The sequence below is a fragment of the Burkholderia paludis genome, assembly GCF_000732615.1.
Lineage (GTDB): Bacteria > Pseudomonadota > Gammaproteobacteria > Burkholderiales > Burkholderiaceae > Burkholderia > Burkholderia paludis.
This window is the reverse complement of the sequence record NZ_JPGL01000069.1, coordinates 1-55,602: the sequence shown is the minus strand read 5'-3', so window position 1 is coordinate 55,602 and position 55,602 is coordinate 1. Positions and strand designations below refer to the sequence as shown.

Here is a 55,602-nt window from a genome sequence, read left to right as displayed (position 1 = left end):
TCCTCGATCCGTGCACGCACGAACATCCCCGGCAGCAGCACCTTGCCCGGGTTCGGGAACACCGCGCGGATCGTCACCGAGCCGGTGGTCTGGTCGACCGTCACGTCCGAGAACTGCAGCTTGCCCTGCTCCGAATAGGTCTTGCCGTCCTCCAGGATCAACGACACCTTCGCCGCGCCCGGGCCGGTCGTCTTCAGGCGCCCGCTCTGCACGTCCTGACGCAGCTTCAGCCCTTCGAGGCTCGACTGCGTGAGGTCGACATACACCGGGTCGAGCTGCTGCACCGTCGACATCAGCGTCGCCTGGCTCGCCTGCACGTACGCGCCCGGCGTCACCTGCGAGATGCCGACGCGGCCCGTGATCGGCGACACGACGTCGGTATAGCCGAGGTTGATCTGCGCGGTATCGACCGCCGCCTTGCCGGCCGCGACGTCCGCCGCGGCCTGGCCCTGCGTGGCCACCGCGTTGTCGTAGTCCTGCTTGCTGACCGCGTTCGCGGCCACCAGCACCTTGTAGCGCGCGACCAGCGCGTTCTGCGTGACGAGGTTCGCCTGCGCCTTCGCCAGCGTCGCCTTCGCGCTGTTCAGCGCGGCGATGTACGGTGCCGGGTCGATCTTGTAGAGGCGCTGGCCAGCCTTGACGTCGGTGCCTTCGGTGAATTCACGGCGCAACACGATGCCGTCGACCCGCGCGCGCACCTGCGCGACGAGGAACGCACTGGTGCGGCCCGGCAGTTCGGAGAAGACCGGTACGGATTGCGGCTGGACGGTGACGACGCCGACTTCCGGCGTTTGCGGCGGCGGTGCCGATTCTTTTTTCCCGCACGCGGCCAGGAAAACGGCGGCCGTCGCGACAGTGATTAAGCGGTATGGAACCCGTTCGACGCGCATGGAGCGACCTCTGTGTATAACCAATGGAATAAGTGCCACACCCGACCGTCGGGAGTGCAACACGGATGCGCCTCGCGGCGCAGATCGAACACCTGAATTACTGGACTACTGGATACGGCACGTCGGCACGCGACCTCCATGCCGACGGGATGCAGCGAACTGCGGACTGGTGCTTGGGCGGGAATCAGCAGTGTGGGATATTAACTGATTGCCACTTGGGTCATTCGATCGTAGGGTGGTATTGTATATACATTCACGAATGTATGTAAAAAGCCCGTTTATGCCCCGCCAACGGTCCAGTCTTACGGATTGTTACCAATCGCAAGCATAGCCCGTCTGCACGACGGCGGCGAGGGTCACCGACCCTATATTCATCTACGATCGATCCAATCAGGCCTGCACATGGTCAGACGTACCAAGGAGGAGGCGCTCGAGACGCGCAATCGCATCCTCGACGCCGCCGAGCACGTGTTCTTCGAGAAGGGCGTGTCGCACACGTCGCTCGCGGACATCGCCCAGCACGCCGGCGTGACGCGCGGCGCGATCTACTGGCATTTCGCGAACAAGAGCGAGCTGTTCGACGCGATGTTCGACCGCGTGTTTCTGCCGATCGACGAGTTGAAGCGGATGCCGCTGGACGCGCCGGGCGGCCATCCGCTCGAGAAGATCCGCCAGATCCTGATCTGGTGCCTGCTCGGCGTGCAGCGCGACCCGCAGCTGCGCCGCGTGTTCAGCATCCTGTTCATGAAGTGCGAATACGTCGCGGACATGGAGCCGCTGCTGCAGCGCAATCGCGCGGGGATGAGCGAGGCGCTGCACGCGATCGACGCCGATCTGGCGGCAGCCGTGCGGCTCAAGCTGCTGCCCGAACGGCTCGATACGTGGCGCGCGGCGCTGATGCTGCACACGCTGGTCAGCGGCTTCGTGCGCGACATGCTGATGCTGCCCGACGAGATCGATGCCGAGCAGCATGCGGAAAAGCTCGTCGACGGCTGTTTCGACATGATGCGCTACAGCCCGGCGATGCTGAAGGCCGCCGACTGACGCGCAGGGCCATCGCCTGCCCGCAGCGGTTTGCGTTTCTCCGGACGGCGGGCGGCAACGCGCCGCCCGCCCGGTTCAGGCCGCCTTCACGCGCCGCTCGCGGGCCCGCCCGTTCGACGCGACCACCGAATCGCACTGCGGCATCGGCGCGCCGGCCAGTCCGGCGATCCACGCGTCGGTCGACATCACGGCGGCAAAATTCGACTGGAACACCACCGCGTACGCGCGGTGAATCTCCTCGGCGCTCGCCGCGCCCGCTTCGTTCTCGTACGGCAGCGCGCCCGTCGCGTCGTTCAGGTATTCGACCTTCAACGCCGCGTGTGCCGCGTGATAGACCGTCGATGCATTGCAGTTGTGCGTCATGTAGCCGGTCACCGCCAGCGTGTCGACACCGTGCGCGTCGAGCCACGCGGCCAGATCGGTCCCCGCAAACGCGCTCGCCTGCGACTTCTCGATCAGATGTGCATACGGCCGGCTGGCGACCACCGCATGCAGCGCGGCGCCGTCGGAACCGGGCGCGAAGATCGGTGCGCCGGCCGGCGCGACGTGCTGGACGACGATCACCGGCACGCCGGCCGCATGCGCGGCATCGATCGCGCGGCCGATGTTCGCGAGCGACACGTCGAGCGGCGGATACTCGATCGGCAGGTTGCCCGTCACGTATTCGTTCTGGACGTCGATCACGATCAGCGCCCGGCGGGCGGCGGGACGGGAGGCGGATTGAGAGGCGGGATGCGGGACGGCGTTCGACATGGCGGGCTCCGGGTCGGTGGAGCGCGGCGCCGCCCCGGGACGGGACGGCCAGCCGCGCGATGCGATGCATTGTCGGGCCGCGTCGCCCACGCGGACAGTGGCCCGATAGCCATTCTTCGATAGAATCGGGCCATCGCCATTCCGGAGCCCGCCATGGCCGCCGCCGTCCCGCCCGCCCCGCCCCGCCCGACCGTCGTCGCCGTGATCGCGTACGACGGCGTCAGTCCGTTCCACCTGTCGGTGCCGTCCGTCGTGTTCGGCAAGGAGCGCGACGCGGCCGCGTCGCCCGTATTCGAATTCCGCGTCTGCTCGGCCGAGCGCGGCCCGCTGTCGACGACGGGCGGCTTCACGATCACCGCGCCGTACGGCCTCGACGGGCTCGACGACGCGGATATCGTCATCGTGCCCGCGTGGCGCGACCCGGACGAAGCGCCGCCCGACGAGCTGCTCGACGCCGTCCGCGCGGTTGCCGCCCGTGGCGCGCAACTCGTCGGGCTGTGCCTGGGCGCTTACGTGCTCGCCGCCGCCGGCCTGCTCGACGGCCGCCCGGCCACCACGCACTGGGCCTGGGCCGACGACTTCGCGCAGCGCTTTCCGCGCGTGAAGCTCGATCCGGACGTGCTGTACGTGGACGACGGCAACCTGATGACGTCGGCCGGCACGGCCGCGGGGCTCGACTGCTGCCTGCACGTCGTGCGGCGGCGCTTCGGCTCCGACGCCGCGAACCAGATCGCGCGCCGTCTCGTGATCCCGCCGCACCGCCAGGGCGGGCAGGCCCAATACGTGCCGCAGCCGGTTGCCGCGCACCCGCGCGACGCACGGCTCGCGGGCCTGCTCGACTGGGTGCGCGCACGCCTCGATACCGCGCACAGCGTCGATTCGCTCGCCGAACGCGTGCTGATGAGCCGGCGCACGTTCACGCGGCACTTCCGCCAGGCGACCGGCACGACCGTCACCGCATGGCTGCAGGCCGAACGGCTCGCACGCGCGCAACACCTGCTGGAAACCACCGGACAATCGATCGACGCGATCGCGCAGGCGGCCGGGTACGGATCGAGCGTGTCGCTGCGCCAGCATTTCGCGGGCGCGCTCGGCACGTCGCCGTCCGCGTATCGAAGGGAATTTCGCGGCGCCGGAAGCGGCGCCGAGGCAGGACGCTAGCGCCCGCTCCGCGAACAACGGCGCAACGGGCAGGCCGTGAAGCAGCGCCGGCGGCCGAACGGGGCGGCGGCTCAGCCGCCGTTGATCCAGCGCGTCGCGTAAAGCAGCAGCGCGACGAACACGATCATCGCGGCCCACGCCCACACGGGCACCGTACCGGAACCGCGATGCGGGAGCGCGCTGGCCGCGCGCCCGGTCAGCGCGCCGCCGAGATGCGGCAGCGGACGCTTCGTCGCGGCCATCAGCGACGCCGGCCGCAGGAACACATGCTGGCGCCGGTGCGCGGCCGAGCGCGCGCGATTCGGCGCGAGACCGTGCTTCGCCTGCACGACCGCGCAGAATTCACGGAAGAAATCGTCGGTCCATTCGCGCAGCGCGTTGTCGATCTGCCGCCCGGGCAGCTCCGCGAGCGGTCCGCTCGCCGTCGCCCAGACCACGTACGACAGACGCGTCGCGTCCGCGTCGTCATCCGGCATCAGCACGAGCTCGACCTGGCCGCGCAGCGCGCCGAGGCCATCGGCCCGCGCCTTGAAATTGATCACGCGGCGCGGCTGCCCTTGCGCGTCGTCCCGTTCGGCGGCCGCATGCGCCCGCACGTCGTAGCGGGCACGCAACGGGCCGAGCGGCACCGTGATCGTCAGCGCGAACTCGCCGTGCGCCAGCTTCGCGAACGATTCGCAATGGTCGAAGCTCGCCCGCAGCAATGCGAGATCCTCGAAAGCCTCCCGCACGACAAGCGGCGCGAGCGGTACGCGTAACGTGTCGTTCAGTTCCATGACGCCTCCCCGATGAACGCGCGCCGCATCAGGACGTCTCGACGAGACTGTCGATCCGTGCGACATCGAAGGCGACGTAGTGCGCGAGCGCGGACGCCGCCCCCTCCGGTTCCTCGTAACTCCATGCGGCGCGCTCGATCACGCCGTCTTCCGTCTGCAAATCGAAGTGCACGGCCTGCCCCCTGAACGGACAGGTCGTCGTGATGGCCGATTTCACGAGCCGGCGCATGTTGACGTCGCGACGCGGCAGGTAGTGGATGTCCGGCAGTCCGGATTCGCGCACGGTCAGCGCGCCATGCGAATCGGCGTACGTGATGCCGCGATGGATCACGCGCACGCGATGGCGGTTCGGCACGATTTCGAGTCGAGGATCGGCGGCATCGGACATCGTTTCTCCTTCGGGCGGCCCGGCGGGCAGGCCGGGCGCAGGAAACGAAAAAGCCACGGCAGGGTGCCGTGGCTTCATTATGGGCGAAACTTCGTCCGAATGCGCGACCCGGGCCGGGGCCGCAGATAGCAGGCTACTGCGCGCTCCACTGGAACGCGGTTTTCGTGCCGCCCTTCGCCCCGACCGTGACGGCGTGCGATTCATCGTTGCCCTGATACGACGCATGCACCGTGTAACGCCCCGGCGGCACCTTCACGAGCATGTACGGCCCGCGCGCGTCGGTTTTCAGCACGTCGGCGCCCTTGCCGTCGACGATCCGCACGTGAACGTCGGCCAGGAACTCGCCACCCTTGCCGGTGAAGCGCAGCGCCAGCGGCCACTTCGATTCGTTGCGCTGGAAGGCCGTCGACTCGTCCTGCCCGACGCCGCCGGACACGAAGCTGACGTCGCCCTGCTGGCGTGCGGCAGGCAAGCCGTCCTGCGCGTACGCGCCGGTCGCCCCGGCTGCGAGGCCGGCGGCCAGGGCCGCGGCGACGGCAAATCGGGACACGTTGCGTAGATGGTGCATGGCTCTCTCCTTGGGGTCGGAACATGGGCCGGGCGCGGCGCCGCGCGAACGAACGGCGGCGCCCGTCGTGGCCGGTCAGCTCAGGTCGACCGGCACGAAGATCTGGGCATTATCGCGCTGGATCAGCAACGCCAGGCTGTCGCCCGCGTTCTTGACCGCATCGCGCAACTGCTCGGGGCTCGTGACCGGGCGGCCGTTGACCGCGAGGATCACGTCGCCGGGCTGGATGCCCGCGTTGGCGGCCGGCCCGCCGGCCTGCTGCACGATCAGCCCGTGCGACAGGTTGTCGGCACTGCGCTCCTGCGGCGACAGCGGCCGCACCGCGACACCCAGGCGCCCCTGCTCGACCGGCCCGCCGTCGTTCGACGCCAGCTTCGCGTCGGCCATCGCGCCGAGCGTCACGCTGACCGACTTCTTCGACTTGTCGCGCCAGATCTGCAGATCGGCCTTCGAACCCGGCTTCAGGTTCGCGATCTGCGCGGGCAGCGACGTCGAATCGGCGACCGGCGAGCCGTTGACCGACAGGATCACGTCACCCGGTTGCAGGCCCGCCTTCGCGGCCGGGCCGTTCGGATCGACCGAGCTGACGAGCGCGCCGTCCGGCTTCTGCAGCCCGAACGAACTCGCGAGCGTCTGGTTCAGCCCCTGCACGGCGACGCCGAGACGGCCGCGACTCACGTGCCCGGTCTTCACGAGCTCGTCCTTCACCTTGATCGCCTCGTTGATCGGGATCGCGAACGACAGGCCCTGGAAGCCGCCCGTCTGCGAGTAGATCATCGAGTTGATGCCGATCACCTCGCCCTGCAGGTTGAACAGCGGGCCGCCCGAGTTGCCGGGGTTCACCGGCACGTCGGTCTGGATGAACGGCGTGTAGTTCTCGTCCGGCAGCGCACGCGACTTCGCGCTGATGATGCCCGACGTGACCGTGTTGTCGAAGCCGTACGGCGAACCGATCGCGACGACCCACTGGCCGACCTTGCTCTGGCCCGGATCGCCGATCTTCACGGTCGGCAGGCCGCTCGCGTCGATCTTCAGCACCGCGACGTCGGACTGCTTGTCGGAGCCGACAACCTTCGCCCGGTATTCGCGCTTGTCGGTCAGCTTGACCGTGACGACGTTCGCGCCGTCGATCACGTGCGCATTGGTGAGGATGTAGCCATCGGAACTGATCACGAACCCCGAACCGAGGCTCGCGCTCGGCTGGTCGTCCTGCTGCGCGTCGCCGCCCATCCCCGGCACCTGGCCGTAGAAGTGCTTGAAGAACTGGTAGAACGGGTCGCTCGGATCGATCGGCAGTTGCGGCTGCGGCACGCGCCGCGACACCTGCTTCACGACGTGCTTCGCGCTGATGTTCACGACCGCCGGGCCGTAGGTCTCGACGAGCCCGGAGAAATCGGGGATGCCGGTCTTGGCGGCCGCTTCGGCCGGCATCAGCGCGGCGGCCTGCGCGGGCGTGATGATCTGCGGATCGGCGCGGCGGGTGCCGGCGACGTAGCCAGCGGACAGGGCAGCCGCCACGGCGACCGCGACGGCGCCGCGCGCAAGGAATCGGGTGTTCATCGTAGGACCTCCTCTTTGTTGGAATGCAGCGTAACGACCCTGACTTAAAGGAGGCTTAATCAGCCTTGAGCGAAGCTCAGGGCCGGCTCGCGCGCACAACGGGCTCGCGAACGCGCGTTGCCGGCCGCGGTGCCAGGCGCGCTCCGCTGCCCGGAACGATTCATCCGTGCGGCTGGCCCGCCCTTCGCGCGCACAGGCTCCGGGCCACCGCCCGGCGCTCCCGTCAGACGGCTTCCTGCTCGCGCGGCGCCTGGGCCGGCAGGTCGGCGTCGCGGAACACGACGCTCACGAGCAGGCCGCCCGCGGCCGCGTCGCCGAGCGACACCGTCGCCCCCTGCTGCGCGGCCACGCGCTTGACGATCGCGAGCCCGAGCCCGCTGCCGGACACGTCGGTGCGCGCCCGCGCGGAGCTGTCGCGATAGAAGCGGTCGAACACGCGCTCGCGTTCGTCGGCCGGAATGCCCGGCCCGCTGTCGCCGATCTGCACGCATGCGCGGCCGGCCGCGTCGCGGGTCAGCGACACGTCGATGCGGCCGCCGTCCGGCGTGTACTTCACCGCGTTGTCGAGCAGGTTGCCGAACATCACGCGCAGCGCGCCGACGTCCGCGACGACGCTCGCCGCACGCGCCTCCTCGAAGCCGAGATCGATATCGCGGCGCTGCGCGAGCGGCGCATGGGCGGCCACGCATTCGGCGAGCAGCGCCTGCAGATCGATCGGCTCGCGCATCGTCGCGCCGTCCGGTTCGGCGCGCGCGAGCGCGAGCAGTTGCTCCGCGAGGCGCGTCGCGCGCGTGACGCCGTCCTGGAGATCCGCGACCGCCTCGCGGCGGGACGCGTCGTCCTTCGCGCGGGCGACGAGCTGCGCCTGGATCTGCACGGCCGCGAGCGGCGTGCGCAGTTCGTGCGCGGCGTCGGCCACGAAGGCCTTTTGTGTATCGAGCGCGGCCGACAGCCGCGCGAGCAGCCCGTTCAGCGCGCGCACGAGCGGCTGCACCTCGAGCGGCAGGCGCGCGTCGGGCAACGGATCAAGCGCTTCCGGCCGGCGCGCTTCCACCGCGCGCGTCACGCGGCCCAGCGGCGCAAGCCCGCGCCCGACGATCACCCACACGGCCGCGCCGAGGAACGGCAGCAGCACGATCAGCGGCCAGAGCGTGCGCAGCGCGACGTTCGCCGCGAGGCGGTTGCGCACCGACACGGGCTGGGCGAGCTGCACGACGTTGTCGCCGACGATCGCGCCGTACACGCGCCATTCGCCGCGGTCGGTGCGCTCGGTCGAGAAGCCGAGCTCGGCGCGCGGCGCGATAGGCGCACGCGGATGCGAGAAGTACATCAGCACGCCGTTGCGGTTCCAGATCTGGATCACGATGCCTTCGTCGCCGTTGGTGCGCGAGCCGAACACCTGCGAGAAGGGCTCGGACGGCAGCGCCGCGGCGATTTCCTGCAACTGGTAGTCGAACAGTTCGTTCGCCTCGGCGAGCGCCTGCCGATAGATGAGCCAGCCCGCGATGCCCACGCCCGCGACGACGATCGCGAGCAGCCAGATCAGCAATTGATGACGAATCGACCTCACGCGTCAGCTTTCCTTGACGACCATGTAGCCGAGCCCGCGCACGTTGCGGATCAGGTCCGAGCCGAGCTTCTTGCGCAGCGCGTGGATGTACACCTCGACCGTGTTGCTGCCGATCTCCTCGCCCCAGCCGTACATCTTCTCCTCGAGCTGGCTCTTCGACAACACCGCGCCGGGCCGCGCGAGCAGCGCTTCGAGCAGCGCGAACTCGCGCGCGGACAGCGCGACCGGCGCGCCGTCGAGCGTCACCTGGTGCGAAGCGGGATCGAGCGTCAGCGCGCCGTGGCGAATCAGCGATTCGCTGCGCCCGGCCTGACGGCGGATCAGCGCGCGCATCCGCGCGCCCAGCTCGTCGAGATCGAACGGCTTGACGAGGTAGTCGTCGGCGCCCGCGTCGAGCCCCTTCACGCGATCGGCGACCGCGTCGCGCGCGGTGACGATCAGCACCGGCAGCGCCAGGCCGCGCGCGCGCAGCGTGCGCAGCACGTCGATCCCGTCGCGCTTGGGCAGGCCGAGATCGAGCAGCAGCAGGTCGTACGTCTCGCCGCCGAGCGCGGTGAGCGCCGCGTCGCCGTCCTGCACCCAGTCGACCGCGCAGCCGTCCGAGCGCAGCGCCTTGCGCACGCCCTCGGCAATCATTCGATCATCTTCGACAAGCAGAATCCGCATCGGGACAGGCATCCATGGGGCGAGTCAAACACGCCGATCATTGTAGCGCCGCGAATCGCGTGCGCGGCATGCCCGTGGCAAAGATGCGCGCGGGCGCTTCTGCAATGCAACAGAAAGGTGGATTGCAAGGGGCCTGTCCGGACTTGTCTCTACAATGGGCGCTTCGGCGCCCCGCGCGCCCTGCCCGAACCCCGCGCTTCCCCCGTATTCGCCCATGCCGATTTCCGAACTTTCCACCCGGTTTGCCCCCAGCACCCGCGCCTGCCTGCGCGCGGCCACCGTCATCGCCACCTGCGCGGCCCTCGCCTTCGCGCCAGCCGCGCAGGCCCGCAAGAAATCCCACAAGGACGCGCACAAGACCGCCGTCGTGTCGCCGGCCGCGCGCGCGGCCGGCCTGCCGGCGTCCGTGCTCGTCGCGTTGCAGCGCGCAAAGGTGCCGGCGTCGGCGATGAGCGTCGTCGTCGAGCGCATCGGCGATCCGGAACCGCTGATCGCGTGGAATGCGAGCCGGCCGATGCTGCCGGCGTCGACGATGAAGCTCGTGACGACCTTCTCGGGCCTGTCGATCCTCGGTCCCGACTACCGCTGGCACACGACCGCCTACACGGACGGCACGGTCGACCCCGACGGCACGTTGCAGGGCAACCTGTACATCAAGGGCACCGGCGATCCGAAGCTCGTGCCCGAGGAACTGGTCGACCTCGTCGACAAGCTCCGCAAGGCCGGCGTCAAGCGCGTGGCCGGCGGCCTCGTGCTCGACAAGAGCTATTTCGCGCCGTCGACGCGCGACCTGCCGTCGTTCGACGACGATGCGAGCGCGCCGTACAACGTCGGCCCCGATCCGCTGCTGTATGCGTTCAAGGCCGTGACGTTCACCGTCACGCCGGGCGACGACGGCAAGGTGGCCGTCGACGTGCTGCCGCCGCTCGCGAACCTGTCGGTCGACAACCAGCTCGTCGAAGGCACCGGTTCGTGCAGCGCGGCCGCCGCGGCCGCGCGGCCGACACTGACGGACGGCGGCGGCGGGATCATGACCGCATCGTTCGCCGGCGACTATCCGCTGCGCTGCGGCGCGCACACGACCAACCTCGCGATCCTCGATCACACGACGTTCTTCGCACGCGGCTTCCTCGCGCTGTGGCAGCAGGACGGCGGCACGATCGCGGGTCCCGTGAGCGAAGGCAAGGTGCCCACCACCGCGCGCCCGCTGGCCGTGCATCACAGCCCGGTGCTCGGCAGCATCGTCTACGACATCAACAAGTTCAGCAACAACGTGATGGCGCGCAACCTGTTCCTGACGATCGGCGCGGTCAGCGGCAAGCCGCCCGCGACGCCCGAGCAGTCGAGCCGGGTCATCCAGGCGTTCCTGCAGAAGAACGGCATCGCGATGCCCGACCTCGTGCTCGAGAACGGCTCGGGGCTGTCGCGCGAAGAGCATGTGAGCGCGCTGTCGCTCGCCGCGCTGCTGCAGGCCGCGAACGCGAGCCCCGTTGCGCAGGCATTCATCGATTCGCTGCCGATCGCCGGCATCGACGGCACGATGAAGAACCGCCTCACCAACGCCGGCGTGCTCGGCAACGCGCACATCAAGACCGGCACGCTGCGCGACGTGCGCGCGATCGCCGGCTATGTCGCCGGCGCCGACGGCCAGAGCTACGTCGTCGTCAGCTTCATCAACGACGATCACGCGGAAGCCGCGCGCGCCGCGCACGACACGCTGCTCGAGTGGATCTACGCGGGCGCGCACTGACGAGCCGCGCGGGACGGCGCCGCCGGCTGCCGGCGTGCGTCGACCAGCGCCGCGCGGCGCGCCACCCCGTGCAACGGGCCGCCCGCGCGGGCGGCCCGCACCCCGATTCCCGCCCCCCGCGGTTTGAAACGCGGGCCGCCACCAGTGCGCGACGCACCGCGCGCCAACCGTCCCCATAAAACAGGGCCACACCGCCCGCCCCCGTGCCACGCGGCTTCCGTAGAAACCCTGTCCTCAGAGGGAACCCTCTACGCTCCCCTCTCGCCTAGCGCGTGGCGATTGCGTAGGCTGTTGGCCTGACCGATATCTACAACGGGCCACACGCCCGGCCTCACGGCTTGCAGGGGAAAGAAGGAGACACGCCCATGCGATTCGACGTCGAATTGCTTCTGCTCGCGCTGGCGCCCGTCTTCCTGCTCTGTATCGCGTGGGAGGCCTGGCACCTCGCCCGCACTCGTGCGCAGGACCACGTCTATGCGTGGCGCGACACGCTGTGCAACGCGGCGCTCGCGCTGATGCACCAGGGCGCCGACAAGCTCGCGTGGCTGTTCGTGATCCCCGTCTACGCATACTGCTACCGGCACTATCGCCTGTACACGTGGCACGACGGCTGGCTGTCGTTCACGGTGCTGTTCGTCGCCCAGGATTTCCTCTACTACGTGTTCCATCGCGCCAGCCATCGCGTGCGCTGGCTGTGGGCCGCGCACGTCGTCCACCACTCGTCCGAGCGGATGAATTTCTCGACCGCGTTCCGCCAGAGCCTGATGTACCCCGTCGCCGGCATGTGGGTGTTCTGGCTGCCGCTCGCGTTCGCCGGCTTTCCGCCGCAGCAGGTCGTCGGGATCGTGCTGATCAACCTCGCGTTCCAGTTCTTCGTGCACACGCAGGCGATCGGCAAGCTCGGCTGGCTCGAATACGTGCTCAACACGCCGTCGATCCACCGCGCGCACCATGCGCGCAACCCGCGCTACATCGACCGCAATTACGCAGGCGTCCTTGTGATCTGGGATCGCCTGTTCGGCAGCTATGTCGAGGAAACGCCCGACGATCCGCCGCAGTACGGGATCGTCGAGCGGCTCGGCTCGAACAACCCGCTCGTCGCGACCTTCCACGAGTGGATCGCGATGGCCGCCGACGCGTTGCGCGTCGACGGCTGGCGCAACAAGCTGCGCGCGATTTTCGGCCCGCCCGAGTGGGCGAGCGCTTATCATGCGCAGATTGCCGAGGCCGCGAACCCCGATCCGCGCGCCGTGCCGCTTGCGGCTGCGCGCGACCGATAAACCGTTTCAGCCAACGGCCGCCGCGCAGCCCGGAACCGAGCAGGCACGCGGCAGATGAGAAACACATCAGGCCATATCTACGAGGAGATAGAACGATGCAGACACAACAACACGCACCTTTCCGCACCCGGCAGCGCATGCTGCGCACCGCGCAGGTCGCGATCGCCGGCGCCGCGTTCGCCCTGCTCGCCGCGTGCGGCGGCGGCGACGACAACAACAGCGGCAGCGCATCGAACACGCCGCCGTCCGGCGTGAACATGCAGATCGTATCGTTCGGCGACAGCCTGTCCGACGTCGGCACCTACTCGCAGATCAAGCTCGGCTTCGGCGGCGGCCGCTTCACGACCAACCCGGGCCAGGTTTGGACGCAGAACGTCGCGCAGTACTACGGCAATACGCTGCAGCCCGCGAACCAGGGCGGCTTCGGCATCCCGCTGCAGGCCACCGGCGGCCTCGGCTACGCGCAGGGCGGTGCACGCGTGACGCAGCAGCCGGGTATCGGCCATGCGGCCGCAAGCGTCCCGAACGCCGACTACGCACAGGCAACCACCACGCCGATCGCGAGCCAGCTCACGCAATACGTGCAGCAGCACGGCAGCTTCAACGCGAACCAGATCGTGCTGCTGAACGGCGGCGCGAACGACATCTTCTACCAGGTCGCGGCCCTGCAGGCAGGCGCCATCACGCAGGCGCAGCTGCAGCAGAACATCGGCACCGCCGCGCAGCAGCTCGCGGGCCTCGTGCAGCAGATCATCGCGTTGGGCGCGACCCACGTGTTCGTGTCGAACGTGCCGGACATCGGCGGCACGCCGCTCGCGGTCCAGGGCGGCACGCAGACGACCCTCACGCAACTGTCGATGCTGTTCAACGGCACGCTCGCCGCGACGCTGCAGGCGCTCAAGGTCGACACGACCAAGTACGTGCTGGTCGACACGTTCACCTGGCAGGACGGCATCCTCGCGAACTACCAGGCCAACGGCTTCTCGGTGTCGAACACCGGCACCGCGTGCAACCTGCAGGCGATGGTCACGGCCGCCACCCAGTACGGCGTGTCCGACCCGAGCGCGTTCGGCTCGTCGCTGTTCTGCTCGCCGCAGACCTACACGGCCGCGAACGCCGACCAGACCTACATGTTCGCCGACACGGTCCACCCGACGACGCACCTGCACGCACTGTTCGCGCAGTACGTCGAGCAGCAGATCGCGAAATCCGGCGTCGGCAAGTAAGCAGCCGCCCGCCCAAACAGAAACGCCCGACCGGTTCGCCGGTCGGGCGTTTTTTGTTTCCGGTGCGCCGGACTGCGTCAGTCGTGCGCTTCGAACGCGGCCGCCGCGCGGCCCAGGCGATCGTTGACCGCGATCCATTCGACGGTTTCCGGCAGCTTCTCGACGAGAATCCGTGCGACCTGCGCGCGGTCGAGCGCGCGCAGCATTCCGTACAGGTCGCGCGCGTAGGCCTGCGGATCTTCCGGCGCCGCGACGAAATGCACGCCGTCGGCCTGCGCCCAGCGTCCCGCACGCGACGCGCGCGCGACCAGCGCGACACGCTCGCCGTCGGTCTGGGCGGCCGCGAGCAGCGGCTCGAGCGTATCGAACGGCAGCAGCGCGAGCGGCGTGCGCGGCGCGTAATGCGCCTTCAGCGTGCCCGATGCACGCGGCGCGGTCGCGTCGCTGCCGTCCGGCAGCCGCGGCGCGCGGCCGAGCACGTCGGCGATCTGCTGCGGCGTCACGTGGCCCGGGCGCAGCAGCGCCGGGAAGCCGCGCGACAGGTCGAGAATCGTCGACTCGATGCCGACTTCCGAAGCGCCGCCGTCGAGCACGTGCACGGTGTCGCCGAATTCGTCGCGCACGTGCTGCGCGGTCGTCGGGCTCACATGGCCGAACCGGTTCGCCGACGGTGCGGCCACGCCGCCGTGCCCGCCGCGCCGCGCGCTGAACGCGGCCAGCAGCGCCTGCGCAACCGGATGCGACGGGCAGCGCAGCCCCACCGAATCCTGGCCGCCGCTCACGGCGTCCGGGATGCGCGCGTGACGCTTCAGGATCAGCGTCAGCGGCCCCGGCCAGAATGCATCGATCAGCGCCTGTGCGTCGGCCGGCAGGTCGTCGGCCCAATAGCCCGGGTCGCCGCCCGGCGGAAGGTGCACGATCACCGGATGATTCGCGGGCCGCCCCTTCGCCGCGTAGATCCGCGCGACGGCCTCGGGATTCGCCGCGTCGCCGCCGAGCCCGTAGACGGTTTCGGTCGGGAACGCGACGAGCTGGCCCGCGTCGAGCAGCGCGGCGGCCGCGTCGATCTGCGCGGGCGTCACGGAGGTCGGGAGATCGATGGACATCGGCCGGCGCCTCAGTCGAGCGGCACGCGCAGCAACTGCGCGCACGCGGTGGCCGCGGCAACGGCTTCGTCGCGCGTCGGTGCCGTGAAGTTCACGTGGCCCATCTTGCGGCCGACGCGCGCCTCTTCCTTGCCGTACAGGTGCAGGTGCGCGGTGGGCATCGCCGCGACCGTGTCCCACGGCGGCGTGACGGCTTCGGCCGCCGCACCGTCCGGGAACCACACGTCGCCGAGGATGTTCAGCATCGCGGCCGGCGAATGCTGGCGCGGGTTGCCGAGCGGCATGCGCGTCATCGCGCGCACCTGCTGCTCGAACTGGCTCGTTGCGCACGCATCGACCGTGTAGTGGCCGGAGTTGTGCGGGCGCGGCGCCATCTCGTTCGCGACGAACGAACCGTCTTCCAGCACGAAGAATTCGACGCACAGCACGCCGACGTAGCCGAGCGTATCGGCGATCCGCACGGCCGCCTGCTGCGCCTCTTCGACGCGCGCGGCATCGGCGGCCGGCGCCGGCACGACCGTCAGCGCGAGGATACCGTTGTGGTGCACGTTCTGGGCGAGCGGGAACGCGGCGGAGCGGCCATCCGCGCCGCGCGCGATCAGGGCCGACACTTCGTATTTCAGCGGCAGGCGCTTCTCGAGCACGCACGGTACGCCGTTCAGCGCCGCATGCGCGTCGCGCGCTTCCCGGGCGGTGCTCACGCGCACCTGGCCCTTGCCGTCGTAGCCGAGGCGCGCCGTCTTCAGGATGCCCGGCAGCACCGCGTCGAGCGCGGCATCGTCGAGCGCGGCGAGCGCCGCCGACGATTCGATCACGACGTGCGGCGCGACGGGCACGCCCGACGCCTCGATGAAGCGCTTCTCCGCGATCCGGTCCTGCGCGACCGCGACGCAGCGGCCGGCCGGCGCGACGAACGTCGTGCGCGCGAGGAAATCGAGGCTCGCGGCCGGCACGTTCTCGAATTCCGTCGACACCGCGTCGCACAGGTCGGCGAGTTCGGCGAGCGCGGCTTCGTCGTCGTAGGCCGCGCGCAGGTGGCGGTCGGCGACCGCGCCGGCGGGGCTCGTCGGATCGGGATCGAGCACAGCGACGCGATAGCCCATCGACTGGGCGGCAAAGCAGAACATGCGGCCGAGCTGGCCACCGCCGACCATGCCCAGCCACGCGCCGGGCAGGATCGGGGAAACGAAATCAGGAGTTGCGGTCATGTCAGTGGTCGGTCGCGGCGGGCGCTGCCCGCCGCAGTGGGGAAGATCAGGCAGCCGCGCCGCGCGGCCGCCGGTGCGCCGTCATTCCAGCGGCGGCAGGACCATCGCGTGCGCGGCTTCGTTCTGGCGCACGCGGAACGCGGCGAGCCGGTTCGCGTAATCGACCGACGTGCCCGACAGGATCGACACCGCGAACAGTGCGGCATTCGCGGCGCCGGCCTCGCCGATCGCGAACGTCGCGACGGGCACGCCCTTCGGCATCTGCACGATCGAGTGCAGCGAATCGACTCCCTTCAGATACTTGCTCGCGACCGGCACGCCGAGCACCGGCACGGTGGTTTTCGCGGCCAGCATGCCGGGCAGGTGCGCGGCGCCGCCGGCGCCCGCGATGATCGCGCGCAGCCCGCGCTCGCGCGCTTTCTCCGCATAGTCGAACATTTCGTCGGGCATCCGGTGCGCGGACACGACCTTCGCTTCGTACGGCACGCCGAATTCCTGCAGGATGGCGACCGCGTGCTTCATCACGTCCCAGTCGGAACTCGACCCCATCAGCACGCCGATAAGCGGCGCGCTGTGCGTGTGGGCAGTCTGAACTTCACTCATTTCGTGGATTCCCTGTCGACCGGAGTTAGCGCTTTAGCGCTTACTCCGGTCCCATGCAAAGCGGTCGACCCGAGTTAGCGCTTTAGCGCTTACTCCGGTCCCATGCAAAGCGGTCGACCGAAGCTGGCCCTTCAGCGCTTGCTCCGATCCCCTGCAAGGCAGTCGACCGAAGCGGGCCCATCAGCGCCTGCTCCAGCCTCCTGCCACGCTCGATCACGCGAGCGACTGGCCCGTGATGCGTTCGAGCGCTTCCTGATACTTGGCGGCCGTCTTCTCGACGACGTCGGCCGGCAGCGCCGGCGCCGGCGCCGTCTTGCCCCACGGCTGCGCCTCGAGCCAGTCGCGCACGAACTGCTTGTCGAACGACGGCGGGTTCGTGCCGACCTGGTACTGGTCGGCCGGCCAGAAGCGCGACGAGTCGGCCGTCAGCACTTCGTCCATCAGGTACAGCTTGCCGTGGTTGTCGAGGCCGAATTCGAACTTCGTATCGGCGATGATGATGCCGCGCGTCGCCGCGTAATCGGCCGCTTCCTTGTAGAGCCGGATCGAGATGTCGCGGATCGTCGCGGCCAGCTCGGTGCCGATGCGGCGCTCGGTTTCCTCGAACGTGATGTTCTCGTCGTGCTCGCCCATCTCGGCCTTCGCCGCCGGCGTGAAGATCGGCTCGGGCAGCTTCTGCGCGTTCTGCAGGCCTTCCGGCAGCTTGACGCCGCACACGGCGCCGCTTGCCTGGTATTCCTTCCAGCCGCTGCCGGCCAGATAACCACGCACGACCGCTTCGATCATGATCGGCTCGAGGCGCTTGACGACCACGCCGCGGCCCTTCACCTGCTCGACCTCGTCGGCCGCGACGACGGCTTCCGGCGCATCGCCCGTCAGGTGGTTCGGCACGATGTGCGCGAGCTTGTCGAACCAGAAGTTCGCCATCTGGTTCAGCACGCGGCCCTTGTTCGGAATCGGCTCGCCCATCACCACGTCGAATGCCGACAGGCGGTCGGTCGTGACGATCAGGAGCTTGTCGTTGCCGACCGCGTAGTTGTCGCGGACCTTGCCGCGACCGAGGAGCGGCAGCGAGCGGAGCGTGGATTCGTAGAGGGTAGACATCGTCTTTTCGCAGATAAGGAGCCAAACAAAAAGGGAAACGCCGTTCCCCGCGGCAGGCGGGAACGGCGGCCTTGCAATACGTCGGCGAACCGGCCGGGCGACGGCGTCCGGGCGGTTGCCGGCCGGCCCTCGTTCGGCCGGACGGAACGGCTGTCGGGGCCGGATCGGATCCGGCAGCCGGGCAGCCAGCCCCGGCCTTTCGGCGGGGCAATCGTACTACAGTCTCAACGCACGACCTGCGCGAGCGCGCCGGACTTGTACTGCTCGGCGATCTTGTCGAGCGACACCGGCTTGATCTTGCCGGCCTGGCCTTCGCAGCCGAACGCGAGGTAGCGGTCGACGCACACCTGCTTCGCCGCTTCGCGCGCCGGCTTCAGGTAGTCGCGCGGGTCGAACTTGCCCGGGTTCTCGAACAGGTAGCGGCGGATCGCGCCGGTGATCGCGAGACGCAGGTCGGTGTCGATGTTGATCTTGCGCACGCCGTGCTTGATGCCTTCCTGGATTTCCTCGACCGGCACGCCGTAGGTTTCCTTCATGTCGCCGCCGAATTCGCGGATCTCGGCCAGCAGTTCCTGCGGCACCGACGACGAACCGTGCATCACGAGGTGCGTGTTCGGGATGCGCGCGTGGATTTCCTTGATGCGCTCGATCGACAGGATGTCGCCCGTCGGCTTCTTCGAGAACTTGTACGCGCCGTGCGACGTGCCGATCGCGATCGCGAGCGCATCGCACTGCGTGAGCTTCACGAAGTCGGCCGCCTGCTCCGGATCGGTCAGCAGCTGCTCGCGGGTCATCGTGCCTTCCGCGCCGTGGCCGTCTTCCTTGTCGCCCTTCATCGTCTCGAGCGAGCCGAGCACGCCGAGTTCGGCTTCGACCGTCACGCCGATCGAGTGCGCCATCTCGACGACCTTGCGCGACACGTCGACGTTGTATTCGTACGACGCGACCGTCTTGCCGTCGGCCTCGAGCGAGCCGTCCATCATCACGCTGGTGAAACCGCTGCGGATCGCGGCCATGCAGACCGCCGGCGACTGGCCGTGATCCTGGTGCATCACGACCGGGATGTGCGGGTACGACTCGACTGCCGCTTCGATCAGGTGGCGCAGGAACGGCTCGCCCGCATACTTACGCGCGCCGGCCGATGCCTGCATGATCACGGGCGCGCCGACCTGGTCCGCCGCCGCCATGATTGCCTGGACCTGCTCCAGGTTGTTCACGTTGAAGGCCGGCAGGCCGTAACCGTGCTCTGCCGCGTGGTCCAGCAATTGACGCATTGATACGAGAGGCATTGTGGAACTCCTTGGAATGAAAACCGGTGCGCCTTGACGCCGGCGCGGCGCTCGCTCCCGGTCGAACCCGGGGTGGCGCGGCGCGGCTGAGCGTCGAATAGCCGCATTTTATCGCGAAGCGCCTCCGATTCCGACCGCCCCGTGGCACCTGCTCGCAATTTGTTACGTTCGCACGGCACAATCCGGGCAAAAAACAGAAAAAAAAGCCGCGCGGGGCGCCAGGCCCCGCGCGGCTTTCGTCTGAAAAACGGTGCCCGATCGAAACCGGACTATCCGGGCAGCCGGCCCGCTGGCCGGCCGGCGCTCAATAGTGTTCGCCGACCCGCACGATCTTCAGCGTATTGGTGCCGCCCGCCTGCCCCATCGGCTCGCCGACGGTCAGCACCACCATGTCGCCGTGCTGCACGTAACCCTGCTTGACGACGATCTCGAGCGCCGCCTGCAGCGCGGAGTCGCGATCGCTGTTGAAGTCGACGTGCAGCGGCGTCACGTTGCGGTACAGCGCCATCGTGCGCTCACTGCCGACGCGCGGCGTCAGCGCGAAGATCGGCACGTGCGTGTAGTGGCGCGACATCCACAGCGCGGTCGCGCCCGATTCGGTCAGCGCGATGATCGCCTTCGCGCCCAGGTGGTACGCGGTGAACAGCGCGCCCATCGCGATCGACTGGTCGATCCGCGTGAACGTGCGATCGAGGAAATCCTTGTCCAGCTCGACCTGCTCGGACTTTTCCGCCTCGACGCAGACGGCCGCCATCGTCTCGATCGTGACGACCGGATACTTGCCGGCGGCCGTCTCGGCCGACAGCATCACCGCGTCGGTGCCGTCGAGCACCGCGTTCGCGACGTCCGACACTTCCGCGCGGGTCGGCACGGGCGCGTGGATCATCGATTCCATCATTTGCGTCGCGGTGATCACGAGCTTGTTCGACTCGCGCGCCATCCGGATCATCCGCTTCTGCAGCGCCGGCACGGCGGCGTTGCCCACTTCCACCGCGAGGTCGCCGCGCGCGACCATGATGCCGTCGGATGCGTCGAGGATGCTCTGCAGTGCCGGGATCGCCTCCGCGCGCTCGATCTTCGCGATCATCTTCGGCTTGATGCCGTAAGGCGCGCCCGCGATGTTCGCCAGCTGGCGCGCCATTTCCATGTCGGTCGCGTTCTTCGGGAACGACACCGCGACGAGGTCCGCGCCGAGAGACATCGCGGTGCGGATGTCTTCCATGTCCTTCGCGGTCAGCGCGGGCGCCGACAGGCCGCCGCCCTGGCGGTTGATCCCCTTGTTGTTCGACAGTTCGCCGCCCACCTTGACGGTCGTGTGGATCTCGTCGCCGAGCACGCGCTCGACGGTCAGCACGATCAGGCCGTCGTTCAGCAGCAGCAGATCGCCCGGCTTCAGGTCGCGCGGCAGTTCCTTGTAGTCGAGGCCGACGCGCTCGTCGTTGCCGAGCTCGCAACCGGCGTCGAGGATGAACGGCTGGCCCGGCGTCAGCGTCGTCTTGCCGTTCTCGAACTTGCCGACGCGGATCTTCGGGCCCTGGAGGTCGGCCATGATCGCGATCTCGCGGCCGACCCTGCGGGCGGCCTCGCGCACCATTTCGGCGCGCTGGCGGTGATCGTCGGCCGTGCCGTGCGAAAAATTGAGCCGCACGACGTCGAGGCCCGCCTGCATCATCTGCAGCAGAATCTCCGGCGAACTGGAAGCCGGGCCGATCGTGGCGACTATCTTGGTGGCGCGCTGCATGAAACTCCTCATCTGGATCAAGGTGGATGCGCTGGGTGAAACGCTGCGAGAGCCGGAAGCGGCGGGCCCAGCGGCGGCCGTTCCGGGGGGCGTGCCGGTGCTTGCGCCCGGCATCGCTTTGTTCTGAATCTCGTGGTGCTGCCCGACCGCGTCGCCGGCGGCCGCCGGTGCGCGCGAGGTGGAGTTCGCCCGCGCGGGCGCGCGTTTGCGCTTGCCCGCGCCGGCCGCCGGCTCCGCTTTCGCGGAGCGCGCGGCCTTCGTCACCCCTGCGCGCGCCGCCACGCTCAGGCCGCCCGCGTTTCCAGCACTTCCACCGCCGGCAGCTTCTTCCCCTCGAGGAACTCGAGGAAGGCGCCGCCGCCCGTCGAGATGTAGCTGACCTGGTCGTGGATGCCGTACTTCGCGATGGCCGCGAGCGTGTCGCCGCCGCCCGCGATCGAGAACGCAGACGATTTGGCGATCGCTTCGGCGAGCGTCTTGGTGCCGTTGCCGAACTGGTCGAACTCGAACACGCCGACCGGGCCGTTCCACACGATCGTGCCGGCCTTCTCGAGCTGGCTCGCGAGCGCCTTGGCCGTATCGGGGCCGATGTCGAGGATCATGTCGTCCGCCTCGATGTCGGCGACTGCCTTCACCGTGGCCGCGGCCGTCGGCGAGAATTCCTTCGCGGTGACGACGTCGGTCGGGATCGGCACCGACGCGCCGCGCTCGCGCGCTTCGTCGATGATCGCCTTCGCCTCGTTGACGAGGTCGGCTTCCGCCAGCGACTTGCCGATCGACAGGCCGGCCGCGAGCATGAACGTGTTCGCGATGCCGCCGCCGACGATCAGCTGGTCGACCTTGCCGGCCAGCGACTTCAGGATGGTCAGCTTGGTCGACACCTTCGAGCCGGCGACGATCGCCACCAGCGGGCGGGCCGGGTTGCCGAGCGCCTTGCCGAGCGCGTCGAGTTCGGCGGCCAGCAGCGGGCCCGCGCACGCGACCGGCGCGTACTTCGCGATGCCGTGCGTGGTCGCTTCCGCGCGGTGCGCGGTGCCGAACGCGTCGTTCACGTACACGTCGCAGAGCTTCGCCATCTTCTGGGCGAGTTCGTCCGAATTCTTCTTCTCGCCCTTGTTCACGCGGCAATTCTCGAGCAGCACGACCTGGCCGGGCGCGACGTTCACGCCGTTCTCGACCCAGTTGGAGACGAGCGGCACGTCGCGGCCGAGCAGCTCGGCGAGACGCTGCGCGACCGGCGCGAGCGAGTCTTCCGGCTTGAATTCGCCTTCGGTCGGGCGGCCGAGGTGCGACGTGACCATCACGGCCGCGCCGGCGTCGAGCGCCGCCTGGATGGCCGGCACGGATGCGCGCACGCGCGTGTCCTCGGTGATGTTGCCCTGGTCGTCCTGCGGGACGTTCAGGTCGGCGCGGATGAATACCCGCTTGCCGGCGAGCTGGCCGGCGGCGATCAGGTCGGTAAGACGCTTGACTTGGCTCATGTTGAACAGATTGAAGTGGTGGATGGGGAAAGGGGGTTCACGCTGGACGTGCGCGGGCTGCCGCAAAAGGGCGCCGGATGCGGCCGTGGCTGGCGGTTCGCATGACGCGCACGGGTAAAAAATCTCGAACGGGCATTCTAGCCGATCCGCCCGGCAGACTGACCCGTGCAGCGGCGAATTCCGCCTATTTGGGATCGCGCGGGGCAACGGACACATTGCCGCAACGCGGCACCGCACGCGTGCGGGCGGCCGGCGCCCGGCAGGTGTGAGCGGCGGCCCATCAGAAGACGAGGCGCAGCACGGTGAACACGAGCATGCCGACGACGATCGTGCCCAGCATGCTGCGCCGCCACAGGAACCAGCCGAGGCCGGCGAGCGCCGCGTAAAACGGATGGTTGGACAGCGCGAACGACAGCCCGGCCGTCGTTTCGAGCACGTCGGGCAGCACGACGGCGACCAAGGCGGCGGCCGGCGCGTAGCGCATGGCGCGCTGCGCGCGCTCGGGCAGCACGGTGCGTTCGCCGCCGATCAGGAACAGCGCGCGCGTGAGGGCCGTGACGACCGTCATCCCGATGATGACGATCCAGATTTCCGTCGCGCTCATTCGCGTTCCCTTTCTTGCACGGTTTCGGTGCGGATGCGCCGCCAGTCGGCCCGCTCGACGAAGAAATCGGTGGAGCAGCCCGCCGCAAGCGCGGCGAGCACCGCGAGCGGCAGCGCGAGCCGGTACGGCAGGTCGAACGCGACGAGCGACACGACGCCCGCGACCGCGACGGCCGCGAGCGTCGAGCGGTTCGCCACCGCCGACACCATGATCGGGATCAGCGCGAGCGTGCCGGCCAGCTCCAGCCCCCAGCTCGCGGGAAAGACGCTCGCGAGCAGGATGCCGGCGAGCGACGACACCTGCCACGACAGCCAGCTCGCGAGCGCCATCCCCCAGAAATACGCTTCCTTGCCCGGCACGCGGCCGTATGCGAAGCCCTGTTTCTGGAACAGCAGGTAGATCACGTCGCCGTTGAAATAGCCGATCGCGAGACGCCGCCACAGCGGCAGGTAGGAAAAATGGGGCGCCAGCCCGGCGCTGAAGATCACGAACCGCGTGTTGACCATCGCCGCCGTGAGCAGCACGGTCCAGATCGGCAGCTTCGCCGCGAGGAGCGGCAGCACCGCGAGCTGCGACGAGCCCGCGTAGACGAGCAGCGACATCGCGCTCGCCTGCCCGATCGTCATCACCGACTTGCTCATCGCGATGCCCGTGACGAGCCCCCACGAGAAAATCGCCATCAGCGTCGGGGAATAGTCGCGCGCGCCCTGGATCAGCGCGAAGCGGTCGGTGGCGGACAATCGAGCGAGCATGGGCAGGCGGGCCGCGGCGGGCGGTTCGTCGGGACGCCGGCGCCTCCTGCCGGTGCGGCCCGTCATTATTGGAATCGGTACCGGACGATTATAGCGCCGCCCCCGCGCGGTCCGACCGGATCGTCGCCAAATGACGCTAAAATGAGCGTCTTTCCGGCTCAACGCTGCATACAACCGCATCCCAGGAGAAATCTATGTCAATGGCCGACCGCGACGGCAAGATCTGGATGGACGGCAAGCTGATCGACTGGCGCGACGCCAAGATCCACGTCCTGACCCACACGCTGCACTACGGCATGGGCGTCTTCGAGGGCGTGCGCGCGTACAAGTCGGCCGACGGCAGCACCGCGATCTTCCGCCTGTACGAGCACACGAAACGTCTGCTGAATTCGGCGAAGATCTTCCAGATGGACGTGCCGTTCGACCGCGAAACGCTCGAAGCCGCGCAGCTCGAGGTCGTACGCGAGAACAAGCTCGAATCGTGCTACCTGCGCCCGATCATCTGGGTCGGCTCGGAAAAGCTGGGCGTGGCCGCGAAGGGCAACACGATCCACGTCGCGATCGCCGCATGGCCGTGGGGCGCGTACCTCGGCGAGGACGGCCTCGCGAAGGGCATCCGCGTGAAGACGTCGTCGTTCACGCGCCACCACGTGAACGTGTCGATGGTGCGCGCGAAGGCGTCGGGCTGGTACGTGAACTCGATCCTGGCGAACCAGGAAGCGACGGCCGACGGCTACGACGAAGCGCTGCTGCTCGACGTCGACGGCTACGTGTCGGAAGGCTCCGGCGAGAACTTCTTCCTGGTGAACAACGGCAAGCTGTACACGCCCGACCTGTCGTCGTGCCTCGACGGCATCACGCGCGACACCGTCATCACGCTCGCGCGGGACGCCGGCATCGAGGTCATCGAAAAGCGCATCACGCGCGACGAGGTCTACACGGCCGACGAAGCGTTCTTCACCGGCACGGCCGCCGAAGTCACGCCGATCCGCGAGCTCGACAACCGCACCATCGGCAGCGGCGCGCGCGGCCCCGTCACGGAAAAGCTCCAGTCGGCGTTTTTCGATATCGTGTCGGGCAAGAATGCGAAGTACGCGCACTGGCTGACGAAGGTCTGAGCGCGCCGCGCCACCGACCGCCCCACAAAAGAGTGATAAGAGAAAGTCTCATGAGTGAAATCAAGGAAATGCCGCTGGTCGAGCTGACGGCCAAGGATCTTCCCGCCTACTGCCCGAACCCGGCCATGGCGCGCTGGAGCGCCCACCCGCGCGTCTTCATCGACGTTTCGCACGGCGAGGCGCGCTGCCCGTACTGCGGCACACGCTACAAGCTGCGCGACGGCGAGGTCGTCAAGGGCCACTGAGCCCCGGCGTCCGGGCCCGTGGGCCCGCCGACCCGCAAGGCGGCGCAGCCGGATTTCCGGCGCGCCGCCGTTCTCCATTCTGGCAACCCGAACGCGGCGCCCGAGCGCCGCGCTTCATCAAGACATCGGAAGTCGACCTGATGCGTCGAGCGCTGGTTATCGCACCGAACTGGATCGGTGACGCATTGATGGCGCAGCCGCTTTTTGCGCTGCTGAAAAAGCTCCATCCCCGCATCGCGATCGATGCCGTCGCACCCTCGTGGGTCGCGCCCGTGCTCGAGCGGATGCCCGAGATCCACGATGTCTACGCGACCGACCTCGCGCACGGCAAGCTGCAGCTGCTGCGCCGCTGGCAGCTCGCGAGCGACCTGCGCGACGTCGGCTACGACGCGGCGTACGTGCTGCCGAATTCGCTCAAGTCCGCGGTCGTCCCGTGGCTCGCGAACATCCCGCTGCGGATCGGCTACACCGGCGAGCACCGCTACGGGCTGTTGAACGTGCGCCACGCGAACCCCGACAAGTCGGGCGAGCGGCCGCCGATGACGACCCACTACGCGGCACTCGCGTACGCGCCGGGCGCGAAGCTGCCCGAGTCGATGAAGACGCTGCCCGCGCCGCGCCTCGACGCCGACCTGAACGAGACGGCGCGCGTGTCCGCCCGTTTCAATCTCGATACGCGCAAGCCGCTCGTCGTGTTCTGCCCGGGCGCCGAATACGGCCCGGCCAAGCGCTGGCCGCCCGAGCATTTCGCGTCGCTCGCCAACATCGTCCACCAGTCGTTCCCATATACGCAGATCGTCGCGCTCGGCTCGCAGAAGGACGCCGCCGCCGCGCAGGCGATCGCCGACCATGCGCCGAACGTACGCAACCTGTGCGGGCAGACGTCGCTGTCCGAGGCGTGCGCGCTGATCGCGCGCGCGAATGCGGTCGTCACCAACGATTCGGGGCTGATGCACGTGGCTGCCGCGCTGCGCCGGCCGCTCGTCGCGTTGTACGGATCGACCGATCCGCGCCACACCCCTCCGCTGTCGGACCTGGCGAAGGTACAATGGCTGCATCTCGAATGCAGTCCCTGCTTCGAACGCGAGTGCCCGCTCGGCCACCTGAAGTGCCTGCGCGAACTCGGTCCCGAGCAGGTATTCGGCGATTTGCGCGGCATGCTCGTCGGGCAGCGCTGACCCTGGCCGGCAGCGTCGCACGACGCGCCGGGCAATCCGATTCACCGGTGTGCGGCGGCCCCATGCGGGCCGCCGTGCTGAATACGGCGCGCGACGCGCGCGAGAGATAACCCCGATGCCACGTTTTGCCCGCCTCTTCGAAGCCGCCGCCGATACGCTGAACGCCTACTACCAGGCCGTCGCCGATGCCAATCTCGACGCGCTGCTGGGATTGTGGATCGACGAGGATTTCGCCAGCTGCGTATGGGCGGACGGCGAGCATCTGCACGGCCTCGACCAGATTCGCAGCGGGCTCGCCAACCGGCTCGCCACGCGCCCCGTGACGATCGAGCCGCTCGACATCCGCGTGTACGACAGCCTCGGCACCGTCGTCTATACGATCGCCGAGGCGCATCAGCAGGCCGACCTGACGGCCGAACCCGACATGGTTTTCGCGACGTACGTGATGATTCACGAACGCGGCGAGTGGCGCATCGCGCATATTCACGCGAGCCCGATTCCCGAACAGGCGGCCGGGCAGTTCGCCGCCAAGATCCGTCATGGTCAGGGCCCGCTGCACTGACGAAAAGACGCAACAACGCATACGCGGGGCGATCATGAGTACGGCTTCTCCGCCCACCTCGCCGCTGACCGGGGCCCCGGCCCCCGACGACGACACACTGCGCTATCGCGCACCGCGCTGGCTGCCCAACAGTCATGCGCAAACCATCGTGCCCGCGCTGTTCGCGCGACGCCCGGTCGTCGCCTACCGACGAGAGCGCTGGGAAACCCCCGACCACGACTTCATCGATCTCGACTGGGTCGCCCATCTCGACAGCGCGGCGCCGCCGCCCGACGCGCCGCTGTTCGTGCTGTTCCACGGCCTCGAAGGCAGCTCCGGCTCGCACTACGCGCTCGCGATGATGGCCGCCGCGCGCGCGAAGGGCTGGCATGCCGTCGTGCCGCACTTCCGCAGCTGCAGCGGCGAGATCAACCGCCAGCCGCGCTTCTACCATCTCGCCGACAGCGCCGAAGTCGACTGGATCCTGCGCCGGCTCGCCGCGCAGCATCGCGGGCCGCTGGTCGCGGCCGGCGTGTCGCTCGGCGGCAACGTGCTGCTGCGCTGGCTCGGCGAGCATCGCAGCGACACGTCGATCCTGCGCGCCGCCGCCGCGATCTCGACGCCGATCGACGTCCACGCGGGCGGCCGCGCGCTGTCGCAGGGGTTCGCGATGGTCTACACGCGCAGCTTCCTGAAGACGCTCAAGCGCAAGGCGCTCGCGAAGCTCGACCAGTACCCGGGGCTGTTCGACCGCGAGGCGATGCTGCAGTCCGTCACGATGCGCGACTTCGACGAGGTCGTGACCGCGCCGCTGCACGGCTTCGCGAACGCGGACGACTACTGGACCAAGGCGACGACGCGGCCGCTGCTGCCGGCGATCGACGTGCCGACGCTGATTCTCAACGCCCGCAACGACCCGTTCCTGCCCGAATCGGCGCTGCCGGGGCCGGCCGACGTGTCGCCGGCCGTCGAGCTCGACCAGCCGGCGGACGGCGGCCACGCGGGATTCATGACCGGGCCGTTCCCCGGCCGTCTCGACTGGCTGTCGGCGCGGGTGTTCGGCTATTGCTCCAAATTCGTCGACCATGGATGACATCGTCAGGCAGGCAATCGCGAAGTGGCCGAACGTGCCGCATTGCACGGGCTGGCTGCTGCTCGACCGGCGCGGCGAGTGGCGGCTGCGCGACGACGCGGCGCAGGCGGCCGGCGAGCTCGGCTCGCCCATCCGGCATGCGGCGCTGAACGCGTTCATCGGCCGCAACTACGAATGCGACGCGCAAGGCCGGTGGTTCTTCCAGAACGGGCCGCAGCGCGTGTACGTCGAGCTTGCCTATACGCCGTGGGTCGTCCGGCTCGCCGAACGCGACGGGGCGCTCACGCTCGCCGACCAGACCGGCGCGCCGTTCGAGCCGGATGCAGGATGGCTCGACGACGCGGGCGGCGTGCTGTTCCGCGCGGCCGGCTCGCCGGCGCGGGTCGCGGCGCTGCACGATCACGACCTCGGGCTGTTTGCCGACCACGCGGATTTCGACGCCGCGCCACCCGTGCTGCGCTGGCGCGACGGCCGCACGCTGCCGCTGGGCAGCATCGCGTGCGCTGACGTGCCCGCGCGGTTCGGCTACGTCGCAAGCCCGGCGCGGCAGGCATGCGACGCGGCCGGCGGCGGCTGACCCGCAGCCCGCCCCGCGCGCAGGCCGCTACCCGCGGCCGTTCTTCTCGTCGTCGCGCTCCTCCTTGTAACGCGCCTCGAATTCCAGCAGCCGCGCGCCGATGATCGACTGCTCGTAGAACGAGACGTCCTTCGTGTCGCGCGCTTCCTTCAGCTGGCGAATGGCCGACGGCCAGGCGCCGTCGAGCGCGAGTTTCTCCGCGAGCGCCCGGCGCCGCGCGAGCACGTCGCCCTTGCCGTCGCTCGCCTTCGCGAGATAGTCCCACCAGTCCGGCTGCTCGGGATCGGCCTTCGCCTGCGCGCGGGCGAGCGCCTGCGCTTCGGCGAAGCGGCGCGCGGCGACCAACGCCTGCAGGTGCGCGACGATCGCCGCGTGCGACGCCGGCCAGCGCCGCTGCGCGAGCGCCGCGAGCCGCACCGCGTCGTCGGTCCGCCCCGCGCGGCGCGCGATCTCGGCGGCCAGCACGTCGAGGCTCGGCGAACTCGTCGCCGGATCGTCCTCGCGCCGCTCGCGCGCCTCGAACGCGGTGCGCGCCGACGCGAGCGCCTTGCCGGCCGCGTCGTATTCGCCGAGCTGCGCGCTCGCGAGCGCGATGCCGTACCAGTTCGCCGCGACGTTCGGCGCCGTGCGATCGTCGATCTCGAACTGCATCCGGCGCGCCTCGGCCGCGATGTCGGTCGGCGCGCGATTCTGCAGGACGCGCAGCCGGGCGCGCACGAAGCCGTACTCGGCCGACTGGCGCGGCTGCCGGTAAGGCGCGCGGCGCGCGCGATCCTCCATGTCGGCGATCCGTTCGCCGGTCAGCGGGTGCGTGCGCGCATAGGCCGGCACGCCCGCATCGCCCATCGACGCGCGGTCGAGCCGTTCGAAGAAGCCCGGCATCCCGTAAGGATCGTAGCCCGCGCCCGCGAGCAGCTGGAAACCGACGCGATCGGCCTCGCGCTCGGCCGACCGCGAGAAACGCAACTGATTGTCCACCGCGTAGGCCTGCCCGCCCACCGCGATCGCGCTGCCGAGGTCGCCGCTTCTCGCGAGCACGCCGGCCAGCACGCCGAGCAGCATCGTCGCGAGCGCCGTATAGCCGGTCTTCTCGCTCGCGCCGATCATCCGCGCGATGTGCCGCTGCAGCACGTGGCCCATCTCGTGGCCGACCACCGACGCGAGCTCCGACTCCGTCTGCGTCGTGACGACGAGCCCGCTGTTGATCCCGATGAAACCGCCCGGCATCGAGAACGCGTTGATCTGCGAATCGCGCACCGGGAACAGGTCGAAATCCGGCATATAGCCGCCGATGAAGCGCGCGGCGGCCGCGGCCGCGAGCCGCGCCGCCATCGCGTTCAGATAGTCGCGCACGAGCCAGTCGTCGAGATAGTCGGGATCGCGCCGCACCTCGCGCATCACGCGCTCGCCGAGCTGACGCTCGGCCCGGGGCGTCAGCGAGCCGCCGGAACCGTCGCCGAGATCGGGCAGTTCGAGCGCGCGAAGCGGCGCGCGCAGGCTCGCGGCCGGCGCCGACGCGCCGCCCGCGCCCGACAACCGGCTCTCCGCGCCGCCGTACGTGCCGAACACGCCGGTCGCGATGCCGGACGGCACGGTGGAAATCGACGGCGCGCCACCGGCCCCCGGCTCGAGCGGCGGCGCGGACGCACGCTGCGCATGGCTGCTCGGCGGCAATGCGAGCACCGCCGACAGCGACACGGCAAGCAACTGTTTGACACGCATGGCAGGATGAAAACGACGCCGTCCGCGCGCCGGGCGCGCATCGCGGCGTTTGGTCTGAATATTCGGGTCATTGTACCGGCGGCGCGGCGACTGTCCCGTGTCGCACGGGCGTCGTCTGCGCCCCCGTCAACGCGGACGCCGCTGCTATGATAGGCGCCCGTTGCAACGGAGCACGACATGTCAGGACTCACCCATTTCGATGCCGCCGGCCATGCGCACATGGTCGACGTCGGCGACAAGCAGGAAACCCGGCGCATCGCGATCGCGCGCGGCACGATCCGGATGCTGCCGGCCACGTTCGCGCTCATCCGCGACGGCAAGGCCAAGAAAGGCGACGTACTCGGCGTCGCACGCATCGCCGCGATCCAGGGCGCCAAGCGCACGGCCGACCTCATCCCGCTGTGCCACCCGCTCGCACTGACGCGCGTGGCCGTCGACTTCGAACTCGACGACGCGCTGCCGGGCGTGCACTGCGTCGTGCAGGTCGAGACGTTCGGGCGGACCGGCGTCGAAATGGAAGCCCTGACCGCCGTGCAGGTCGGGCTGCTGACCGTCTACGACATGTGCAAGGCCGTCGATCGCGGAATGGTGATCACCGACGTGAGCGTGCGCGAGAAACGCGGCGGGAAGTCGGGGGACTGGAAAGCTGAAGACGTGGCGGGTTGAACGCCAGCGGCCGCGACGGCGGCCACTCACGGAGCAACGTCGGCCGTAACGATTGCCCGTTCGAACGATAGAAAACCACAAGAACAGTCACAACAATGAAGAATCCCGCGCTGAAATACGCCGCACCGCTGCTGTGCGCGCTCTCCCTGCTGCCGGTCGCCGCTTCGGCCGCCGGCGCCTGCCCCGCCGCCGACACCGCCGCGCGCGCGGCCATCGACGCGCAGCACCGCGTACAGAAGATCCGCAATCCGCAGAGCGACGGCGGCGGCGTCCCCATTTCTCCGCCACTGCGCGACGCACTGCGTGCGTACAAGCAGGCGCTCGTCGGCGCGATCGATGCGCGGCTCGCGTGCAGCGACGAACAGGCCGACCCGGCCGTGCTGAAACGCACGCTCGCGGCCGCGCTCGGCGTGCCGGCCCGGCCCGTCCAGCCGAAAGACGGCGAATCGGCGTTCGGCCGCAATCCCGAGATCGAAGTCGAACGCAGCGGCACGTCGCGCCCGCTGATCTTCGTGCGCGCCGGCTTCGACATCGAATGCGGCGACGACAACCTGCTGACCGCCTACGCGTGGGAAAGCGGCGGCTGGCGGCGCGTGCTGCGCTGGCAGGCCGACGACTACAAGGACATCGACGGCGCGTACGGCAGCGGTTTCTGGTTCTCCGCGCTGCCCGGCGGGCAGGTCGCGGTCGTCCACGGCACGCCGTGGTGCGCGTCGCGCTGGAGCCAGTTCGGCGCGGACGTGATCGCGCCGGCCAACGGCTCGACCGCGCAACGCACGCTGTTCCATTCCGCGAACGACTACGTGATCGACGAAAACCCGATCCGGTTCAAGGTGCGCCCCGACGGCTTCGAGGTGCGCATGATGGTCAGCTCGAGGGACACCGAGGTGATGACGCGGCCGGGCATCTTCCGCTATCGCGTCGACGGCGGCGCCGTGCAGCGCGTACAGCCCGTCGCCGTCAACGGCCGCGATTTCGTCGACGAATGGCTGAAGGTCGACGATGCGCAGGCGCGCGAATGGAGCGAGCCCGCCACCGCCGCCGCCGCGCAGAAAGGCCGGCAGGCATTCGACAAGGCCAGCAAGGTATCCGGTATCGGGTTCGCGTACGGCCCGGTGCGCAGCTGCTCCGACAGCAAGGACCGCTTTCAGGTCGAACTCGACCTGACGGGCACGACCGGGGACACGATTGCGCGGCACTATGCGCTGATTCGCCAGGAACGCAACGGGTTCACGCTGCTCGGGCTGAGTACGACGGCCGAGCCGGCTTGCCGCGGCGCGGACCTGATGCCGAAGCGCTGAACGTCGGGCGCGCGCCGCAACGACTGTCGACGGCGACGCCCGCTGGCGCGGCTGGCCGGGAACGAAGCCGGACGGCGCGCCGCCCGCACGTCATTCGCCGCGCTGCGGCTCGAATATGAACGGCTGGGTCAGCAGGAACGGGTTCGCGGTCGCGCCCGTCTGCACGCAGGTCGCGTGCGTCATTGCGTCGACGGCCGCACGATCGGCCGCCGCATTGCGGCTGCTCGTCGTCACGGTGACGTTCTGCGCTTCGCCGGACGTCGTCATCAGCGCGCGCACCAGCACGGTCGCCTGGCGCGTGAGCGGCTTCGCGGTGTCCGGATAGACGGCGCGCGGAATGTGGCAGGTCAGCTTGCTTTCCTGCGACGACGACAGCATCGCGCAGCCGGAAAACAGCATCGCGACGGCTGGCAGGATCAGGTAGGTCGGGCGAATGGCCATGGTCGAATATCGTGCTTCAGCACTGTTTCGGACGATCGCGCCGCGCACCGGAGAACATTGCCCGGTACGCATCGCATGCGTCACACCGCGCCGCGGCCATCGGACCGGCGCCCCGTTACGGCCGCACGGCCGATCGATGCCCGGCCGCGATCCTGCGTAGCGACTTCCCCGGATGGCCGGGGTGTTGCCTGTACGTGCGCCGGCCGGACCTCATGCGGGCCGGCCCGCGAGCGCTTGCGCGCATTGTGCACGCGCCCTTCGATACATGGCGGCGATTTGACAATGGTTGACGCGAATCGCCGCACATTCGGCCGGAATCCGCGCAAACCACGAGGTAATCGCTGCCGGGCCGGATTCTCGCCGGGCTGCATGGCCCGACACGCGCGCCCGCTTCATCGCGAAACCGCGAACGCCGGCAGGCCCGCTCCGGCAAACGCCGCGCGCGTCAATCCGAATCGTCGTCGTCCGTATCGTCAGCCGCGTCGTCCGGCACCTCGCCGTACTTCGCGACGACGGCCGCCTTGAACGTCTTCAGTGCCGGCTGCTGGTCGCACAGCCTGTACAGCGACGCCAGCTGTTGCGGCCAGTCCTTCAGTTCCTTCGCAAACACGTGCAGGCGCGCGACGGTATCGAGCGCGTCGGCCTGGCGGCCCGCCAGCGCCTGCAGCACCGCATAGCGGCGCAGCACCGTCTCGCCGGGCAGCAGCGCGATCGCACGCTCGTGCGCGGCGAGCTTGGCCGGCAGGTCGTCCGGCGAAAGCGGCAGCAGCGTCGCCGCGCCGTAATTGCCCCAGGCGCCGAACAGCAGCGACGGCGCGTCGCGATATTGCGCGGCCGGATCGCTGCCGTAATACAACACTTCCGCGCGCTGGTAGTCGCGCAGCACGGGCACCGCCGCCAGCACGCCGCCGACCGACAGCACCGCGAACAGCCCGAACGCCGCGCGCCCCGGCAGCAAGCGCAACGGCTTCACGTCGAGCAGGCCGATCACGAACATCGCCGGCAACAGGAAGAACATGTACTGCTGCGGATACTCGACCAGCGCATGCATCAGCACGATGCCGATCAGCGCGAAACCGAACACGCGCATGCTCGACTGCGGCGCGCGCAGCGCGCGCACGAACCACATCACGAGCGTGACGACGAGCACGCCCAGGCCGACGAGCCCGGACTTCGCGAGCAGGTCGATGAAGATGTCGTGCGAGTTGTTGGCGATCTCGACGCCGCCGAGCGCGCGCACGAGCGCGAACTGGTGCGACGGGAATTCGCCCCAGCCGACGCCGAGCAGCGGATGCTCGCGGAACATCGCAAGCCCGTACTTCCACAATGCGAGGCGAGGCGCGATCTGCCCTGCGTCGCGCATCCGGTCGGCCGCCGATTCCGCGAGATTCAGGTGATAGTGCAGGTTGGCCCAGCGCACCGCGACGTTCACCACGACGAACATGAGCGCGAGCACGACCGGTATCAGCCAAGCGCGCGCATTGCCCGGCGCGCGGCGCGATTCGAGCCGCGCCATCCAGAAGCCCGCGACGACCGTCACCGCGACCTGCAGCCACGGCCCGCGCGACACCGTCAGCGCGAGACCGACCGACAGCACGACCGACAGCGCGAACCACGCCCATACCGCGAGCCGACGCGTCTGCACGAGATACAGCGCGCCCGCGAGCGCGAACGCGATGTAGCTGGCCAGGTGGTTCGCCTGTGCCATGTTGCCGTACGGGCGGCGATCGACCGCGACGTTGTACATCACGACGAACGGCGTCAAAACCGATTCGAGGTGAAACAGCTGCGCGATCTGGGTGCCGACCGCGAACACGCCGCCGATGAGCAGCGCGCCGGCCATCATCCGCGACACGGCCTCGGCCAGCCCGTCGCGCGCCAGTGCATAGCCGGCCTGCATCGCGACCAGCGCGGCCGCCAGATAGCCAACCGCCAGCCAGTTCATCGACGGCACCTTGAGCGGGATCAGCGCGACCTGCGCGACCAGCACCACGGCGAACCCGAGCGGCGCGAGGAACGCCGCCGGTGCGGCAAACGGCTCGGCCGGACGCCCCGTGCGCGCGAGCAGCATGACGGACACGCCCACCAGCAGATACAGCACCAGCGCGGAAAACTCGGAATAGAAGGTCGGGATCGGATACGTGTGATTCGTGATCGCGTACGGCACGATCAGGGCGACAGCCAGCGCAACGAGCGGCAACGAACGGGAAAAAGTAGAAGGCATGAGCGAACCGGATGTCAGCAACCGGCGCACTATACAAAACTTTCCCTACTCTGTGCGGTGCCGTCGCACCGCGACGCGACTCCCGGCTGGCGCCCCGGTCGACCGAAGCGCCAGCCGGCGAGCCGTGCGCGCCGCGCCTCACCGCCGTCGGCCCTACGCGCGGCACTCGGCCGGCGCGTATTTCGCGGGCAGCGTCGCGGCGTCGCCCGGCAGCGGCCCGGCGCCCGGCGCCGGCAGCGACGACGCATCCTTGCCGGCGGCGAAGCATTCCCACGCGATCGCTCCAGCCTGCATCGCGCCCTTTTTGAGGGGTACGCGCGCGGAAGGCGCGTCGGCCTTGTCGGGCGCCGACGGCACGAGCACCAGCGTATTCGCGCCGGCCGCGGCGACGCGGGCGGTGAACGCAACCGTGATCTGACCGGTCTCGCCGTCGATCGCGACGGATTCGACGTTGCGGGTTGCAGTCGGCGGGTTGTACCCGCCGTCGAGGCTCGCGCCGCTCGCGGCGTTGTCGGCAACCGCGAGCCGCGCGGACGACGCGAGCGCCAGCCCCTCGCCGACGCGCGAACGCGCCAGGTAATCCTGGTACGCGGGAATCGCATAGGCCGCGACGACGCCGACGATCGCCAGCACGATCATCAGTTCGATCAGCGTGAAGCCGGCCGGCCGCCAGCGCGGCACTGGCCGGTTCGCGCGCCGCAGATCGGCGACGACGCGACGGAACAGGGAAACGGAAAAGGCTTCGAACATGGCAGGCTCCGGAAACGAAAAACGCCTGCCGATGAAGGCAGGCGTCTCGATCGTAGCCAGCGGGCCCCGAATCCGGCAGTCGGCCGGATGGCCAGTGTCAGCGCGCGTGCGGTGCGTCGCCGCGCCGCCTCAGCGCGGAGCCGATCGCCACGACGAACAGCGCGCCCGCGATGCTCGCGCCATAGAGCGCCGTGGGCGTATCGAGCTCCGGCCAGCGATCGCCGACCGGGTCGTTCACGATCAGCCCGCCCGCGATCCAGCCGAGCAGCGCCGCGCCGAACGTGACGACGATCGGAAAGCGGTCGAGCAGCTTCAGCACCAGCGTGCTGCCCCACACGATGATCGGCACGCTGACGACGAGCCCGAAGATCACGAGCGCGATCCGGTGCGACGGATCGGCCTGCTCGGCCGCGCCGGCGATCGCGATCACGTTGTCGAGGCTCATCACCGCATCGGCGATCACGATCGTCTTCACGGCATCCCACAGGCGGTCGGCCGGCTTGATGTGATCGTGCGCGTCGGCGGCCGGCGCCATCAGCTTGATGCCGATCCACAGCAGGAGCAGCCCGCCGCCGAGTTTCAGGAACGGCACGTCGAGCAGCGCGACCGCGAACGTGATCAGCGCGATGCGCAGCAGGATCGCCCCCGCGGTGCCCCAGATGACGCCGCGCAGCCGCTGGTTGGCCGGCAGGTTGCGGCAAGCGAGCGCGATCACGACCGCGTTGTCGCCGCCGAGCAGGATATCGATGATGACGATCTGGAGAACGGCGCCCCAGTGCAGCGACGTCAGGAATTCGAGCATGGCGGTGACAGGCAGGACAGCGGCCGCCCGGCGGGCGACCTGGTTCATCGCCGGCACATGCGTGATACATGCCCGGCGCTTACAAAATCATTGCGCGAGCATAACAAAAAACGCCGGCAAAGCCGGCGTTTTCTGCAGGACGAAACCAGCGGAAATATTACAGCGCCTTTTTCAGCAGGCGACCCATTTCCGACGGGTTGCGCGTGACGGTGATGCCGCACGCTTCCATGATTTCCAGCTTCGCCTCGGCCGTATCCGCACCGCCCGAGATCAGCGCGCCGGCGTGGCCCATGCGCTTGCCCGGAGGCGCCGTGACACCGGCGATGAAGCCGACGACCGGCTTCTTCATGTTGTCCTTGATCCACTCGGCCGCATTGGCTTCGTCCGGACCGCCGATTTCGCCGATCATCACGACCGCATCCGTATCCGGATCGTCGTTGAACATCTTCATGACGTCGATGTGCTTCAGACCGTTGATCGGGTCGCCGCCGATGCCGACTGCCGACGACTGGCCGAGGCCGAGTGCCGTCAGCTGCGCAACGGCTTCATACGTCAGCGTGCCCGAACGCGACACGACGCCGATGCGGCCCTTGCGGTGGATGTGACCCGGCATGATGCCGATCTTCAGTTCGTCCGGCGTGATCGTGCCCGGGCAGTTCGGCCCGAGCAGCAGCGTCTTGCGGCCTTCGCGACGCATGCGGTCCTTCACTTCGATCATGTCGCGCACGGGGATGCCTTCCGTGATGCAGATCGCGAGATCGAGGTCGGCTTCGACCGCTTCCCAGATCGCAGCGGCTGCACCTGCCGGCGGAACGTAGATGACCGACACGGTCGCGCCGGTTTCCGCCTTCGCTTCCTTGACGCTTGCGTAGATCGGAATGCCTTCGAAATCTTCGCCGGCCTTCTTCGGGTTCACGCCCGCGACGAATGCTTCGCGGCCGTTTGCGTATTCACGGCAGGCGCGCGTATGGAACTGACCGGTCTTGCCGGTAATGCCCTGCGTGATGACCTTCGTGTCCTTGTTGATCAGAATCGACATGTATTTTGACCTCTGTTCGATTGGCGTCGCGAGCTGACCGCGCCGCCATGCGTGTTCATTGAGCGCGCGCTTACTTGCCTGCGGCAGCCGCGACCACCTTCTGCGCGGCTTCTTCCATGCTGTCCGCCGAGATGATCGGCAGGCCCGAGTCGGCCAGCATCTTCTTGCCGAGGTCCTCGTTCGTGCCCTTCATGCGCACGACGAGCGGCACGTTCAGGTTCACGGCCTTCGAACCGGCGATCACGCCTTCCGCGATCACGTCGCAGCGCATGATGCCGCCGAAGATGTTCACGAGGATCGCCTTCAGATCCGGGTTCTTCAGCATCAGCTTGAACGCTTCCGTGACCTTCTCGGTCGTTGCGCCGCCGCCGACGTCCAGGAAGTTCGCCGGTTCGCCGCCGAACAGCTTGATGGTGTCCATCGTCGCCATCGCGAGGCCTGCGCCGTTCACGAGACAGCCGATGTTGCCGTCGAGCGAGATGTACGCGAGGTCGAACTTCGACGCTTCGATTTCAGCCGGATCTTCTTCGTCCAGATCGCGGTACGCGACGATTTCCGGGTGGCGGAACAGCGCGTTCGAGTCGAAGTTGAACTTCGCGTCGAGTGCGGTGACCGTGCCGTTGCCGGAGACGTTCAGCGGGTTGATTTCAGCCAGCGACGCGTCGGTTTCCCAGAATGCCTTGTACAGGCCTTGCAGGATCGCGCGTGCTTGCGGAATCGAAGCAGCCGGCACGCCGATCTTCGCGGCGAGATCGTCGGCCTGGGCGTCGAGCAGACCGGTCGACGGCTCCACGATGACCTTGTGGATCAGTTCCGGGTGCTTCTCGGCCACTTCCTCGATGTCCATGCCGCCTTCGCTCGAACCCATCAGGACGATCTTTTGCGACACGCGATCGACGACGAGGCTGACATACAGTTCCTGCTTGATGTCGGCGCCTTCTTCGATCATCAGACGGTTGACCTTCTGGCCTTCCGGACCGGTCTGGTGCGTGACGAGCTGCATGCCGAGGATCTGGTTCGCGTATTCGCGGACCTGCTCGATCGACTTCGCCACCTTCACGCCGCCGCCCTTGCCGCGGCCACCCGCGTGAATCTGGGCCTTCACGACCCAAACCGGGCCGCCCAGCTCTTCCGCCACCTTGACGGCTTCGTCCACCGAGAACGCCGGCTTGCCGCGCGGTACCGCGACTCCGAATTTCCGCAGGATTTCCTTACCCTGGTACTCGTGAATCTTCATGCGTGATTCCCTTCAGTCTGAGAGTTGGATGAAAAGTCGCTTAAGACGCTTCTTCGAATGATTTCCGTTCATTCCTTCGTGCTGCCCTCACCGGGCAGGTCCGGCCGGCTCGCGCCATACCAGCGCGGGTAGTACTGCCGCACGACCTCGCCGTCGAACCGCAGCGCCCGGCAGCGGCCGAGCTGGAAAGGCGGTTCGGCATGCACGCCGTCATGATCCGGCCCTTCACCGCCCTCCTCGCGCACGTTCCACACGTCACCGGCGAACGCCTGGATCGCTGCGGTCGGCAGCACGGCGCACAGTTCGGTGAGATGGGAACAGCCTGCGACGCCGGCGAGAAGCCGGTTCGCATCGCGGCGGAAATGGCGGAAGAGATTGAGCCCGATGAGGGCCCGATAGGCGGGAGGAGCGGATTGACACTGACCGGGATAGGGCACCCATTCCGAAGACGCTTCGGCGTCGACGACATTGAGTTCACGATCGATAGTCACGCGCAGCCAGAGTTCGTGGATCGGCAGGCCCTGGGGCCGGATGCCCGACGCAAGCGCGACATCGCGCGGCTTGTGGTCGGTCAGGCAGGCTTCGATATCCCACAAGCCGTCGCCGCGCTCGTAAGCTTCCGCTCGGATTGCGCGTCGATGTCGCAACTGACGGGGCACGGGCTCGGATAGCGGCATGCTGGAGGTTGAGGCCGAAGAGGAAAACCCATGAATTTTAGCATATTGGGTATTTGAGACAGTTTGACGCGACGGCGGGTATTCCCGCCTGTCCGGAAGCGGTTGCATTGCAGCAAAATCGCGCGCCACGCGCGCGATCGGCCTGCTCAGTCGTCGATCGGGAAATCGTCGCCGACCTTCAGCAACTTCACGATGGTCGCGCTCGAGAAGCCGCGCGCGGCCAGAAAGCGCGCCTGCTTCGCACGCTCGGCCGGCGTTTGCGGCAGTGCACCGAATTTCTTGCGCCAGACGGCCTGCGCACGCGCCCATTCGGTCTCGCGAAGCTGGGTACTCACCTCTTCGACGAGCGTGTCGCCGACCGCATGGCGCTTCAGTTCGCTGACGATGCGCGCGACGCCGACACGCGACCCGCGGCGATGCACGAGGCTCTCGGCAAAGCGCGCGTCGGACAGCCAGCCTTCCTTTTCGAGTGCATCGAGCACCGGCTCGATGGATTCGTCTTCGCCGGCGTAGGGTGCGAGCTTGCGTGCGAGTTCCGCGCGGCTGTATTCGCGCCTGGACAGATAGCCGAGCGCGCGGCCCTTCAACGACCGCGGCGGCTTCGACGATTTGCGCTCGCCCGTGCCCGGCGCATCGCCGGACGAAGCGCCGGCGGAAGTGCCGGACGCGCGGCGCGTGCGGCGCGGATGCTGGCTGCTGCGCGTATAGACGTCTTCCCTGGCCGGCGACGCCGCACCGGATGCACGATCGCCCGGAAAACTGACGCCGGAAACACGCCGACGGGAGCGGTCGTGCGCATCGAACGATTCGTCGTCGTCGAACGGATCGTCCGGCGCGGCAATCTCAAACGAAACGAGGGCATCGTCGGATGCCCTCGTCGCGGTGCGGCCTGCGGCATCGCTGCCTGCAGGCCGCCGGTTGGCGCCCGAGGATCCCGCTCGCCGGCCGGAGCGACCCGCCGCTTCGGGCGCGTCGCTCTCTTCCGGTTCGCCAGCCTGACCTCGGCGCCCGACCATCACTCTTCTTCGTCCATCGCCTCGGCTTCGTCGTGGCCGACACCATCCGGCATGGCGGCAACGCCGAGCGATTCGCGAATGCGGTTCTCGATCTCGAGCGCGATTTCCGGATTCTCGCGCAGGAATTCACGCGCGTTGTCCTTGCCCTGACCGATCTTCTCGCCGTTGTAGCTGTACCAGGCGCCGGCCTTGTCGACAATCTTCGCCTGCACGCCGAGATCGATGATTTCGCCCTGACGCGAGATGCCTTCGCCGTACAGGATGTCGAAGATCGCTTCGCGGAACGGCGGCGACACCTTGTTCTTGACGACCTTCACGCGGGTTTCGTTGCCGATCACCTCGTCGTTCTTCTTGATCGAGCCGATCCGGCGAATGTCCAGACGCACCGACGAGTAGAACTTGAGCGCATTGCCGCCCGTCGTGGTTTCCGGGTTGCCGAACATCACGCCGATCTTCATCCGGATCTGGTTGATGAAGATCACGAGGCAGTTCGTGCGCTTGATCGTGCCGGTCAGCTTGCGCAGCGCCTGCGACATCAGGCGGGCCTGCAGACCCGGCAGCGAATCGCCCATCTCGCCTTCGATTTCGGCCTTCGGCACGAGCGCCGCGACCGAGTCGATGACGATCATGTCGATCGAGCCCGAGCGCACCAGTGCGTCGGTGATTTCGAGCGCCTGCTCGCCGGTGTCCGGCTGCGAGATCAGCAGCTCCGGCACGTTCACGCCGAGCTTCGCGGCATATTGAACGTCGAGCGCGTGCTCGGCGTCGATGAACGCCGCGGTGCCGCCGATCTTCTGCAGTTCGGCGATGACCTGCAGCGTGAGCGTGGTTTTACCGGACGATTCCGGACCGTAGATCTCGACGACCCGGCCGCGCGGCAGGCCGCCGACGCCCAGCGCGATATCGAGACCGAGCGAGCCCGTGGACACGACCTGGATGTTTTCGGTCGCCTCGCCGTCGCCCATGCGCATGATCGAGCCCTTGCCGAACTGCTTCTCGATCTGGGCAAGCGCGGCGGCCAGCGCCTTGCTCTTCTCGGCGGTCATCCCGGAGCCCTTCTTGCTATCTTCCATGAATCGTCCTTTGCTATGATGAGCAGCGTCTGTTAAAGGCGCGCCCGCTTTCAAGCGCCGCCCACGAATGCAGACACTGTATAAAAAAACAGTGTTTTGTGCAAGCCCGCAATGCAGGCTGCGTTGTACACGAATCACTTCGGAGACAGCCGGCCGGCGCGAACGCCCTGCCGGCCATCGGTCAGCACCATGCGAATTCTCATCGCGGAAGACGACAGCATACTCGCGGACGGCCTCACCCGGTCACTCCGCCAATCGGGCTATGCGGTCGACCACGTGAAGAACGGCGTCGACGCCGATACGGCGCTGTCGATGCAGACCTTCGACCTGCTGATCCTCGATCTCGGGCTGCCGAAGATGTCCGGGCTCGAGGTGCTCAAGCGGCTGCGCGCCCGCAATTCCAACCTCCCCGTGCTGATCCTCACCGCCGCCGACAGCGTCGACGAGCGTGTGAAGGGGCTCGACCTCGGCGCCGACGACTACATGGCCAAGCCGTTCGCACTCAACGAGCTCGAGGCGCGCGTGCGCGCGCTGACCCGGCGCGGCGCGGGCGGCGGCCCGACCGTCGTGCGCCACGGCTCGCTCGCGTTCGACCAGGTCGGCCGCATCGCCTATGCGAACGATCACGTGCTCGATCTTTCGGCGCGCGAGCTCGGCCTGCTCGAAGTGCTGCTGCAGCGGATCGGCCGGCTCGTGTCGAAGGAACAGCTCGTCGACCATCTGTGCGAATGGGGCGAGGAAGTCAGCAACAACGCGATCGAAGTCTACGTGCACCGGCTGCGCAAGAAGATCGAACCGAGTGGCGTCCGGATCTCGACCGTGCGCGGCCTCGGCTATTGCCTCGAGAAAGTCGCGCCCGCCGCGCCGGCCGACGCGACGGCGCCCCAGCCCGCGGTGGCCGGCACGCCGCTGCGCTGACACCGCGCGTCGTCGCGATGGCCACGCCGGCCCCTTCCCGCCACTCGACCGGCGCGCCGCAGTCGGCCGCCGACGAGGCGCGCGACGCGCGCTACGAGAACCCGTTCGCGCCGCCCGACGCAACCGATGCGCCCGAGGCGCCACGCCCGCGCTCGCTGTTCGGCGAGATCCTCGACTGGATGCTCGCACCGCTGCTGCTCCTGTGGCCGATGAGCATCGCCGTCACCTATCTCGTCGCGAAAACGATCGCGAACGGCCCGTTCGACCGCTCGCTCGAGACCAACGCCTACGTGCTCGCGCGGCAGATTCACCCGGTCAACGGCGTGGCCGAGCTGACGCTGCCGGAGCAGACCCGCGACTTCCTGCGCGCGGACAACGTCGACAGCGTTTACTTCCAGGTGCTCGGCACGCGCGGCGAGCTGGTCGCGGGCGAGGCAGACATGCCGCTGCCGCGCGACGAGGACCGCCCGCCGCCCGGCGTCGTCGTGTTTCGCGACGACCTGCTGCGCGGCAACGACGTGCGCGTCGCGTATACGACGGTCGCGCTGCCGCAAGCGAGCGGCACGCAGCCCGTGCTCGTGCAGGTCGGCGAAACGCTGGACAAGCGCAACGCGCTCGCGAACGACATCATCAAGGGTGTGATCCTGCCGCAGTTCGTGATCCTGCCGCTCGCGATCCTGCTGGTCTGGTTCGGCCTGTCGCGCGGGCTCGCGCCGCTCAACGCGCTGCAGGCGCACATCCGCGCGCGGCGGCCCGACGACCTGTCGCCCGTCGAGGCGCAGCGCGCGCCGCCCGAGATCGAGCCGCTCGTCACGTCGTTCAACGACCTGCTCGCGCGCCTCGAACAGAACATGGCGCTGCAGAAGCGCTTCATCGCCGACGCCGCGCACCAGATGAAGACGCCGCTCGCGGGCTTGCGCACGCAGGCCGAGTTCGCCCTGCGCCACCCCGTCCCGCCCGACGTGCAGCGCTCGCTCGAACAGATCGCGACGAGCTCCGAACAGGCCGCGCGGCTCGTCACGCAACTGCTCGCGCTGGCGCGCGCCGAGAACCGCGCCAGCGGGCTGACCTTCGAGCCGGTCGAGATTGCCGCGCTGGCGCGGCGCGCCGTACGCGACTGGGTGCAGGCCGCGCTCGCGAAGCGGATGGATCTCGGCTACGAAGGGCCGCCCGACGATGCGCCGCTCGACGTCGACGGCAATCCGGTGATGCTGCGCGAGATGCTCGGCAACCTGATCGACAATGCGATCCGCTACACGCCCGAAGGCGGCCGCATCACCGTACGCGTGCACGCCGACCCGACCGCGCGGTTCGCGCATCTCGAAGTCGAGGATACGGGGCCGGGCATCCCGGCCGCCGAACGCGAGCGCGTCGTCGAGCGCTTCTACCGGATCCTCGGCCGCGAAGGCGACGGCAGCGGCCTCGGGCTCGCGATCGTGCGCGAGATTGCCGCACAGCACGGCGGCACGCTGACGCTCGACGATCACGTCTACCAGCACGCGCCGCGCCTCGCCGGCACGCTCGTGCGCGTCAGCCTGCCGCTGGCAGGCACCGCCCCGGATTAACCCTGACGCGCACCGCCACGGCCCGCCGCGATCGCATCGAAACCGGCGTTTTACACGACGTTCGCACCATGATCCACACAAAAACCGGCCGATTCCGCGCGGGTTAACGCGCATTCGTTTTGTACGCGCGAGTCAGTCCGCCGTAAGTTTCCATACCAATAATCGTCGACAGGCCCGCCCACCCACGGCGGCCGCACATCTATATCAAGCGACTTGGAGACGATTCATGGCAACGTTAGGCGGGCAAATTTCGCACTCGCCGATGACGGGCGAAGAGAAGAAGGTGATCTTCGCGTCGTCGCTCGGCACCGTGTTCGAGTGGTACGACTTTTACCTGGCCGGCTCGCTCGCGGCCTACATCAGCAAGAGCTTCTTCTCCGGCGTCAATCCGACCGCCGCCTTCATCTTCACGCTGCTCGGCTTCGCGGCCGGCTTTGCGGTGCGGCCGTTCGGCGCGATCGTGTTCGGACGGCTCGGCGACCTCGTCGGCCGCAAGCACACGTTCCTCGTGACGATCGTGATCATGGGCATCTCGACGTTCGTGGTCGGCTTCCTGCCCGGCTACGCGTCGATCGGCATCGCCGCGCCCGTGATCTTCATCGCGATGCGGCTGCTGCAGGGCCTCGCGCTCGGCGGCGAGTACGGCGGCGCGGCGACCTACGTCGCCGAGCATGCGCCGGCGAACCGCCGCGGCTTCTACACCGCGTGGATCCAGACGACCGCGACGCTCGGCCTGTTCCTGTCGCTGCTCGTGATCCTCGGCGTGCGCACGTTCATCGGCGAGGAAGCGTTCGGCAGCTGGGGCTGGCGCGTGCCGTTCGTCGCATCGATCCTGCTGCTCGCTGTGTCGGTGTGGATCCGGATGCAGTTGAACGAGTCGCCGGTGTTCCTGCGCATCAAGGCGGAAGGCAAGACGTCGAAGGCGCCGCTGACCGAAGCGTTCGGCCAGTGGAAGAACCTGAAGATCGTGATCCTCGCGCTCGTCGGCCTGACGGCCGGCCAGGCCGTCGTGTGGTACACGGGCCAGTTCTATGCGCTGTTCTTCCTCACGCAGACGCTGAAGGTCGACGGCGCGAGCGCCAACATCCTGATCGCGATCGCCCTGCTGATCGGTACGCCGTTCTTCCTGTTCTTCGGTTCGCTGTCGGACAAGATCGGGCGCAAGCCGATCATCCTCGCGGGCTGCCTGATCGCGGCGCTGACCTACTTCCCGCTGTTCAAGGCGCTCACGCACTACGCGAACCCGCAGCTCGAACTCGCGACGCAGAAGGCGCCGATCACGGTCGTCGCCGACCCGGCCGCCTGCTCGTTCCAGTTCAACCCGGTGGGCACGTCGAAGTTCACGAACTCGTGCGACATCGCGAAGAGCGCGCTCGCGAAAGCCGGCCTGAACTACGAGAACGTCGCGGCGCCGGCGGGCGCGATGGCCGAGATCAAGGTCGGCGACACGGTGATCCCCGCGTATGACGGCAAGGCGACCGACGCGAAGGCGCAGGGCGCGGCGTTCGACAAGACGCTCGCGTCGACGCTGAAGGCGGCCGGCTACCCGGCGAAGGCCGACCCGGCGCAGCTCAACTGGCCGATGACGATCGTGATCCTGACGATCCTCGTGATCTACGTGACGATGGTGTACGGCCCGATCGCCGCGATGCTGGTCGAGATGTTCCCGACGCGGATCCGCTACACGTCGATGTCGCTGCCCTATCACATCGGCAATGGCTGGTTCGGCGGGTTCCTGCCGGCGACCGCGTTCGCGATCGTCGCGGCGAAGGGCGACATCTATTCCGGGCTCTGGTATCCGATCGTGATCGCGCTGGCGACGTTCGTGATCGGCCTGCTGTTCGTCAAGGACACGAAGGACTCGAACATCTACGCGCAGGATTGAAGGCGTAGCGGCGGGTGGTTGCCGGTTGCCGGGCATGCGTTCCGGCGGCTGGCGGCCGGCGCTGGAACGAGGCCGCACGGGTGCGTCGGTCACTTTTTTTACGAAAGATGAAAAAAGGTGTTGACAGCCGGGCGGTCGATCCGCATAATTCAATTCTTCGGCGAATTAGCTCAGTCGGTTAGAGCGACGGAATCATAATCCGCAGGTCCGGGGTTCGAATCCCTGATTCGCCACCAGCTTCACCAAAAAAGCCGCTGTTCCGTAAGGTTCAGCGGCTTTTTTGCTTTCCTAGCCGCGCAATTCACCTAAAACGGACGCCAACAGGCGAACATTTTAGGCGCGAGGCGGTTTTGGGAGCGTGGGTGCTACACGCCACTACTACCTTCCGTGGAGAGCACACCGTGAAACACCCCCACCTGACCATCCGCGCCGATTCCCGCCACTTCTACTTCCGCCGCAAGGTGCCGCTCGAGCTGCGCGCCCTGTGTTCGACAAGACCGAAATCTGGCTGAGCCTCGACACGCCCGGCAAGGAGGTCACTCTCACGCGCCTGCCGCTGGCCGCCCTCGAATATGGACGCCTGGTCGCCCCGGCCCGGGCCGCAGCCGACACGACCGGCGAGCGCTGGCTGCCGCATGGCCTGCGGCCCGCGAGCGACGACGCGCCCCACCCGTACCACCCGACCGTCTGCCCTGCCGGCTGGACCCCCACTGGCCGACGCCCAGATGCCGCGACTGCTCGAGCGGTATCGCGCCCACGCACTCGCGAGCGAACGCGAGTACCCTAGCGCACACTCCCATTCAAGCGCGGTGAAGCTGCCAGCATATTCGCCTGAAAGGCAGCGCCCTCCGTGCCGTGCTGCAACCGCCTGCATCATCGCCAGCGTATTGCGCCGCCTGGAATGACTACAGTGCGGGCACCATGTACCCTGTCTAATAGCTGCGGGAGTCGTACACCAACGATGTCCCTTGGCACATTGCCACTCTAGCGGTACCCCCGAGTGAGCATATTTTTCGGAAAGACATGCACCGTCTTTGCTTTCAGCAAGGCGGTGCATGTCTTCGATGGTTTTCTTCGTAGTCGTCTACAGCAAACTCGTTGATAAACCGTCCCGTGTTTGGATCGTAATACCGAGGCTCCTTGACCCGTCCAGCAGCCGGCCGATCGGGTCACAAGGATAGGCGTTCGCCGCTTGCGTTGCTACATTATTCAACAACCGCTTTGTTTAGCGCCGAAAGCATATGTTCAAATCGTTCTTTTTGCTGCTCAGCGTAGGGCCAATTTGGATACTTATCGCACGCACGCTTATTCATCCATAACTGATCTAATATTGCCGTCTTTGCTCGCCCAAGAAGCTCAATATTGATCTGACCAACGATCTTCAGCTGCCCAAAGGCCGTAGCAACGATAGCTCGACAGTCACTCTGGAAATACACCTCGTGCATATCGTCTTTGTCTAGCCACTGACGCCGCATCTCCAGATCATCACGAGTTTTCTCCCAAGGCACATCCAACCCCCAACCGGCAAGGTGGTCAGTTAAAAATTCCGTGATGCTCTGATCATCTTCTACCCCTCGATACCAGGCTTCCAGCGCCCGCAACGTGTCATGACCGTCATCACTACCGAAAGGGCTGAAATCGTCGATCACGGAATAATAAAAATACTCAGACGCGAGAGATACAAAGCGAGGATGGCTGGTCTCGCAAGTAGGCCCTTGCTCAGCAGCATCATAGTAACGTCTTTCATTTCCCATGCCAAAATCCGCCCCATATCAAACTATAGATTCACAAAACACCTTGGATCGATAAGGTAGATTTAAAAACCCCATTTCGTCAATCACTCCCACATTCTCATCAACAACCCCAATACATCTGAAATAAGTTAAATTTGGCAAATGCCTAATAAAATCAATACTTTCCGCCACCTCGAGCCATACGGTTTTAAGATTAATTTTTTTAGACAAAAAACTCCAATTTTTAATTCCACGGAACTTCTCAAACATTATGTGCTCAATCGATTTCGCCTCTAATAACGCACTAACATCCGCAAGTCTTCGACAAGAAACAACATGAACTATTGCCAAGTGCGAGAGCCGCTCAATGCCATGAAGACTTCTAACCCCTCCCTCAACAAGACACAATCTCTTTAATTTATTCAAGCCCGCCAAAGGCATAAGATCTTTCCCCGGGTAGTGATAGATAGCCAAATCCACAATATCGGGAAACTGCCCAATCCAAAACAAATCAGATTCGGAAAATAATTCGACAGCGATTTTTTTCAAGAAAGGCAATTTATCACTTAATGGCAATCCCTCCGGAAAGCCATCTCTCACCGAGATTTCTCGTAAATTTTCGAAAACCAAGTCACTCGGAAATTTTAAAACATCACCCCTTTGTAAATTCAAATAAAGGCGCTCAATAAATTTTACTTCCACCCTCCCAAAATCAAAAATGATCGAATCGGAAGAATTATGTGAAATAGACAGTATTTTTATTTTGAAATTTGAAAGAAAATCCACATAATCATCAATTGGTGAGTTCATTATGGAAAATGAAACAAATTCCCCCAATTCGTCCTTTGCAATAGTAATCTCACCATTCTCCGAAACCATAACGGGACCATCCGGTCCCAAAAAATCAGTTCCAAATAATTTCACATTTTCCGATGACATATTACACCCCAGAGCCAACCGGTTTCACCGGAAGATTTGCAAGCAAGACTGCCGTATCCTTTGCAACCGAAGAGGACAAAGCCAAACACCCTCCCGCCTTAATCGCCTCCGCAGCTTTTTTCCAGGAGAATCAATTCTATTTAATGTTGGCTTTACCCCGGGCAAAGTCGGATACAATCTCATCGCCGCACCATCCACCATCAGCACATAATCGTCTTCTGAGACATTTACACACGGAGATTTAGTATCTATGTGCGTCCCACGAGAAACACCAGAAGGCCCGCCAGCCTCTCTATTTACCGAAGATTTATAACGGTTGCAGCCTCCCTTACCGATATAAGCCTCGCCTGAAGTCGTTTCAAAAACATAGACCCCATTGAGCCCATAAGGGTCAATCCAACTTACAGGGTTGCTGCCGTATTGATAGACGTTGATCCCGGCGGTCAGATCGATTGGATCCTTCGAGATAAACCGTCCGCTACTCGGATCGTAGTACCTGTACCGGTTATAGTGCAGCCCCGTTTCCTCGTCGCAATACTAACCTTGGAAGCGAATCGGAGTGGCACCTCCATGGTGGCAGGACTTTCCTGCCATGTGCCCCTCCTGCCACACCTCCTCTCGCCTGGCGACCAAGCACTTGCACCGACCTCGCCCTACACCGTCTGCGGCATTAATTCACACTTAACTATCCCCAATCAATCCTTGAATTTCTAAAGCCACTCTTTCTATCAATTTATCATCTACCACTATGGAAAAGTCCCAAACTTCCGGATCCTCACCAATAAGTATGTAAACACCGCTATCTTCGCCTCGCTTCCAATGAACAGGACTATTGGCCGATTCCCCAGCCAACACATAATCAATTGCCCTCCCGCCGAAATTGATCACTGCCCCAGCATCTGCAATAGAAACAAATACGTTTAATTCAACTATTGAGGCCGAAAATTTTACAAGAACAGCCTTTCCGCCATTTCGATAAAATGCGTGATCAACATAAACATCAAAATCGTCGCTCATTTATTTCACCTCAATGCGCGTTATCCACATCGATCCCAAGCCCTTCTAGCCGTCCAGCACAGTTGCACGGATCACGCTTTGACGCTCCAACAGATTTTAACCCTGACACACAACTCATCAAATTCTCTTCCGCATGCTTGCTCTTGGAAGTCGGAACCCGCGTTATTCCGAGGCTATCAGCCTTATCTCTTTTCCCGACTTCAAACCCATTACTACTGCCGGCAAACAGGACTCCTGATTCATCCTGTCCAACCCCGATGGTTCTTTGATTGACGGCGGGCTTATATTTTCCCGCCTCATGGATTTTCTGAGCTAGCTTTTGAAGCGTTCCTCGCGGCTTACCAGTCACCTGGTTGATTTCACACGCGCAGGAACACCCCGCCTTCTTTGACAGCCCTAACGGGTCAATCCACTCGACCGGGTTGGGCTCGTACTGGAAGACGTTGATCCCGCCCGCCAGTCCGATCGGGTCCTTGCTAATGAACCGTCCCGACTTCGGATCGTAGTACCTGTACCCGTTGTAGTGAAGGCCCGTCTCGTGGTCGAAGTACTGCCCCTAGAAACGGAGCGTGTTGCAGATACCCGCCTTGCGCGCGGCCTCGCTGATGACCTCCTTCGCTTCGCCCCAAGGCTAGAGGGAAGGGCACCACAAAACTCACGCTGAACTGGAACTGCTGATCACCACCACAACATGAACAAGGGACCGCATCTGCGGCCCCCTTTTTCTACTAACGCATGTAGATTGTCTTTAGAAGCTCACCTTCTTCAACGGCGTACACATATGTCACTCCACGACCGTTCTTATACATCCCTTGATCTGCGATCTCAAACGGCACTCCATTGATCTCGTAAGCCGGAAGAGGAGTAAATGAAACGGCAACTAAATCCCTACTTTTCCCAAAATCAACTGAAACTTTATAGTCACCCAAAGACCACTTGCTCTTTGAGAGCCTTCTAAATTCCGCCAAAGCCAGACCAAATATCTCGAAACAATCTCCACGACAAGAGAAATCACTCGGATACTTAGTTGCCAACTCGAGAATATCGTCTTGACTATAGATCACGAGCACCTCCCATAACTGTATAGACCTTGATCTTACCACTTGGCGTACCCAAGTATGAGCGATGACATTTGTTCTTGAGTGCGGCAAGAGCACTGATCTCTTTATCTCTTCTTGAGAAATCGTCGCTATTGAAATCATCCCTGCTTGGATCTGACGTTCTGACAACCTCTCCGTTCGCTCCCAGTACGGAATAATCTCCATGCGTATGATAATCACCTACGATGGTCGCGCCCTTCGGTACTTGTGGCAATGCCAAAGCAGGAATGAAGGTTCGGCCCGTACCAGGAACAGGGATCGTCGCAAAATACTGCCCCCCTTTTTCATAGACTAAGCCACCGAACTCTTTGTTCATCCGGATAGACTTACCCATGACAGATTCGAGTGCGCTACGTGCGGCAGCATCGGCACACCCTCCACTATGGGGCGTTCGAGCCAGCCCAAGCGGATCAGTCCAATGAACGGGATTGTTGGCGTATTGATAGACGTTGATGCCGCCCGCCAACCCGATCGGGTCTTTCGAGATGAACCGTCCCGAGTTCGTGTCGTAATACCTGTGCCGGTTGTAGTGAAGGCCCGTCTCATGGTCGAAGTACTGCCCCTGGAAGCGGATAGGGTTGCGGATACCCGCCTTGCGCGCCGCCTCGCTGATGACTTCCTTCGCTTCACCCCACGCCTTGTAGCACGCTGACCAGGCAACCTCGCCCACCTTGTCGGCCACCTCATGCGGCGCCCCTAGATGATTCTTCCGTTACGTAAGAACGCCCACATTCAGAAATTTAATCCTTTGAATAAATTAGAATCTCCCCATCTGGAAACTCACCCTTCCATCCACAAGGAATACCACCACCCTGATAGATTTCATACATCCTATCGGCAAGCGGAAGCTGCTCATCAAAAAACGTCTTGTTTACAAGGAAAATATAGAAATTTCCACAAATAACGTCAACAATCGAGCTCGACACTCCAAATTCCTCACCCTTCGAAATTAGAGCAGACATCAACTCGCCATCAAATATTTCAGAAATATTTAGAGAAAATTCATCACCCAAATCCAAACTATCCTGCAGATCCATTTGCTCAATAGTTCTCGAATTATTCTCCAGAATACCAGTCCAATACTGATACTCACCACCTTTAATTACATCAACATCCTGATCGCAAGCAAAAATTTCCGCATCTTTTTCATTCGTTACGAGAACTTCACCTTTGCGAGGCACGACTCCACCGCGCAAAAATTTTGGTCCATTTATCAGAGAAAGAAGCTCCTCAGCACATACACGAAGCCTCATTACATACCGTTCCCGAGTAGTCACAGCACATCTCCAAATTAAAATTTACTTAAAATATCATTCCACGCTGACTGACTAGCCCCTTGGCCGTTAACTATTGGATTATCACTTCGCCTAAGTGCCGACCTCAGTGTTTCCTGCATCCCTCTCAAGGCCAATTTTCGAGAAGCACAACTCTTTATAGCACCAACCCGATCAAGCGTTGACTTAATTGCCCTGTCGTACATAGGGTGTTGCGTATTATGTTGAGACCTCCCAAAATAGCGCCCTGTTCTTGCACCTGCATTAGCTCCATCCTTGGGCAAGCCAATCATGTTGTCAGGATCATCCACACCCATGCCAGCACAAGCCAGCACAAGCCAGCATTTTCGAGTACTTGGGATCATTAAATATGTTCTGAGGAATGATGTGGTGGACTTGATACTTATCCCTTTCGGCCCCACCAACTGCATTCCAAAATACATCGCGATAATTTTCCAGGTCTAATGGGTCGATCCACTCAACAGGATTCGGAGCGTATTGATAGACATTGATCCCACCCGCCAGCCCAATCGGGTCCTTGCTGATGAACCGTCCCGACGTCGGATCATAGTACCGATGCCGGTTATGGTGCGGGCCCGCCCGTATCCGTCCTACCTTGCCTTCGCATTGCATCAGCGGGCAACTGCCATGTTGCCCGCCAACCAAGAAATCAATACAGCACTGCTACATTCAATTCAATTCAATTCAATTCAATTTAGACAGAACGAATGAAGCCCTCTCCTTAATTTTATCTGAGACATCCCCTTGCATCGCAACAAGCCGAGAAATAATTTCAGCCGCCCCCCCTCCATCGCCCAGTCTTAAATTATTGATCAACACATTCCGAGAATGATCTCCATTCAGCAGTCTGAATATGAATGTATCCAACCAATCAGATGCGATCATTTTCATAGCCGGGGCCGCCTGTACCAAAGCAGCAACAACCAAATTCACATCGCTCGCCTCTATTAAATGAAGAAGACCATACATAACCTCTTCATGTTTAGTCCGGTCAATAAATACAGAAAGAAGGTTTACCAGATCCTCCTTCGATAACACTTCAGAACTAAGAGTTTCAATCACCCCATCGAATTCGCCAACTTCATCCGGGGTGTCGAGTTGACGGACACGTAGCAGATCTTCCAAGCAACCTTGTTTCATTGTCCCTTCCCAAACGTCGATGGATACTGAGCCTTGTTTTGAGCAATAACTTGCTGCAGCCCAGCGCGAATTTTAGATGTATAGCAATTTTGGCGCTGGTAGATTCGTCTAGCATCTCGAATATCCTGTGCTAACACATCCCGAGGCGTCATCGTTAAATCAGGGCTTGTCCCGTAAGAACTTGTTTGACGATGGCGCCCTCCAGTCGATGGCATTTCCATATTAATAGATACACCGTCGCCACGTGTGTAATTTGGCACACCAATTCCCTCCATATACGCATCAGATGGAATGTGATGCGGTGTGAGGTTGTCACCCGTTGATCCAGCCCTCTTCAGGTCCCTGTACTTTCCGACGTCTCCTTCACCGGGAAGCAACGACGGGCAACAACATCGTGTGAGCCCAGTGGGATCAGTCCACTGAACGGGGTTGGGCGCGTACTGATACAGATTCAGGCCACCAGCCAGTCCGATCGGGTCCTTGCAGATGAACCGTCCAGAGTTTGGATCGTAGTACCTGTATCGGTTATAGTGTAGGCCCGTCTACAGCCAAGATAAACTATTCCGGCCCACCAAGAAGCTCCCTTGCTCGCACAAATTCACGTTCTAATCGGTCGTCATTTCGAGTCTCCTTCAGCGCCTACTCCAGAAAGGGGCGGGCCTCCGTCGACCGGGCTATTTCATACCGAAAATCACCCAAGTAGATCACAGAGAACAATCAAGTATCGATGTGCTTAAAAAGGTTTGAATTCTCATTAATCTCTTCAATTAGGCGCTCATCGGTCAATTTCTTGTCTTCCGGGAGATCGTCATACTGCCCAAATTCCTCAGCAGATATGTAGCGCCCTTTAAATACGACCTTTCTTACGTCCGGCCGCAGCCTGAAGACTTGCTTACGCGGGCCTGGCCAAGCCTCATCCTCACTTGCAAATGGGATATTACCAATTAGCGGCCATCGACCTTTCTCAATAGCCGTCCTCATGGAAAATGCATCTGTAACGCTTGGATATTTTTTAACCTCATCCAACGACAAAAGTTGCTTCCCAGATGTTACCCCCAGGATCGCTATATCCGGATTGTGGTACATGCGCACATAGCCGTACCGTTGATTCAACGGGTCAAGAGGGACGGCATAAACATCACCGATCCTCACCTCATTTTTAGATTTTCTCCTGATCATCTTTTAAGTGATTTCTCCGCACAATCAAGGTATGTTGCTTTGCTTTTGTTTCGGTCTGAGATTGGATTGTTCTGGTCCGTTGCCAGATCTCCGAGATTGCCATGCTCAATGTGCTCAAGACCACGGACCGAAGCGTATGAATCTGTCTCGTGAACAACGTTTGCATCTTCCAGAGCTATTCCTCTATGGTGCCCGCCAGAGAAACGTCTCTGCAAAACCTCCCGTGGCGTCCCGTACCCCGAAGCCTTACCCGTATAGATTTTCCCCGGGTTCTTAGGATCTTCCGCTTGATACACGATGTGCGTCTTACCGTCGGCCGCACAGGGATCTTGTCCGGGGCATTTGCAGGCCTTCTTGCGAGCCAACCCAAGCGGATCAACCCACTGGATCGGATTGGGCGCGTATTGATAAACGTTGATGCCACCGTTCAGGCCGATCGGGTCTTTGCTGATGAATCTGCCTGTGTTGGGATCGTAATACCGATGCCGGTTGTAGTGCAGGCCCGTATATTTTGCTCTCGAGAGCCCGCCTCACGGCACAAGTATGTCGTACAAATACAGCGTTGGCTGCGCAGTGTTGTCCTTCTTCACTCGAAGGATCATGAAAGCGTCCGAGCCCCCCTCCTCCGAGAAGATGGGTACCTCGATTGATAGCCCGTCTGATTTATGTCCATCAATTTCAAATACATACCCATCCATTATCACCTCATCCGGGATCGGCCCAATCGCCTCCCCACCCAAGCAGGCTCTCAGCGCGGCTCTGTATTCCGATGCTGTGCTTGGTGCAGCAAGTCCTTGGCTTACCAACTCCTCAAAGTGGTCATGGATCAACTCATCGTAGATGTGCCTCACCAATGGGGCATACATCGGATAGTCCGCCAACTTACGTTCCATGCTATCTCCTATCTCCGATTCTTCACGGTTCGCATTGGAGTATTTCCATTGAACCCGAGGTTTTCGAAATATGGATCAACGTGCGCTGCAAAAAGACACCTTGCCTCTTGGGAAGTAAGACCAGCTCGCCGGAGCGCCTTGTAACCAATTCTGCGCTCGGCGGCATACGTTCCCCCTCCGGCTTGTCGCTGCACACTTGTCGCTGCGTAATGCTCCGAGCCCACTTGTGTAGAAGGCCCGTCCAGTTGAACAGCGGGTGCCCCAGTATAGGGGTACCCTTCCGTACCTACTGGCACTGAGGCATGTTGGATGATGTGATGGCCGTCTGCGGGCGTTCCCGACTTTGAACCATACGCCCGACCACTCGCTCGCATATTTGCGAGAACCTTTTCACAATCGCACGGACAACGCGCCAAGCCGAGCGGATCGATCCAGCCGATCGGGTTCGGCGCGTATTGATAGACTTTTTACACCGAAACGCTCGCCCCTCGTATACGCCGCAATCCATTGTCCAGCAAGGGTTTCAGCCTTCCGCCTACGCCAGCAATTTTTTCCTAGACACGATTTTCCCGATGCGCGCACCCGGGCGCAAGCGCGGCCCACGCATCTTGCAATGCATGACACTTGCCCCGCCAAGCCTATTCGCGGCGGGCTGACGTGCCCGCCTTACTCGTCCTCGTCCTCGTCCTCGTCCTCGTCCTCGTCCTCGTCCTCGTCC

53 protein-coding genes, 1 tRNA gene and 6 pseudogenes are annotated in these 55,602 nt (G+C 65.2%); 18 read left to right on the top strand and 42 right to left on the bottom strand.

Annotated features, from left to right (window positions below):
- Positions 1-890, bottom strand: an 890-nt coding sequence (locus tag GQ56_RS0132360; protein WP_031402599.1) for an efflux RND transporter periplasmic adaptor subunit, incomplete at its 3' end; no start/stop codon positions are given.
- 402 nt (positions 891-1,292) lie between these two features.
- On the opposite strand from GQ56_RS0132360, the gene GQ56_RS0132355 reads away from it, so the two are divergent.
- Positions 1,293-1,934 (top strand): TetR family transcriptional regulator, encoded by a 642-nt coding sequence (locus tag GQ56_RS0132355; RefSeq protein ID WP_031402598.1) that lies wholly within the window; start codon positions 1,293-1,295, stop codon positions 1,932-1,934.
- Between the two features lie 75 nt (positions 1,935-2,009).
- Here GQ56_RS0132355 and GQ56_RS0132350 read toward each other — a convergent pair whose 3' ends face one another.
- On the bottom strand, positions 2,010-2,687 hold the full coding sequence (locus tag GQ56_RS0132350; protein WP_031402597.1) for a cysteine hydrolase family protein: 678 nt from the start codon (positions 2,685-2,687) through the stop codon (positions 2,010-2,012).
- Between the two features lie 153 nt (positions 2,688-2,840).
- Between GQ56_RS0132350 and GQ56_RS0132345 the strand changes: the two genes are divergently transcribed.
- Positions 2,841-3,848: a helix-turn-helix domain-containing protein gene (locus tag GQ56_RS0132345; RefSeq protein ID WP_031402596.1), complete on the top strand. Its 1,008-nt coding sequence runs from the start codon at positions 2,841-2,843 to the stop codon at positions 3,846-3,848.
- A 71-nt stretch (positions 3,849-3,919) separates the two neighbouring features.
- Here the strand turns inward: GQ56_RS0132345 and GQ56_RS0132340 are convergent, their stop codons facing one another.
- The 6 genes from GQ56_RS0132340 to GQ56_RS0132315 form a co-directional block, all read right to left on the bottom strand.
- Positions 3,920-4,624: a CoxG family protein gene (locus tag GQ56_RS0132340; RefSeq protein ID WP_031402595.1), complete on the bottom strand. Its 705-nt coding sequence runs from the start codon at positions 4,622-4,624 to the stop codon at positions 3,920-3,922.
- A gap of 28 nt (positions 4,625-4,652) precedes the next feature.
- A complete protein-coding gene (locus GQ56_RS0132335; RefSeq protein ID WP_031402594.1) occupies positions 4,653-5,012 on the bottom strand; it encodes a DUF427 domain-containing protein in 360 nt (119 codons plus the stop codon).
- 133 nt (positions 5,013-5,145) lie between these two features.
- Positions 5,146-5,580, bottom strand: coding sequence for a carboxypeptidase-like regulatory domain-containing protein (locus GQ56_RS0132330; protein WP_031402593.1), 435 nt, complete (start codon positions 5,578-5,580; stop codon positions 5,146-5,148).
- 75 nt (positions 5,581-5,655) lie between these two features.
- Positions 5,656-7,140: a DegQ family serine endoprotease gene (locus GQ56_RS0132325; RefSeq protein ID WP_031402592.1), complete on the bottom strand. Its 1,485-nt coding sequence runs from the start codon at positions 7,138-7,140 to the stop codon at positions 5,656-5,658.
- Between the two features lie 223 nt (positions 7,141-7,363).
- Positions 7,364-8,710, bottom strand: a complete 1,347-nt coding sequence (locus GQ56_RS0132320; RefSeq protein WP_031402591.1) for an ATP-binding protein — start codon at positions 8,708-8,710, stop codon at positions 7,364-7,366.
- A gap of 3 nt (positions 8,711-8,713) precedes the next feature.
- A complete protein-coding gene (locus GQ56_RS0132315; RefSeq protein WP_031402590.1) occupies positions 8,714-9,376 on the bottom strand; it encodes a response regulator in 663 nt (220 codons plus the stop codon).
- Between the two features lie 214 nt (positions 9,377-9,590).
- On the opposite strand from GQ56_RS0132315, the gene dacB reads away from it, so the two are divergent.
- The 3 genes from dacB (at position 9,591) to GQ56_RS0132300 (ending at position 13,632) form a co-directional block, all read left to right on the top strand.
- Complete coding sequence (gene dacB / locus GQ56_RS0132310) at positions 9,591-11,126, top strand: D-alanyl-D-alanine carboxypeptidase/D-alanyl-D-alanine endopeptidase (protein WP_031402589.1); 1,536 nt, start codon at positions 9,591-9,593, stop codon at positions 11,124-11,126.
- A 365-nt stretch (positions 11,127-11,491) separates the two neighbouring features.
- Positions 11,492-12,406: a sterol desaturase family protein gene (locus GQ56_RS0132305; RefSeq protein ID WP_031402588.1), complete on the top strand. Its 915-nt coding sequence runs from the start codon at positions 11,492-11,494 to the stop codon at positions 12,404-12,406.
- A gap of 95 nt (positions 12,407-12,501) precedes the next feature.
- Positions 12,502-13,632, top strand: a complete 1,131-nt coding sequence (locus GQ56_RS0132300; protein ID WP_031402587.1) for an SGNH/GDSL hydrolase family protein — start codon at positions 12,502-12,504, stop codon at positions 13,630-13,632.
- Positions 13,633-13,709: 77 nt separating this feature from the next.
- Here GQ56_RS0132300 and GQ56_RS0132295 read toward each other — a convergent pair whose 3' ends face one another.
- The 6 genes from GQ56_RS0132295 to pyk all read right to left on the bottom strand — a co-directional run bounded on the left by GQ56_RS0132295 (position 13,710) and on the right by pyk (position 20,683).
- Positions 13,710-14,738 (bottom strand): L-threonylcarbamoyladenylate synthase, encoded by a 1,029-nt coding sequence (locus GQ56_RS0132295; RefSeq protein ID WP_031402586.1) that lies wholly within the window; start codon positions 14,736-14,738, stop codon positions 13,710-13,712.
- Positions 14,739-14,749: 11 nt separating this feature from the next.
- On the bottom strand, positions 14,750-15,946 hold the full coding sequence (locus GQ56_RS0132290) for a 5-(carboxyamino)imidazole ribonucleotide synthase (protein ID WP_031402585.1): 1,197 nt from the start codon (positions 15,944-15,946) through the stop codon (positions 14,750-14,752).
- Positions 15,947-16,027: 81 nt separating this feature from the next.
- On the bottom strand, positions 16,028-16,549 hold the full coding sequence (purE, locus tag GQ56_RS0132285) for a 5-(carboxyamino)imidazole ribonucleotide mutase (protein WP_031402584.1): 522 nt from the start codon (positions 16,547-16,549) through the stop codon (positions 16,028-16,030).
- A 213-nt stretch (positions 16,550-16,762) separates the two neighbouring features.
- Complete coding sequence (locus GQ56_RS0132280) at positions 16,763-17,653, bottom strand: phosphoribosylaminoimidazolesuccinocarboxamide synthase (RefSeq protein ID WP_031402583.1); 891 nt, start codon at positions 17,651-17,653, stop codon at positions 16,763-16,765.
- 224 nt (positions 17,654-17,877) lie between these two features.
- Complete coding sequence (gene fba, locus GQ56_RS0132275; RefSeq protein ID WP_031402582.1) at positions 17,878-18,942, bottom strand: class II fructose-bisphosphate aldolase; 1,065 nt, start codon at positions 18,940-18,942, stop codon at positions 17,878-17,880.
- 304 nt (positions 18,943-19,246) lie between these two features.
- Positions 19,247-20,683, bottom strand: a complete 1,437-nt coding sequence (pyk, locus tag GQ56_RS0132270) for a pyruvate kinase (RefSeq protein WP_031402581.1) — start codon at positions 20,681-20,683, stop codon at positions 19,247-19,249.
- Here pyk and GQ56_RS46955 point away from each other — a divergent pair.
- Entirely contained in the window at positions 20,682-20,810 is a 129-nt protein-coding gene (locus tag GQ56_RS46955) for a hypothetical protein (protein ID WP_021164118.1), read from the top strand. The two genes, pyk and GQ56_RS46955, sit on opposite strands and share 2 nt — an antisense overlap.
- A 157-nt stretch (positions 20,811-20,967) precedes the next feature.
- On the opposite strand, the gene GQ56_RS0132260 is transcribed toward GQ56_RS46955, so the two are convergent.
- The 3 genes from GQ56_RS0132260 to GQ56_RS0132250 form a co-directional block, all read right to left on the bottom strand.
- Entirely contained in the window at positions 20,968-22,164 is a 1,197-nt protein-coding gene (locus tag GQ56_RS0132260) for a phosphoglycerate kinase (protein ID WP_031402580.1), read from the bottom strand.
- Positions 22,165-22,444: 280 nt separating this feature from the next.
- On the bottom strand, positions 22,445-22,768 hold the full coding sequence (locus tag GQ56_RS0132255; protein WP_031402579.1) for an AzlD domain-containing protein: 324 nt from the start codon (positions 22,766-22,768) through the stop codon (positions 22,445-22,447).
- Positions 22,765-23,520, bottom strand: a complete 756-nt coding sequence (locus tag GQ56_RS0132250) for an AzlC family ABC transporter permease (protein ID WP_031402578.1) — start codon at positions 23,518-23,520, stop codon at positions 22,765-22,767. The genes GQ56_RS0132255 and GQ56_RS0132250 overlap by 4 nt, the downstream gene beginning before the upstream one ends.
- A gap of 194 nt (positions 23,521-23,714) precedes the next feature.
- Between GQ56_RS0132250 and GQ56_RS0132245 the strand changes: the two genes are divergently transcribed.
- From GQ56_RS0132245 to GQ56_RS0132220, 6 genes are all read left to right on the top strand, one after another.
- Positions 23,715-24,638 (top strand): branched-chain amino acid transaminase, encoded by a 924-nt coding sequence (locus GQ56_RS0132245; RefSeq protein WP_031402577.1) that lies wholly within the window; start codon positions 23,715-23,717, stop codon positions 24,636-24,638.
- A gap of 50 nt (positions 24,639-24,688) precedes the next feature.
- Complete coding sequence (locus GQ56_RS0132240; RefSeq protein ID WP_006749970.1) at positions 24,689-24,883, top strand: zinc-finger domain-containing protein; 195 nt, start codon at positions 24,689-24,691, stop codon at positions 24,881-24,883.
- Positions 24,884-25,023: 140 nt separating this feature from the next.
- Positions 25,024-26,061 (top strand): lipopolysaccharide heptosyltransferase II, encoded by a 1,038-nt coding sequence (gene waaF / locus GQ56_RS0132235; protein WP_031402576.1) that lies wholly within the window; start codon positions 25,024-25,026, stop codon positions 26,059-26,061.
- A gap of 115 nt (positions 26,062-26,176) precedes the next feature.
- The gene (locus GQ56_RS0132230; RefSeq protein WP_006749968.1) at positions 26,177-26,623 is read left to right on the top strand and encodes a nuclear transport factor 2 family protein; all 447 of its coding nucleotides are present in this window, start codon (positions 26,177-26,179) and stop codon (positions 26,621-26,623) included.
- A gap of 34 nt (positions 26,624-26,657) precedes the next feature.
- Positions 26,658-27,695 (top strand): hydrolase, encoded by a 1,038-nt coding sequence (locus GQ56_RS0132225; protein WP_031402575.1) that lies wholly within the window; start codon positions 26,658-26,660, stop codon positions 27,693-27,695.
- Entirely contained in the window at positions 27,688-28,272 is a 585-nt protein-coding gene (locus tag GQ56_RS0132220; protein ID WP_031402574.1) for a DUF2946 family protein, read from the top strand. The genes GQ56_RS0132225 and GQ56_RS0132220 overlap by 8 nt, the downstream gene beginning before the upstream one ends.
- A gap of 27 nt (positions 28,273-28,299) precedes the next feature.
- On the opposite strand, the gene GQ56_RS0132215 is transcribed toward GQ56_RS0132220, so the two are convergent.
- Positions 28,300-29,994 carry a M48 family metalloprotease gene (locus GQ56_RS0132215; RefSeq protein ID WP_031402573.1) on the bottom strand — a complete coding sequence of 565 codons (1,695 nt, stop codon included), beginning with the start codon at positions 29,992-29,994 and terminating at the stop codon, positions 28,300-28,302.
- Positions 29,995-30,171: 177 nt separating this feature from the next.
- Here GQ56_RS0132215 and moaC point away from each other — a divergent pair, with 177 nt between their 5' ends.
- Both moaC and GQ56_RS0132205 read left to right on the top strand, forming a co-directional pair.
- Positions 30,172-30,660: a cyclic pyranopterin monophosphate synthase MoaC gene (moaC, locus tag GQ56_RS0132210; protein ID WP_031402572.1), complete on the top strand. Its 489-nt coding sequence runs from the start codon at positions 30,172-30,174 to the stop codon at positions 30,658-30,660.
- Positions 30,661-30,755: 95 nt separating this feature from the next.
- Entirely contained in the window at positions 30,756-31,961 is a 1,206-nt protein-coding gene (locus tag GQ56_RS0132205; RefSeq protein ID WP_031402571.1) for a hypothetical protein, read from the top strand.
- Between the two features lie 90 nt (positions 31,962-32,051).
- Here the strand turns inward: GQ56_RS0132205 and GQ56_RS0132200 are convergent, their stop codons facing one another.
- The 9 genes from GQ56_RS0132200 to recA form a co-directional block, all read right to left on the bottom strand.
- Complete coding sequence (locus GQ56_RS0132200) at positions 32,052-32,402, bottom strand: TonB family protein (RefSeq protein ID WP_031402570.1); 351 nt, start codon at positions 32,400-32,402, stop codon at positions 32,052-32,054.
- Between the two features lie 445 nt (positions 32,403-32,847).
- Entirely contained in the window at positions 32,848-34,626 is a 1,779-nt protein-coding gene (locus GQ56_RS0132195; protein WP_031402569.1) for a PglL family O-oligosaccharyltransferase, read from the bottom strand.
- 153 nt (positions 34,627-34,779) lie between these two features.
- Positions 34,780-35,376 carry a pilin gene (locus GQ56_RS0132190; RefSeq protein ID WP_031402568.1) on the bottom strand — a complete coding sequence of 199 codons (597 nt, stop codon included), beginning with the start codon at positions 35,374-35,376 and terminating at the stop codon, positions 34,780-34,782.
- 97 nt (positions 35,377-35,473) lie between these two features.
- Positions 35,474-36,178 carry a TerC family protein gene (locus GQ56_RS0132185; protein ID WP_031402567.1) on the bottom strand — a complete coding sequence of 235 codons (705 nt, stop codon included), beginning with the start codon at positions 36,176-36,178 and terminating at the stop codon, positions 35,474-35,476.
- A gap of 157 nt (positions 36,179-36,335) precedes the next feature.
- Positions 36,336-37,217, bottom strand: a complete 882-nt coding sequence (sucD, locus tag GQ56_RS0132180; protein ID WP_006477916.1) for a succinate--CoA ligase subunit alpha — start codon at positions 37,215-37,217, stop codon at positions 36,336-36,338.
- Positions 37,218-37,287: 70 nt separating this feature from the next.
- Positions 37,288-38,454, bottom strand: a complete 1,167-nt coding sequence (sucC, locus tag GQ56_RS0132175) for an ADP-forming succinate--CoA ligase subunit beta (protein WP_031402566.1) — start codon at positions 38,452-38,454, stop codon at positions 37,288-37,290.
- A gap of 68 nt (positions 38,455-38,522) precedes the next feature.
- The gene (locus tag GQ56_RS0132170; RefSeq protein ID WP_031402565.1) at positions 38,523-39,131 is read right to left on the bottom strand and encodes a DUF2889 domain-containing protein; all 609 of its coding nucleotides are present in this window, start codon (positions 39,129-39,131) and stop codon (positions 38,523-38,525) included.
- Positions 39,132-39,277: 146 nt separating this feature from the next.
- Positions 39,278-40,147 carry a recombination regulator RecX gene (gene recX / locus GQ56_RS0132165; protein ID WP_031402564.1) on the bottom strand — a complete coding sequence of 290 codons (870 nt, stop codon included), beginning with the start codon at positions 40,145-40,147 and terminating at the stop codon, positions 39,278-39,280.
- Complete coding sequence (gene recA / locus GQ56_RS0132160; protein WP_031402563.1) at positions 40,147-41,220, bottom strand: recombinase RecA; 1,074 nt, start codon at positions 41,218-41,220, stop codon at positions 40,147-40,149. The genes recX and recA overlap by 1 nt, the downstream gene beginning before the upstream one ends.
- Before the next feature lie 189 nt (positions 41,221-41,409).
- Between recA and GQ56_RS0132155 the strand changes: the two genes are divergently transcribed.
- The 4 genes from GQ56_RS0132155 (at position 41,410) to GQ56_RS0132140 (ending at position 45,824) form a co-directional block, all read left to right on the top strand.
- On the top strand, positions 41,410-42,138 hold the full coding sequence (locus GQ56_RS0132155; protein WP_031402562.1) for a response regulator transcription factor: 729 nt from the start codon (positions 41,410-41,412) through the stop codon (positions 42,136-42,138).
- 17 nt (positions 42,139-42,155) lie between these two features.
- Positions 42,156-43,703, top strand: coding sequence for a sensor histidine kinase (locus tag GQ56_RS0132150; protein ID WP_031402561.1), 1,548 nt, complete (start codon positions 42,156-42,158; stop codon positions 43,701-43,703).
- A 226-nt stretch (positions 43,704-43,929) separates the two neighbouring features.
- A complete protein-coding gene (locus GQ56_RS0132145) occupies positions 43,930-45,588 on the top strand; it encodes an MFS transporter (RefSeq protein ID WP_031402560.1) in 1,659 nt (552 codons plus the stop codon).
- 159 nt (positions 45,589-45,747) lie between these two features.
- Positions 45,748-45,824, top strand: a tRNA-Met gene (locus GQ56_RS0132140).
- Between the two features lie 969 nt (positions 45,825-46,793).
- Here the strand turns inward: GQ56_RS0132140 and GQ56_RS0132135 are convergent.
- From GQ56_RS0132135 to GQ56_RS0132125, 15 genes and pseudogenes are all read right to left on the bottom strand, one after another.
- Positions 46,794-47,342 carry a hypothetical protein gene (locus GQ56_RS0132135; protein ID WP_031402559.1) on the bottom strand — a complete coding sequence of 183 codons (549 nt, stop codon included), beginning with the start codon at positions 47,340-47,342 and terminating at the stop codon, positions 46,794-46,796.
- A gap of 18 nt (positions 47,343-47,360) precedes the next feature.
- A complete protein-coding gene (locus tag GQ56_RS44985) occupies positions 47,361-48,260 on the bottom strand; it encodes a hypothetical protein (protein ID WP_152601927.1) in 900 nt (299 codons plus the stop codon).
- A 378-nt stretch (positions 48,261-48,638) separates the two neighbouring features.
- Positions 48,639-48,818 (bottom strand): annotated as a pseudogene (locus GQ56_RS47285) (RHS repeat-associated core domain-containing protein); the annotation flags it as partial.
- A gap of 123 nt (positions 48,819-48,941) precedes the next feature.
- Positions 48,942-49,277, bottom strand: coding sequence for a hypothetical protein (locus GQ56_RS44980; RefSeq protein ID WP_063962882.1), 336 nt, complete (start codon positions 49,275-49,277; stop codon positions 48,942-48,944).
- 10 nt (positions 49,278-49,287) lie between these two features.
- A pseudogene (locus tag GQ56_RS43325) lies at positions 49,288-49,905 on the bottom strand (RHS repeat-associated core domain-containing protein); the annotation flags it as partial.
- Positions 49,906-50,005: 100 nt separating this feature from the next.
- Entirely contained in the window at positions 50,006-50,341 is a 336-nt protein-coding gene (locus tag GQ56_RS44975; RefSeq protein WP_152601926.1) for a hypothetical protein, read from the bottom strand.
- Positions 50,331-51,074 (bottom strand): annotated as a pseudogene (locus GQ56_RS40270) (RHS repeat-associated core domain-containing protein); the annotation flags it as partial. The gene GQ56_RS44975 and the pseudogene GQ56_RS40270, both read right to left, overlap by 11 nt.
- 43 nt (positions 51,075-51,117) lie before the next feature.
- Positions 51,118-51,654, bottom strand: a complete 537-nt coding sequence (locus tag GQ56_RS44970; RefSeq protein WP_152601925.1) for a hypothetical protein — start codon at positions 51,652-51,654, stop codon at positions 51,118-51,120.
- 14 nt (positions 51,655-51,668) lie between these two features.
- Complete coding sequence (locus GQ56_RS47280; RefSeq protein ID WP_367649396.1) at positions 51,669-52,016, bottom strand: AHH domain-containing protein; 348 nt, start codon at positions 52,014-52,016, stop codon at positions 51,669-51,671.
- A 91-nt stretch (positions 52,017-52,107) separates the two neighbouring features.
- Positions 52,108-52,248, bottom strand: a pseudogene (locus GQ56_RS47275) (RHS repeat-associated core domain-containing protein); the annotation flags it as partial.
- 108 nt (positions 52,249-52,356) lie between these two features.
- Entirely contained in the window at positions 52,357-52,812 is a 456-nt protein-coding gene (locus GQ56_RS42280; protein WP_075123074.1) for an Imm30 family immunity protein, read from the bottom strand.
- Between the two features lie 392 nt (positions 52,813-53,204).
- A pseudogene (locus tag GQ56_RS44960) lies at positions 53,205-53,354 on the bottom strand (RHS repeat-associated core domain-containing protein); the annotation flags it as partial.
- Between the two features lie 175 nt (positions 53,355-53,529).
- Positions 53,530-53,991, bottom strand: a complete 462-nt coding sequence (locus GQ56_RS42270; RefSeq protein WP_075123072.1) for an Imm26 family immunity protein — start codon at positions 53,989-53,991, stop codon at positions 53,530-53,532.
- Positions 53,992-54,347: 356 nt separating this feature from the next.
- Positions 54,348-54,497: pseudogene (locus GQ56_RS44955) on the bottom strand (RHS repeat-associated core domain-containing protein); the annotation flags it as partial.
- A 24-nt stretch (positions 54,498-54,521) separates the two neighbouring features.
- Positions 54,522-54,884, bottom strand: a complete 363-nt coding sequence (locus tag GQ56_RS0132125; protein ID WP_031402558.1) for a hypothetical protein — start codon at positions 54,882-54,884, stop codon at positions 54,522-54,524.
- Positions 54,885-55,602: the final 718 nt, after the last annotated feature.

Bases quoted from the DNA above. Each gene is read 5' to 3' on its own strand.
- GQ56_RS0132355 (WP_031402598.1), top strand. From the start codon at position 1,293: ATGGTCAGACGTACCAAGGAGGAGGCGCTCGAGACGCGCAATCGCATC.
- GQ56_RS0132350 (WP_031402597.1), bottom strand. From the start codon at position 2,687: ATGTCGAACGCCGTCCCGCATCCCGCCTCTCAATCCGCCTCCCGTCCC.
- GQ56_RS0132345 (WP_031402596.1), top strand. From the start codon at position 2,841: ATGGCCGCCGCCGTCCCGCCCGCCCCGCCCCGCCCGACCGTCGTCGCC.
- GQ56_RS0132340 (WP_031402595.1), bottom strand. From the start codon at position 4,624: ATGGAACTGAACGACACGTTACGCGTACCGCTCGCGCCGCTTGTCGTG.
- GQ56_RS0132335 (WP_031402594.1), bottom strand. From the start codon at position 5,012: ATGTCCGATGCCGCCGATCCTCGACTCGAAATCGTGCCGAACCGCCAT.
- GQ56_RS0132330 (WP_031402593.1), bottom strand. From the start codon at position 5,580: ATGCACCATCTACGCAACGTGTCCCGATTTGCCGTCGCCGCGGCCCTG.
- GQ56_RS0132325 (WP_031402592.1), bottom strand. From the start codon at position 7,140: ATGAACACCCGATTCCTTGCGCGCGGCGCCGTCGCGGTCGCCGTGGCG.
- GQ56_RS0132315 (WP_031402590.1), bottom strand. From the start codon at position 9,376: ATGCGGATTCTGCTTGTCGAAGATGATCGAATGATTGCCGAGGGCGTG.
- dacB (WP_031402589.1), top strand. From the start codon at position 9,591: ATGCCGATTTCCGAACTTTCCACCCGGTTTGCCCCCAGCACCCGCGCC.
- GQ56_RS0132305 (WP_031402588.1), top strand. From the start codon at position 11,492: ATGCGATTCGACGTCGAATTGCTTCTGCTCGCGCTGGCGCCCGTCTTC.
- GQ56_RS0132300 (WP_031402587.1), top strand. From the start codon at position 12,502: ATGCAGACACAACAACACGCACCTTTCCGCACCCGGCAGCGCATGCTG.
- GQ56_RS0132295 (WP_031402586.1), bottom strand. From the start codon at position 14,738: ATGTCCATCGATCTCCCGACCTCCGTGACGCCCGCGCAGATCGACGCG.
- GQ56_RS0132290 (WP_031402585.1), bottom strand. From the start codon at position 15,946: ATGACCGCAACTCCTGATTTCGTTTCCCCGATCCTGCCCGGCGCGTGG.
- purE (WP_031402584.1), bottom strand. From the start codon at position 16,549: ATGAGTGAAGTTCAGACTGCCCACACGCACAGCGCGCCGCTTATCGGC.
- GQ56_RS0132280 (WP_031402583.1), bottom strand. From the start codon at position 17,653: ATGTCTACCCTCTACGAATCCACGCTCCGCTCGCTGCCGCTCCTCGGT.
- fba (WP_031402582.1), bottom strand. From the start codon at position 18,942: ATGCCTCTCGTATCAATGCGTCAATTGCTGGACCACGCGGCAGAGCAC.
- GQ56_RS46955 (WP_021164118.1), top strand. From the start codon at position 20,682: ATGAAACTCCTCATCTGGATCAAGGTGGATGCGCTGGGTGAAACGCTG.
- pyk (WP_031402581.1), bottom strand. From the start codon at position 20,683: ATGCAGCGCGCCACCAAGATAGTCGCCACGATCGGCCCGGCTTCCAGT.
- GQ56_RS0132260 (WP_031402580.1), bottom strand. From the start codon at position 22,164: ATGAGCCAAGTCAAGCGTCTTACCGACCTGATCGCCGCCGGCCAGCTC.
- GQ56_RS0132255 (WP_031402579.1), bottom strand. From the start codon at position 22,768: ATGAGCGCGACGGAAATCTGGATCGTCATCATCGGGATGACGGTCGTC.
- GQ56_RS0132250 (WP_031402578.1), bottom strand. From the start codon at position 23,520: ATGCTCGCTCGATTGTCCGCCACCGACCGCTTCGCGCTGATCCAGGGC.
- GQ56_RS0132245 (WP_031402577.1), top strand. From the start codon at position 23,715: ATGTCAATGGCCGACCGCGACGGCAAGATCTGGATGGACGGCAAGCTG.
- GQ56_RS0132240 (WP_006749970.1), top strand. From the start codon at position 24,689: ATGAGTGAAATCAAGGAAATGCCGCTGGTCGAGCTGACGGCCAAGGAT.
- waaF (WP_031402576.1), top strand. From the start codon at position 25,024: ATGCGTCGAGCGCTGGTTATCGCACCGAACTGGATCGGTGACGCATTG.
- GQ56_RS0132230 (WP_006749968.1), top strand. From the start codon at position 26,177: ATGCCACGTTTTGCCCGCCTCTTCGAAGCCGCCGCCGATACGCTGAAC.
- GQ56_RS0132225 (WP_031402575.1), top strand. From the start codon at position 26,658: ATGAGTACGGCTTCTCCGCCCACCTCGCCGCTGACCGGGGCCCCGGCC.
- GQ56_RS0132220 (WP_031402574.1), top strand. From the start codon at position 27,688: ATGGATGACATCGTCAGGCAGGCAATCGCGAAGTGGCCGAACGTGCCG.
- GQ56_RS0132215 (WP_031402573.1), bottom strand. From the start codon at position 29,994: ATGCGTGTCAAACAGTTGCTTGCCGTGTCGCTGTCGGCGGTGCTCGCA.
- moaC (WP_031402572.1), top strand. From the start codon at position 30,172: ATGTCAGGACTCACCCATTTCGATGCCGCCGGCCATGCGCACATGGTC.
- GQ56_RS0132205 (WP_031402571.1), top strand. From the start codon at position 30,756: ATGAAGAATCCCGCGCTGAAATACGCCGCACCGCTGCTGTGCGCGCTC.
- GQ56_RS0132200 (WP_031402570.1), bottom strand. From the start codon at position 32,402: ATGGCCATTCGCCCGACCTACCTGATCCTGCCAGCCGTCGCGATGCTG.
- GQ56_RS0132195 (WP_031402569.1), bottom strand. From the start codon at position 34,626: ATGCCTTCTACTTTTTCCCGTTCGTTGCCGCTCGTTGCGCTGGCTGTC.
- GQ56_RS0132190 (WP_031402568.1), bottom strand. From the start codon at position 35,376: ATGTTCGAAGCCTTTTCCGTTTCCCTGTTCCGTCGCGTCGTCGCCGAT.
- GQ56_RS0132185 (WP_031402567.1), bottom strand. From the start codon at position 36,178: ATGCTCGAATTCCTGACGTCGCTGCACTGGGGCGCCGTTCTCCAGATC.
- sucD (WP_006477916.1), bottom strand. From the start codon at position 37,217: ATGTCGATTCTGATCAACAAGGACACGAAGGTCATCACGCAGGGCATT.
- sucC (WP_031402566.1), bottom strand. From the start codon at position 38,454: ATGAAGATTCACGAGTACCAGGGTAAGGAAATCCTGCGGAAATTCGGA.
- GQ56_RS0132170 (WP_031402565.1), bottom strand. From the start codon at position 39,131: ATGCCGCTATCCGAGCCCGTGCCCCGTCAGTTGCGACATCGACGCGCA.
- recX (WP_031402564.1), bottom strand. From the start codon at position 40,147: ATGGTCGGGCGCCGAGGTCAGGCTGGCGAACCGGAAGAGAGCGACGCG.
- recA (WP_031402563.1), bottom strand. From the start codon at position 41,220: ATGGAAGATAGCAAGAAGGGCTCCGGGATGACCGCCGAGAAGAGCAAG.
- GQ56_RS0132155 (WP_031402562.1), top strand. From the start codon at position 41,410: ATGCGAATTCTCATCGCGGAAGACGACAGCATACTCGCGGACGGCCTC.
- GQ56_RS0132150 (WP_031402561.1), top strand. From the start codon at position 42,156: ATGGCCACGCCGGCCCCTTCCCGCCACTCGACCGGCGCGCCGCAGTCG.
- GQ56_RS0132145 (WP_031402560.1), top strand. From the start codon at position 43,930: ATGGCAACGTTAGGCGGGCAAATTTCGCACTCGCCGATGACGGGCGAA.
- GQ56_RS0132135 (WP_031402559.1), bottom strand. From the start codon at position 47,342: ATGGGAAATGAAAGACGTTACTATGATGCTGCTGAGCAAGGGCCTACT.
- GQ56_RS44985 (WP_152601927.1), bottom strand. From the start codon at position 48,260: ATGTCATCGGAAAATGTGAAATTATTTGGAACTGATTTTTTGGGACCG.
- GQ56_RS44980 (WP_063962882.1), bottom strand. From the start codon at position 49,277: ATGAGCGACGATTTTGATGTTTATGTTGATCACGCATTTTATCGAAAT.
- GQ56_RS47280 (WP_367649396.1), bottom strand. From the start codon at position 52,016: ATGATCCCAAGTACTCGAAAATGCTGGCTTGTGCTGGCTTGTGCTGGC.
- GQ56_RS42280 (WP_075123074.1), bottom strand. From the start codon at position 52,812: ATGAAACAAGGTTGCTTGGAAGATCTGCTACGTGTCCGTCAACTCGAC.
- GQ56_RS42270 (WP_075123072.1), bottom strand. From the start codon at position 53,991: ATGATCAGGAGAAAATCTAAAAATGAGGTGAGGATCGGTGATGTTTAT.
- GQ56_RS0132125 (WP_031402558.1), bottom strand. From the start codon at position 54,884: ATGGAACGTAAGTTGGCGGACTATCCGATGTATGCCCCATTGGTGAGG.